The sequence below is a fragment of the Marinobacterium sp. xm-a-152 genome (genome assembly GCF_013282965.1).
GTDB lineage: Bacteria > Pseudomonadota > Gammaproteobacteria > Pseudomonadales > Balneatricaceae > Marinobacterium_E.
In genome coordinates, this window is the sequence record NZ_WBYI01000002.1 from 1 (window position 1) to 57,671 (window position 57,671).

Below are 57,671 nucleotides of genomic sequence, written 5' to 3' on the forward strand. Positions count from 1 at the left end.
AAAAACATTACGCTAAATGAATTCACATATAGGTTGCTTGTCTTGTTAAGCTTTTGTGCTCAACCTCAACAAGCGCCCACACGCATTACCTGATTAATTGTTAAAGAGCGTGCCACCGATCTCTTGGCGGCTGCTTGAGTACTCGTCTCAAGCGAGTGCGTATATTACCGACACCCGATTTTTATTCAACCCCTTTTTTGTAAAAAAACTAACTTTTTTACAAATAAAACAGGTGGTGTTTCTTTTTACCCAGTTTGACTAGGAAATATTTACCAAATAGGCCTGCTTCAGAGCTGAAAATTTCGTTGCCTGACATATTATCGGCCATACCACAGGCACGATCATTTACGATGACAGCGTCACGCTGCAGTGCATCTTTGATCTGCTTACCGGAATTCGCCATACCCGCATCAACCAACAGTGTCGTCAACGGTGTATCCGAAAGATCCGTTGGAACCTGTGTCGCCGGAAGACCATCTTGCTTAAGCTGCTCAAAGTCAGCTTCACTTAACTGACTAATATCACCTGAGAAGAGTGACTCTGTAATTCGCTTAGCCGCTTCTACTGCATCATTACCATGCACCAAGCGTGTCACCTCTTCCGCGAGAATCGCTTGCGCTTGAGGACGACCAGTCGCTGCTTTATCTTCCTCTTCAATGTCAGCAATTCTCTCAACATCTAAGAAAGTGAAGTAACGAAGGAACTTGTAAACATCTGCATCAGCCGTCGACATCCAGAATTGGTAGAAGGCGTAGGGCGATGTTTTAGTCGCATCTAACCAGATAGTACCTGACTCGGTTTTACCAAATTTTGTTCCATCTGACTTGGTTACCAGTGGCAGCGTAATACCGAACACCTGGTTGCCATTCATACGGCGTGATAGTTCGATACCACCAGTAATGTTGCCCCACTGATCAGAACCACCGATCTGTAAAGTACAACCGTGCGACTTATTAAGCTGCTGGAAGTCAAAAGACTGAAGAATCATGTAGGTAAACTCTGTAAAAGAGATACCAGATCCCTCACGATCAATACGCTGTTTTACAGACTCTTTTGCAATCATCGAGTTTACAGAGAAGTGCTTGCCCACATCGCGCAGGAAGGTCAGTACATCCATGCCTCGAGTCCAGTCGAGGTTATTTACAACCTCGGCACTGTTATCGCCGTTATCAAAGCTGATGAACTGACTCACTTGTGCTTTGAGTTTATCCACCCAACCAGCAACCGTTGAATCATCGTTTAACTTTCGCTCCTGTGCTTTAAAGCTCGGATCACCGATCAAACCGGTTGCTCCACCCACAAGAGCCAAAGGCTTATGGCCATACTCTTGAAAACGACGCAATGTTAACAGCGGCACTAGGCTACCAATGTGCAGACTATCTGCCGTCGGATCGAAACCACAATAGAGCGTTACAGAACCCTTCTCTAGGTGTTCCATTAACTCATCTTCACTACTCATTTGCGCGACAAGTCCACGCGACTGAAGTTCAGCGATTAAATTGATATTTGCCATGGTTTGTTTCAATCCGATGTTTGCGGTCTTAATTTGAGAGGCGAGATTCTACCGATTGATCATCTGTTAGACAAATTTGATAAGGGATCCATTTGATTAAAATCATCGCTAAATCGCTTTATCTATCGGAATCTAGATGGAACTTTTATACAATTAACTGTCTAAGGGACAAACACTCTGTTTCAACTAATATCTGGCTGTAGGTTTGGCTAAAAATATTTTCAGAAAAGCGAAGCGATTTCCTAAGATGCACCTTGCCGTTGTTGGGTCTCTGTCGTTTATCGCCTTGATGCTCTCGATACTTCCTTCATCGGAGGTAGAAGCCACTCGATCTCAGATCGAACTTATCTCACCCAAAGCCCTTCCAGAAGCACAACTACCGGTGGCTGAAACCACCTCTTCAACCCTTATAGAACACAATGAGCAAACCTCAGCCACCACTGAAGTGGCAGAACAGCCACCCGCTATTGAGTGGCAACGCTTTAAAGTCAAAAGCGGTGACAACCTAAGCAAAATCTTCAAGCGTGCCGGCCTAGGTGCTAAAGATGTTCATAAGATTGCCCAGGCTGATAAAAAAACCAAGCACTTCAATGCGCTCCGTCCTGGCCAGACGCTCAGTCTTCACATTGAAGATAACCAACTCATCACACTGCGCATTGAAAAGAGCCTGTTAGAGTCAGTTGAGTTTTCGCTGACGGATACGGGTTATCAGCAAGAGACCCTAGTACTTGAACCCGAGATGCGCCAGCGGTTCGTCACTGGAGAGATCTCCAGCTCGCTCTACCTTGCAGCCAAAAGCGCCGGTCTATCTGAGAACATCACCATGAAACTGGCCGAGGTATTTGGCTGGGACATCGATTTTGCTCTGGATATTCGCAAAGGCGACCAGTTTAGAGTGCTGTTTGAAGAGAAGTATTTAGATGGAAAAAGAATTGGCGATGGCGACATTCTTGCCGCGGAGTTCACCAATAACGGTGATACTTTCGCCGCCGTTCGCTATGAAGACTCCAACGGTGACGTAAACTACTTCACTCCGGAAGGCCGCAGTATGCGTAAAGCTTTCCTACGCTCCCCTGTCGACTTCCGCCGAATCAGCTCAGGCTTCACACGCGAGCGCTACCATCCAGTGCTTGGCGTAAAACGTCCTCACCGAGGAACTGATTACGCTGCTAAAACAGGCACACCCATCAAGGCAGCCGGGGATGGCAAAGTTATTTGGCGCGGTACAAAAGGCGGATACGGTCGTACGGTCATTATCCAACACGGTGGCAACATCACGACGCTCTATGGCCACATGAGCAAATACAACAGCAAGGTTAAAAAGGGTTCACGCGTTAAGCAAGGCCAGACCATTGGCTACGTAGGTATGAGCGGCACTGCAACCGGCCCCCACCTGCACTATGAGTTCCGAGTTGCGGGGGTCCATAAGAACCCACAGACGGTGAAACTTCCTGCCGCACAACCGATTGCTAAGAAAGAGCGTGCCAACTTCAATAAAGTGGCTAACGATATGATTGCTTCACTTCAGCAGAAGGCCATTGAGCAACTGATTGCCAGTGAGAGTCGTGCAGCAGAGTAAAATGTTTCTGGGCCTCATGTCCGGCACCAGCTTAGATGGGCTCGACATCGCTCTTTGCTACTTCGAACCTGAGTATCAACTACTGCACTCTCGCTGTTTCGAATTCTCTGACGAACTTAAGCAGCGCATTCTTCCCTTTATGACTGGCCAGCCCCAATCGATTGATCAGCTGATGATCCTAGATAGGGACCTGGCCACTTTTGCTGCGGAAGCCATTCTGATCTTCCTGCATGACCACCGCATTGATCCTAAAGAGGTCAACGCTATTGGCTACCACGGTCAAACCCTACGACATAGACCAGACGAAGGCTGCACTCTGCAGGCAGGTAACCCTCATATTCTGGCCGAGATGACCGGAATCGATGTCATTGCCGACTTCAGACGACGCGACCTTGCAGCAGGTGGTGAAGGAGCGCCTTTGGTACCTGCCTTCCATCATTTCCTAACCGAGAAGATGCGCCGACCCTTTGCCCTTTTGAACCTTGGCGGCATTGCAAACCTCTCTCTGTTTACATCAAACGGAGATATTCAAGGTTTTGATACCGGACCTGCTAACACACTGATCGATCAGTGGATCTACCAACATAAGGGGGTTCACTTTGATGCAGAGGGTGCATGGGCGGCGAGCGGTGATATAAACCAACCCTTGCTTGACGCTCTGTTAGACGAGCCCTATTTCCAAAGAGCCGCCCCAAAAAGCACCGGTCGGGAGACCTTCAATCTAGACTGGCTCAATCATAACCTTGCAGACTTTGATCAGCTACCGCCTGAAGATGTTCAAGCGACATTGACTGAATTAACCGCAGTGACCATTGCTGACGCTCTAAAACAGGCCAAGCTGACCCACTGTCAACTGATTCTATGTGGCGGAGGCGCGCGAAACGATCATTTGATTGAACGCCTAACAGCACACCTACCTGACTTCACCATTATATCCAGCGACCTATTAGGCTGGTCAGCCGATGCCATGGAAGCCGCTGCCTTTGCTTGGCTAGCTTGGGCTTTCAAAAACAAAAAAGCTGGGAATATCCCAGCTGTGACAGGCGCCTTCGGTGAGCGTCGCCTTGGCGCGCTCTTTCCCGCTTAAGGCTGAAGGACGTAGCGCAACGTCTCCACTACCTGCTCATTCGTCTTGGCCCAGGCTAGAGATTGAGCATCAACCTCTTTAAGTGGGTGAATCAAATCTTCTGCATGCAGAGTAATGTAAGGCTTACCCAAAGCAGCACAGTAGCCTGCATCGAATGCAGCATTCCACTGCTTATACTTGTCACCAAAACGAATCACAACCAGATCAGCTTGTTCGATCATCCCTTTGGTTCTAATTAGGTTCACTTTGGATGACTGGTGATCACGCCAGAAATTATCTGACTGCTCTCCCAAGTGGTCGCCGGCAGCATCACTGGCAGGGTGATCAGTGACCGGAGCCAAATAGGTAATATCCAGACCCAATGCTTCAGTACCTTGGCGAATCACATCACGCCAATCGGTATGAATTTCACCCGACATATACACTTTGTAACTCATGATAGCCCCCTAATAAAAAAGCCAGCAACTCTTGCTAGGAGCCGCTGGCCTATAGCATTCATTTAAATTGAGAAAGATGAACCACAACCACAAGTCGTTGTTGCATTAGGATTGTTGATCACGAACTGGGAACCCTGTAGACCCTCTTTGTAATCCACCTCTGCACCCACAAGATATTGAAAGCTCATCGGATCAACCACCATGGTCACTCCCGCATTCTCAACCACAGTATCATCTTCAGCCACAGACTCATCGAAAGTGAAGCCGTACGAAAAACCTGCACAGCCACCACCAGTAATGAAGACGCGCAACTTTAGGTTATCGTTCTGCTCCTCTTCAATCAGAGTACGTACCTTATTTGCAGCAGAGTCAGTAAAGATCATATCGGCATCAGCGGACATGAATACACACCTCAAAATTCATTGGAATGGGTGAATTCTCACAAAACCAAGTAAAACAGTCAAGAATTATGGCATCAACGCTACGTTAGTGAGGCCTGCATTCTCTTTTAGGCCAAACATAATGTTCATGATCTGAATTGCCTGACCAGAAGCACCTTTCACTAAGTTATCGATGACTGAGAGAACCACGACCGTATCATCATCTTGTGGACGGTGAACGCTGATACGACAGAAGTTAGACCCTTTTACACTGCGAGTCTCAGGGTGAGAACCTGCAGGCAACACATCGACAAAAGGCTCGTTGGCATAACGTGCTTCAAAGAGCTCTTGCAGACCCGAATCAACAGGGTCTTTCAACGTAGAGTAGAGCGTCGCGTGAATACCACGAATCATCGGCGTCAAATGAGGTACAAAGGTTAAACCGACCGGCTTACCCGCCGCCCAAGTGAGTCCTTGGCGAATTTCAGGGAGGTGGCGGTGGCCAGGCACACCATAGGCTTTAAAACTCTCGCTCGACTCACACAGCAATGTACCAACACTGGCGCCACGACCGGCACCGGATACACCCGACTTACAGTCGGCAATCAAACGGCGTGTATCAACCAAACCCGCTTCTAGCAGCGGCAAAAAGCCCAGCTGAGTCGCGGTGGGGTAACAGCCAGCACAAGCAATTAACTGCGCATCTTTAATCTGCTCCCGATTCAACTCAGGTAAACCGTAGACCGCTTTCTCAACCAGGTCTGGGCAGCTGTGGTCCAGCTTGTACCACTTCTCCCAAAGCGGTACATCCTTGATTCGGAAGTCAGCACCCAGATCGATCACGCGCACACCACGGTCAACTAACGCCGGCGCCATCGACATGGCAACACCGTGCGGCGTTGCAAAGAAGACAACATCACAGGCGGCCAAGCGGTCAACATCTGGCACGGTAAACTCTAGATCGTAATGACCACGAAGATTGGGGAACATATCAGCAACTGGCATACCCTCTTCAGAGCGGGAGGTAATCACCTCGACAGAGACTTCTGAATGGTTGGCCAACAGTCTAAGCAGTTCAACGCCGGTATAACCCGTGCCACCCACAATACCTACTTTAATCACGATAGTTCCACGCTCCATGTTAGCCATACTGACTGAGTCTTAAGAATTCAGGTGCTGTATAATACGCCACAGTGATTTCCAACTCCAGATTCACGATCCAAGGGATTTGTTCAGGCGTACTACTGACACTCCCTTGCTGGCTGTGGATAATGGTCAAAAATGTTTACCGAGGTTAAGTTGATGTCTAAGTCAGAACAGTTATTTGAAGCCGCCCAGAAACACATCCCAGGCGGTGTTAACTCGCCCGTTCGTGCGTTCAAAGGTGTCGGTGGCACACCGGTCTTTGTTAAACGTGCCGAAGGCGCTTACATCTTCGACGAAGATGACAAACAGTACATCGACTACATCGGCTCTTGGGGCCCTATGCTGTTTGGCCACAACTACCCTCCTGTGATCGATGCGGTGCGTGATGCCCTAAACCACGGCATCTCTTTCGGTGCACCAACAGCAATCGAAACAGAGATGGCAGACAAAATTTGTGAGCTTGTACCCTCAATGGAGATGGTTCGCATGACCAGCTCGGGTACTGAAGCGACCATGAGTGCCATCCGATTAGCGCGAGGTTACACCGGTCGCGATAAGATCGTTAAATTTGAAGGCTGCTACCACGGTCATTCCGATTCACTGCTGGTCAAAGCGGGCTCAGGAGCACTGACACTGGGCGAACCAAACTCACCTGGAGTGCCTGCTGCACTGGCGGAGCACACCATCACACTGCAGTTTAACAACCTAGAGAGTGTCAAACAGGCCTTCGCTGAAGTGGGTAAAGAGATTGCGTGCATCATCGTTGAGCCAGTCGCTGGCAACATGAACTGTATCCCTCCAGTAGAAGGATTCTTGGAAGGCTTGCGTGCCATCTGTGATGAATACGAAACCGTTTTGATCTTTGACGAGGTGATGAGTGGCTTCCGCGTAGCGCGCGGCGGTGCACAAGAGCTTTATGGTGTCACACCTGATCTTACCACTCTAGGCAAGATCATTGGCGGCGGCATGCCCGTTGGCGCCTTTGGTGGCAAACTGGAGATCATGCATCAGATCGCGCCACTGGGCCCTGTTTACCAAGCGGGCACCCTATCAGGCAACCCTCTAGCCATGCGTGCCGGCCTTGCTATGCTAACCGCGATGGAGCGTGAAGGCTTGTACGAAGAGTTAAGCGCGAAGACAGAATACCTCACCGAAGGGTTGAAGGCAGTAGCGGCTAAAAACGGCATCTCTGTGACCACGACCGCAGTAGGTGGTATGTTTGGTCTGTTCTTCACCGATCGTGAGAACATCACTGGGTTTAGTGATGCAACCGCCTGTGATGTTGAAGCGTTCGGAAAGTTCTTCCACCACATGCTCGACGAAGGAGTCTATCTGGCACCTTCAGCGTATGAAGCGGGCTTCCTTTCCGCCGCTCATACAGAGGCTGACCTAGACGCAACCATTGCAGCGGCTGACCGCGCCTTTGCGAAACTGGGGTAATCTACGATGACTCTGTTGGGGCAAATACTCCTGTTGCTAGCAGCCATCGCTAGCACGCTCTACCTCTTCAGAGGGACGCAAGATGACCTCGATAGCAGCAGTGAGATCAAAGTCACTCGACTCTCACTGCTGAGCATGATCATTGCACTCATTGGCAGCTTCACCCTGACCAGTGACTCCATGGACAGTTCGACACTGCTTCGGATACTGAACAATTTGGCCCTCTATGCAGGGGCCCCTATGATGGCTAGCGCACTGCTGGCACGTGCGGTGCAGCGCAGCTTCACCATGCAAACCTGGGGGCGTTACCTACTGGCACTGATTGCCCTGTTTGAGCTCTGCCGTAGAATGGATGCCGGAGCAGGTTACGCTATGGTGTTGGCTATTGTTCTAATAGGTGCATTAGGAGCAGCTGCCTTTCTTAGCAAAATCAGATCCCAACGAGCTTCGTTTTTGAGTGCTGCACTTCTACTGGCAATCGCTATTTTCAGCTGGAAAGCCAACACCTCTGATCTACTACTCTACTTAGCCCTTAGTTTGACGCTTCTGTTTGCCTCCAAAGGATTGAAGGCCAAAGCTTCACAGGCATAAAAAAGCAGAGGCGGTAAACCGGCTCTGCTTTTTAATCACTGATATCAATTAGTAGCGGTTCAACATGCCATCAAGGATGTTTTTCGGCGCTTCTGCGTAGTTTTCAAACTCCATTGAGTAGGTCGCACGACCCTGGGATGCTGAACGAAGATCGGTCGCATAACCGAACATCTCACCCAGTGGCACTGCAGCACGAATCACCTTGCCTGATGTCGTATCTTCCATACCCTGAACCAGACCACGACGGCGGTTAAGGTCACCCATCACGTCACCCATGTACTCTTCAGGTGTCACGACTTCCACTTTCATCATCGGCTCTAGAAGACAAGGATCAGCTTCCATAGCGTACTTTTTAAGTGCTTGTGATGCGGCGATCTTGAAGGCCATCTCATTAGAGTCGACATCGTGGAAAGAGCCGTCGTAAAGACGCGCTTTCAGACCGATCAATGGGTAGCCCGCAAGAACACCGTTCTTCATCTGCTCAGAGATACCTTTCTCGATCGCAGGAATGTACTCTTTTGGAATCGCACCACCGACGATCTCATTGATGAACTCCAACCCTTCGTCATCACTTGGCGAGAACTCAACGACAACGTGACCATACTGACCACGACCACCTGACTGGCGGGCAAACTTGTGGTTTGCAACAACACTGCTGCGGATCTTCTCACGGTAAGCCACCTGAGGCTTACCGATGTTCGCTTCAACCTTGAACTCACGTTTCATACGGTCAACGATGATGTCTAGGTGAAGCTCTCCCATACCCGAAATAATGGTCTGGCCTGTCTCTTGATCGGTCTCAACACGGAAGGATGGATCCTCCTGCGCCAATTTGCCCAGTGCCAAGCCCATCTTCTCTTGATCCGCTTGTGATTTAGGCTCAACCGCAACCGAGATCACTGGCTCAGGGAACTCCATACGCTCTAGAACGATCTTCTTGTCAGCATCACACAGCGTATCACCTGTGGTCACATCTTTAAGACCGATCATCGCAGCGATGTCGCCTGCACGAACCTCTTTAATCTCTTCACGGCTGTTAGCGTGCATCTGCACCATACGACCGATGCGCTCTTTCTTCTGCTTAACCGAGTTATAAACGCTGTCACCAGATACCAACACACCTGAGTAGACACGAACGAACGTCAAGGTTCCCACAAAGGGATCGGTAGCGATCTTGAATGCCAGTGATGCGAACGGCGCGTTGTCATCCGCTTCACGCGTTTCAACGGTCTCAGCAGCATCATCCAATGTACCTTCGATCGCTTTGACCTCAGTCGGCGATGGTAGGTACTCAATAACCGCATCGAGTACTGCTTGAACGCCTTTGTTCTTGAACGCAGAACCGGCTAGCATCAAAACAATCTCGTTATTCAGAGTACGCTGACGCAGACCCGCTTTAATCTCATCAATAGATAGCTCACCCTCTTCAAGGTACTTATCCATCAACTCTTCATTGGCTTCGGCCGCCGCTTCTAGCAGCTCTTCACGAAGCTCTTCGGCACGGTCCTGTAGATCAGCTGGAATCTCTTCCAGATCATAGGTCATACCTTGATCGGCTTCGTTCCACATGATCGCTTTCATGCTGATCAGGTCAACGACGCCTTTGAATTCATCTTCAGCACCAATCGGAATATTAATAGGTACTGGTACAGCACCCAGGCGCTGTTTAAGCTGATCAACCACCATGTAGAAATCTGCACCGGCACGGTCCATCTTGTTCACAAACACCATACGAGGTACTTCGTACTTGTTTGCTTGACGCCATACCGTTTCAGTCTGCGGCTGAACACCCGAAGAGGCACAGAGCACAACAACGGCACCATCCAGTACACGCAGTGAACGCTCTACCTCAATGGTAAAGTCAACGTGCCCAGGAGTATCAATGATGTTAACGCGGTGCTCATCGAACTGCTGATTCATCCCTTTCCAGAAACAGGTTGTCGCAGCCGAGGTAATGGTGATACCACGCTCCTGCTCTTGCTCCATCCAGTCCATGGTTGCAGCGCCATCGTGCACTTCACCGATCTTGTGTGACATGCCTGTGTAGAACAGAACGCGTTCGGTTGTTGTCGTTTTACCAGCATCTACGTGAGCACAGATACCAATGTTACGGTAACGATTAATTGGGGTAGTACGAGCCATTGATCAAACTCCTGAAACGTAAAAAGCCCTCGTCATAAACGAAGGCTTTAAAAAAGCGAATTTAAAGCTGGCGAAATGATAACACCATTTCGCCAGATAAAAACGCTTAGAAGCGGAAGTGTGCGAACGCTTTGTTAGCGTCAGCCATGCGGTGAACGTCTTCACGTTTCTTAACCGCAGCGCCACGGCCTTCAGCCGCGTCTAGTAGCTCGCCCGCTAGACGAAGAGACATGTCTTTTTCGCCACGCTTACGCGATGCGTCAACCAGCCAACGCATTGCAAGCGCCATACGACGTGATGGACGAACTTCAACAGGTACTTGGTAAGTTGCACCACCAACGCGGCGAGACTTAACTTCGACCATAGGCTGAACAGTTTCCAACGCTTTATCAAACAGTTCCAAAGGATCTGCTTTAGTACGCTCTTCAACTTTCGCTAGAGCGCCGTAAACGATGCTCTCTGCTACAGATTTTTTACCGCTAATCATCAAGTGGTTGATGAATTTAGCCAGTGTGATGTTTCCGAATTTAGGATCCGGTAGAATTTCGCGCTTTGCAGCGACGCGTCTTCTTGGCATGGATAAGCCCTCAATAAATCGTTTAAAAGGTCTTCAGGTTACTCAGGCAATTAAGCCTGCCCTTACTCTTATCGTCTCGGTCTAGCTACCAGCGCGGACTAGGTCCTGCTTAACAGCTTCGCCGACTCTCATAGAGAGTAGACGAACTTAAGACTTAGGACGCTTAGCACCGTACTTAGAGCGGCCCTGTTTACGGTCGTTAACGCCCGCACAGTCAAGCGCACCACGTACAGTGTGGTAACGTACACCAGGTAGGTCTTTAACACGGCCACCACGGATAAGAACAACACTGTGCTCCTGTAGGTTGTGACCTTCACCACCGATGTATGAAGAAACTTCGAAACCGTTAGTAAGACGAACACGACAAACTTTACGTAGTGCTGAGTTCGGTTTCTTAGGTGTAGTAGTGTAAACGCGGGTACATACGCCACGACGTTGAGGACAAGCTTCTAATGCACGAACATCAGACTTCTCTACAACGCGTTTACGTGGTTTGCGCACCAGCTGGTTGATAGTTGCCATTAAGCAAACTCCACGTTTAGTTAAACAACAAAAAGACTAGGACCGAAGCCCTAGTCATTCAGGGGGCGAAATTTTAATCAATTCCACCCCTTCTCGTCAACGTCTTCTGAAATTATTCAGAATCTTCCACTGAAGCGTTCAATGCTTCAGTCAAAGCTGCTTGTACTTCTTCAGCACTTACAGTGACGCTAGATTCTGTATCCTGCATACGTTTGCGTTTGCGTTCGCTGTGGTATGCAAGACCAGTACCGGCTGGGATCAGACGACCCACAACCACGTTCTCTTTCAGACCGCGCAAGTAATCTTTCTTGCCGGTTACTGCACCTTCCGTTAGGACACGAGTTGTCTCCTGGAACGACGCTGCAGAGATGAACGACTCTGTTGCCAGAGAGGCTTTAGTAATACCTAGAAGCACACGTTCAAACTTAGCTGGCTGCTTACCTTCAGCAACCAATTTTTCGTTTGCGATTGTCACATCTACGAATTCAGCCTGTTCACCCTGAATGAATTCAGAATCACCGCTATCTAGGATCTCTACCTTGCGAAGCATCTGACGCACAATCACTTCGATGTGCTTGTCGTTGATGCCTACACCCTGTAGACGGTAAACGTCTTGGATCTCAGAAACGATGTATTTAGCTAGCTCTTCTACGCCCAATACGTGCAGGATATCGTGTGCACTTGATGGACCATCTGAGATCACCTCACCCTTCTCAACTGTCTCACCTTCGAAGACGTTAAGCGAGCGCCACTTCTGAATCATCACTTCGATTGGATCCGCACCATCAGTTGGAGTGATCACAATACGACGCTTACCTTTGGTCTCTTTACCAAAGCTGACAGTACCTGAAATCTCAGCAAGCACAGCCGCTTCTTTTGGTTTACGCGCTTCGAATAGATCCGCTACGCGTGGAAGACCACCGGTGATATCTTTGTTGACAGTACCCTCTTGTGGTAGACGTGCTAGGACGTCACCAACACCCACATCTGCACCATCTTGAAGGTTCAAGATCGCATTAGGTGGCAGCATGTACTGTGCAGGCATTGCTGTACCAGCGTGAAGAACGTCTTCACCCTTGGCATCAACAAGCTTGATCATTGGACGGATATCTTTACCTGCCTGTGGGCGGTCTTTGATATCCAATACTTCGATCGTAGTTAGACCTGTTAGCTCATCCGCTTGGCGCTTAACAGTGATGCCGTCTTCAAGACCAGCGAACTGAATGCGACCCGCAACCTCGGTTACGATTGGGTGAGTGTGCGGATCCCAGTTAGCAATGATTGCGCCTGCTTCGACAGTGTCGCCATCTTTCGCTTTGATCACTGCACCGTAAGGTACTTTGTAACGCTCGCGCTCACGACCGTGCTCATCGGTTACACCGATCTCACCAGATCGTGAAGAAGCGACTAGGTTGCCATCTGCACGCTCAACGGTTTTAAGGTTGTGTAGACGAATTTCACCGCCGTTCTTAACCTGGATGTTATCGACAGCAGCTGCTCGTGATGCCGCACCACCGATGTGGAAGGTACGCATGGTAAGCTGTGTACCCGGCTCACCGATTGACTGTGCAGCGATAACGCCGACAGCTTCACCGATGTTAACCTTGTGACCGCGACCTAGGTCACGACCGTAACAGCTTGAACAGATACCGTGGTGTGATTCACAGGTAATAGCAGAACGAACGATCACTTCATCGATCGAGCTGTAAGTATCGTCATTATCTAGACGTGCTACCCAAGCTTCATCCATCAATGTACCCGCAGGGATCAATACATCTTTACCCTGTGGATCAAGAACGTCTTGTGCAATAACACGACCAAGAACACGCTCACCTAGACCAACAACTACGTCGCCGCCTTCGATTAGCGCCTGGATCACTAGACCCTCTTCAGTGCCACAATCTTGCTCTGTGATAACCACATCCTGAGCAACGTCTACTAGACGACGAGTTAGGTAACCCGAGTTCGCAGTCTTAAGTGCCGTATCGGCTAGACCCTTACGAGCACCGTGAGTCGAGATGAAGTACTGAAGTACGTTTAGTCCTTCACGGAAGTTAGCCGTGATCGGTGTCTCGATGATCGAGCCATCTGGCTTAGCCATCAGACCACGCATACCTGCTAGCTGACGAATCTGAGCCGCACTACCACGTGCGCCTGAGTCGGCCATCATGTAGACAGAGTTGAAAGACTCTTGCTCTTCCTGCTCGCCTTCAGCGTTGATCACTGTGTCAGACTTCAGGTTGTCCATCATCTTCTTAGCAAGCAATTCGTTTGCACGAGACCAGATATCGACAACCTTGTTGTATTTCTCACCCTGAGTAACAAGACCGTCTGCGAACTGACGCTCGATCTCTTTCACTTCAGTGTCGGCTTCAGCAACAATGTTCACTTTCTCATCTGGGATAACGAAATCGTTAACACCGATCGATGCACCTGAAAGCGCTGCTTGACGGAAGCCCATGTACATTAGCTGGTCAGCAAAGATAACCGTATCCTTCAGACCACAACGACGGTACGCCTCGTTAAGAAGACGCGAGATCGCTTTCTTCTTCATCGCCTGGTTGATCAGTTCGAACGGAAGACCCGTTGGAACGATATCAAACAGCATTGCACGACCCACTGTCGTATCAACGATTGCAGTGCGAGACTCTTCGTTACCTTCGATGTCGCGGATCGTTTCGTTGATACGAACCTTCACGCGAGCCTGTAGGTGAACCTGTTTAGCACCATACGCACGCTGAACCTCTTTGATATCAGAGAATGCCATGCCTTCGCCCTGCGCATTGATGCGCTCACGAGTCATGTAGTACAGACCCAATACCACGTCCTGTGAAGGAACGATGATCGGCTCACCATTTGATGGCGAAAGAATGTTGTTGGTAGACATCATCAAAGCACGAGCTTCAAGCTGCGCTTCGATCGTCAACGGTACGTGTACCGCCATCTGGTCACCGTCGAAGTCGGCGTTATACGCAGCACACACAAGTGGGTGTAGCTGGATCGCTTTACCTTCGATCAAAACAGGCTCAAATGCCTGGATACCAAGACGGTGAAGTGTCGGTGCACGGTTTAGAAGAACTGGATGCTCACGGATAACCTCATCAAGGATATCCCATACAAGCGGCTCTTCACGCTCAACCATCTTCTTAGCGGCTTTAATCGTAGTTGCGTAACCACGAAGCTCTAGCTTAGAGAAGATAAATGGCTTGAATAACTCAAGAGCCATCTTCTTAGGAAGACCACACTGGTGAAGACGCAGTGATGGGCCAACCACGATTACAGAACGACCAGAGTAGTCAACACGCTTACCTAGAAGGTTCTGACGGAAACGACCCTGCTTACCTTTGATCATGTCAGCAAGCGACTTCAGAGGACGCTTGTTAGAGCCAGTGATGGCACGACCACGACGACCGTTATCAAGCAACGCATCGACAGATTCCTGCAACATACGTTTTTCGTTACGTACGATGATATCTGGAGCGTTAAGGTCTAGAAGACGCTTCAAACGGTTGTTACGGTTGATCACACGACGGTATAGATCGTTAAGATCAGAGGTTGCGAAACGACCACCGTCCAGTGGTACTAGTGGACGTAGATCTGGTGGTAGAACTGGAAGAACTTTTAGGATCATCCACTCTGGGTTGTTACCAGACTTGTAGAACGCTTCAAGTAGCTTAAGACGCTTAGACATCTTCTTAAGCTTAGTTTCTGAGTTAGTCGCAGGAATCTCTTCACGAAGAACTGAGATCTCAGCTTCTAGATCGATCGACTTTAGAAGTTCGCCGATCGCTTCAGCACCCATACGAGCGTCAAAGTCATCACCGAACTCTTCCAGTGCTTCAAAGTACTGCTCGTCGTTCATTAGCTGACCGCGCTGAAGCGTAGTCATGCCTTCATCGATCACAACAAATGATTCGAAGTAGAGAACGCGCTCGATGTCACGAAGGGTCATATCTAGCATCAAGCCGATACGAGACGGTAGTGACTTAAGGAACCAGATGTGTGCAACTGGAGAGGCTAGCTCGATGTGACCCATGCGCTCACGACGCACTTTAGTCATTGTCACTTCAACGCCACACTTCTCACAGATAACACCACGGTGCTTCATGCGCTTGTACTTACCACATAGACATTCGTAATCCTTTACAGGACCGAAAATCTTGGCACAGAACAGACCGTCACGCTCTGGTTTGAATGTACGGTAGTTAATCGTCTCAGGTTTTTTAACCTCACCATAAGACCATGAACGAATCATGTCTGGTGAAGCCAGAGAGATACGGATCGAATCGAACTCGTCGCTCTGACTTTGAGTCTTCAACAGATTAAGTAAATCTTTCATTATCTATAGCTCCTCACGGGAGGGGGCTGCAGCACTTGGCATACAGCCCGATGTTCAATTAGGCCCTTACTCGTTCTCTAGCTCGATATCGATACCGAGAGAACGGATCTCTTTGATCAGCACGTTAAATGATTCAGGCATGCCTGGATCCATGCTGTGGTCGCCATCGACGATGTTCTTATACATCTTCGTACGACCATTCACGTCATCGGATTTGACTGTGAGCATCTCTTGAAGCGTGTAAGCTGCGCCGTACGCTTCCAGTGCCCAAACCTCCATCTCACCGAAGCGCTGACCACCGAACTGAGCTTTACCACCCAGCGGCTGCTGAGTAACAAGGCTGTAAGAGCCGGTTGAACGTGCGTGCATCTTGTCATCAACCAAGTGGTTAAGTTTCAGCATGTACATGTAGCCAACAGTCACTGGACGGTCGAACTTGTCGCCTGTGCGACCATCGAACAGATCCACCTGTCCACTATCATTCATGTCTGCAAGACGCAGCAGCGCTTTGATTTCAGATTCTTTAGCACCATCAAAGACTGGAGTCGCTAGTGGAACACCCGCTTTGAGGTTGTCAGCCAGAGCCAAGATCTCGTCATCGCTGAATGACTTAAGATCTTCTTTACGAGCACACTCTAGGCCGCTGTGCTGTGCGTTGTAGACGGCTTCAAGGAATTCACGAACTTCCTTAACTTTTTCAGCCTTCTTACGCTCAACTTCCAGCATGGTGTTGATCTTACGACCAAGACCTTTCGCTGCAGCACCCATGTGAGTCTCAAGGATCTGACCTACGTTCATACGAGACGGTACACCTAGCGGGTTTAGAACCACATCAACTGGCTCACCGTTCTCATCGTAAGGCATGTCTTCGACAGGCATGATAACTGAGATAACACCCTTGTTACCGTGACGACCTGCCATCTTGTCACCAGGCTGTACGCGACGCTTAGTTGCTACGTACACCTTAACAATCTTAAGTACGCCAGGCGCTAGATCATCACCCGTCTGAAGTTTGCTCTTCTTATCTTCGAAGCGCTTATCCAGCATTTCGCGACGCTCTTCAAGCTGCTTCTTAGCCGCTTCAAGCATCTCTGCTGCTGCACTGTCAGATACACGAATCTTGAACCACTCATCGTGTTTAAGTTCAGCAAGGAATTCAGACGTGATCTCTTGACCCTTCTTAAGACCAGCACCACCGTCAGCTTTAAGGCCAACTAGCGTACGCTCAAGACGTTCGAAGGTTGCCACTTCAACAATGCGGAACTCGTCATCAAGGTCTTTACGGATGCTTGCAAGTTCAGCTTGCTCGATAGCGATTGCACGCTCATCTTTTTCAACACCGTCACGAGTGAAGACCTGAACGTCGATAACCTTACCAACAGTACCTGTCTTAACACGTAGAGAGGTGTCTTTAACATCAGACGCTTTCTCACCGAAGATCGCACGCAGTAGCTTCTCTTCAGGAGTCAATTGAGTTTCGCCTTTAGGCGTTACTTTACCTACTAGAATGTCACCAGGACCTACTTCTGCACCAATGTGCACGATGCCTGATTCGTCTAGTTTAGCGAGTGCAGATTCACCAACATTCGGGATATCCGCAGTAATCTCTTCAGAGCCTAGCTTAGTGTCACGAGAGACACAGGTTAGCTCTTGAATGTGGATCGTAGTGAAACGATCTTCTTGAACAACACGCTCAGAGATTAGGATCGAGTCCTCGAAGTTGAAACCGTTCCAAGGCATGAACGCGATACGCATGTTCTGGCCAAGGGCTAGCTCACCAAGGTCAACCGATGGACCATCGGCTAGGATATCACCACGTGATACCTGCTCACCTAGGTTAACGATTGCGCGCTGGTTGATACATGTGTTCTGGTTCGAACGCACGTACTTAGTTAGGTTGTAGATATCTACACCTGCATCGCCAGCAGTAATTTCGTCATCGTTAACGCGAACAACCACACGGCTTGCGTCAACAGATTCAATAACACCGCCACGCTTAGCAACCACACAGACACCCGAGTCACGAGCAATGTTGCGCTCGATACCGGTACCAACAAGCGGCTTATCAGCCTTCAGTGTTGGAACAGCCTGACGTTGCATGTTCGATCCCATCAATGCACGGTTCGCATCATCGTGCTCAAGGAACGGGATAAGAGCTGCCGCAACCGACACAACCTGACGTGGTGAAACGTCCATGTATTGTACGCGCTCTTTAGGCATTACAGTTGTTTCGTTCAGGTGACGAACAGTGACCAGCTCATCAGTCAGTTTGTTCTTCGCATCCACCGTTGCCGAAGCCTGTGCGATAACGAAGTTAGACTCTTCAATAGCTGATAGGTAATCGATGTCGTCTGTTACCTGACCATCAACAACGCGACGGTAAGGAGTCTCTAGAAAGCCGTAGTTGTTTGTACGAGCAAACACAGCTAACGAGTTAATCAGACCGATGTTTGGACCTTCAGGAGTCTCGATAGGACATACACGACCGTAGTGAGTTGGGTGTACGTCACGAACCTCGAAGCCCGCGCGCTCACGCGTTAGACCACCTGGGCCTAGTGCAGAGACACGACGCTTGTGAGTTACTTCTGAAAGCGGGTTGTTCTGGTCCATGAACTGTGACAGCTGCGACGAGCCAAAGAACTCTTTAATGGCAGCAGCAACTGGCTTAGCGTTGATCAGATCCTGAGGCATCAGGTTGTCTGATTCAGCCATGCTTAGGCGCTCACGTACAGCACGTTCTACACGAACAAGACCGACACGGAATTGGTTCTCAGCCATCTCACCAACTGAACGGATACGACGGTTACCAAGGTGGTCGATATCGTCAACAACGCCTTTACCGTTACGGATCTCGATCAGTGTCTTCATAACATCTAGGATGTCATCTTTAGACAGAATGCCTGAACCTGTCTCCTCTTCACGACCAAGACGGCGGTTGAACTTCATGCGACCTACCGCAGAAAGATCGTAGCGCTCTTCAGAGAAGAATAGATTTTCAAATAGTGATTCTGCTGACTCTTTCGTTGGTGGCTCACCAGGACGCATCATGCGGTAGATCTCTACCAATGCTTCTAGCTGGTTACGAGTCGGGTCAATACGAAGAGTGTCAGAAACGAATGGACCACAATCCAATTCGTTAGTGTAAAGCGTTTCGAAACGTTCGATCTTAGCTTCTTGAAGCTTAGCTACCGCCTCTTCAGTCAGCTCGGTGTTACAAGGAAGCAGTACTTCACCTGTAGCAGGATCAACGATATCTTTAGCTAGAGCTTTGCCCACTAGGTACTCTGCAGGAGTCTCTAGTTGAGTCATACCCTCTTTCTGCATCTGACGGATGTGGCGCGGAGTGATACGGCGACCCGCTTCAACAATCACATCACCTTTAGGTGTAAGGATCTCGAAGCTCATTGTTTCACCACGTAGGCGCTCAGGAATAAGATCCATCTGAATCTTATCTTTCGATAGATTCCAGCCAGTCGTGTCAAAGAAGATATCTAGAATCTCTTCTGCTTGGAAACCAAGCGCGCGCATCAAGATAGTCGCAGGGAGTTTACGGCGACGGTCGATACGAACAAATAGAGAGTCTTTTGGATCAAACTCGAAGTCGAGCCAAGAACCACGGTAAGGAATGATTCGAGCAGAGTAAAGCAATTTGCCCGATGAGTGTGTTTTACCCTTGTCGTGATCGAAGAATACACCAGGTGAACGGTGGAGCTGCGATACGATTACGCGCTCAGTACCATTGACAACAAAGGTACCATTCTCAGTCATGAGCGGCATTTCGCCCATGTAAACTTCTTGCTCTTTAATGTCTTTAACCGCTTTCGTAGACGAATCGCGATCGTAGATCACCAGACGCACTTTAACGCGTAGTGGCGCTGCGTAGGTGATACCACGCTGCTGACACTCTTTTACGTCAAAGACAGGCTCACCTAGGCGATAACCAGCGTATTCCAAAGCAGCGTTTCCAGAGTAAGAAACGATTGGGAATACAGAATTGAATGCGGCATGAAGCCCCTCTTCGGTGCGACCTTCAGAAGTAGCGCCCGCCTCTAGAAACTTACGATATGAATCCAGCTGTGTCGCGAGCAGGTAAGGTAGTTCCATTACCTGACCGAGTTTACTGAAATCCTTTCGGATACGTTTCTTCTCAGTGTATGAATAAGCCATCAGTGTTCCCCAGCATGTGCATCTAGGTTGAGAAACCAAACTCGATAAATTATCGAGCAATTCGTTCCGTTAAAAAGTCTATCTACTAATAACGGAAAAAGGCCGGTGGCATTTTTGCCACCAGCCATACGCTTTTTAAGCAGCGTAAAGCTGCTTAATGCGCAGCAAGCTCAAGTTATTACTTAAGCTCGACAGAAGCGCCAGCTGCTTCAAGATCAGCTTTGATCTGCTCAGCTTCTTCTTTAGAAGCGCCTTCTTTAACAGTTGAAGGTGCACCGTCAACCATCTCTTTCGCTTCTTTAAGACCAAGGCCAGTTACTGCACGAACTACCTTGATTACGTTTACTTTCTTATCGCCAGCAGAAGCTAGAACAACGTCGAAGTCAGTCTTCTCTTCTGCAGCACCGCCAGCATCGCCAGCAGGACCAGCAACTACTGCAGCTGCAGCAGATACGCCGAATTTTTCTTCCATTGCAGAAACTAGTTCAACAACGTCCATTACTGACATTTCAGCAATTGCATTTAGGATATCGTCTTTAGACAGAGACATGATTAATTCCTTTATTAAATCGGTTACTTAGCAACCAGCCAATTAAGCTGCTTGCTCTTCTTTCTGAACGCGTACCGCATCGATAGCACGTACGAGCTTGCCAGCAGCTGCTTCTTTCATGCAGCTCATTAGCTTCGCTAGTGCTTCGTCGTATGTCGGTAGGCTTGCTAGCATTGCGATATCAACGATCTCGCCTTCGAAGGCAGCTGTTTTCAGCTCAAACTTGTCATTGCCTTTTGCAAAGTCTTTCAAGATACGGGCGCCAGCGCCTGGGTGCTCTTGAGAGAAAGCAATGATAGTTGGACCTACGAACGAGTCCGCTAGACATTCATAAGCTGTGCCCTCTACTGCACGACGTGCTAGCGTGTTACGTACGACTTTAAGCCATACACCCGCTTCACGTGCCTGCTTACGCAGTGCAGTCATATCGCCTACTTCAACGCCGCGGGAATCCGCAACGACAGCAGACAATGCAGAGCCAGCAGCTTCCTGAACCTCAGCGACGATCGCTTTTTTCTGTTCAAGTCCTATTGCCACAATTTACTCCTGGTTGTCTTTCGACATATTTACCAACCACCCCGCTTACGCGAGGCATGAGTACGGCTAAAATGATTCCGAGGAATCTCACCGTCTGCGCAGGCTGGTTGGCCCATTAAGATGCCACTGAAGAATCAATAGCATCACCTGCGGTCTTTGACGGTCTTCGTCTCTGTCAGACAGGTCTGAAGACCCTCAAATACCTTTGCTGGAGGATTAAGCGTCTAGTGACGCAACATCCACCTGTAGACCCGGTCCCATAGTGGTAGACAGGGTTACTTTCTTAACGTAAACGCCTTTAGCAGACGCTGGCTTAAGTTTCTTAAGCTCAGCAAGTAGAGCCGCTACGTTTTCAGCGATTTGGTTTGGCTCGAAGCCTACTTTACCAACTGACGCGTGAATGATGCCGTTCTTATCAGTACGGAAACGTACCTGACCAGATTTAGCATTCTTAACTGCACCAGCAACATCTGGAGTTACAGTACCAACCTTAGGGTTTGGCATTAGGCCACGTGGACCAAGCACTGTACCTAGCGCACCAACAACGCGCATAGCGTCTGGGCTTGCAATTACTACGTCGAAGTCTAGGTTGCCAGCTTTAACTGACTCAGCAAGATCTTCAAAACCAACAACGTCCGCGCCCGCTTCTTTTGCTTTCTCAGCGTTTTCGCCTTGAGCAAATACAGCAACACGAACTTCTTTACCTGTACCGTTTGGAAGAACACTTGAACCACGTACAACCTGGTCAGATTTCTTCGGATCAACACCTAGGTTGATCGCAACATCTACAGACTCAGCGAATTTAACAGCAGAAACTTCTGAAAGAATCTGAGCAGCATCAGCAGCAGCGTACAATTTACCCGCTTCTACTTTTTCAGCGATCGCCTTTTGACGTTTAGTCAACTTAGCCATTACTCATCACCCTCCACAACTAGACCCATGCGACGTGCAGAACCTGCAATCGTACGTACCGCTGCATCCATGTCCGCAGCAGTAAGGTCAGCCATTTTAATTGTTGCAATCTCTTCAAGCTGAGCGCGAGTAACAGTACCCACTTTCTCAGTGTTTGGACGAGATGAACCAGATTTAAGACCAACCGCTTTCTTCAATAGGATTGAAGCTGGTGGAGTCTTAGTGATGAACGTAAAGCTACGATCAGCGTATACAGTGATAACCACTGGAATTGGCATACCAGGTTCCATCGATTGAGTCTGTGCGTTGAACGCTTTACAGAACTCCATGATGTTCACACCGTGTTGACCTAGCGCAGGACCTACTGGCGGACTTGGGTTCGCCTGACCTGCTTTAACCTGCAACTTAATGTAGGCTTCTATCTTCTTAGCCATTGAGCTACTCCTTTGGGTACAAGCGCCTCTCGGCTCCCCTTTACACAACAAAAACCGAGCAGCCTTTCAGCCACTCAGTTCGTTAAAAACCTTCGTTAAACTTTTTCGACCTGACGGAACTCAAGTTCAACCGGTGTTGAGCGACCGAAGATCAATACAGCCACTTTCAGACGTGACTTCTCGTAATCAACCTCTTCAACAACACCATTGAAGTCAGCGAATGGGCCATCATTAACACGCACCATCTCACCCGCTTCAAACATCGTCTTAGGACGTGGCTTATCAACACCACTCTCTACACGACGTAGAATCTCATCAGCTTCACGCTGAGTAATTGGTGCAGGCTTATCTGCCGTACCACCTATGAAACCTAGAACACGTGGCGTACTCTTAACCATGTGCCAAGTTTCGTCGTTCATCACCATGTTAACGAGCACATAACCTGGGTAGAACTTGCGCTCAGACTTACGCTTCTTACCATCACGGATCTCTACAACCTCTTCTGTTGGCACAAGGATATCGCCAAACAGATCTTCCATACCGTGACGCTCGATCGCTTCTAGCAGACCAGCCTGAACACGCTTCTCATAACCAGAGTAAGCGTGAACAACGTACCAGCGCATCTTTTCTGAACTCATAGAAACCTCTTAACCAATAAAGCCAGACACTACCCAGCCGAGTAGCGAGTCCAGACCCCAAAGCAAAAGACCAACAATCAATACAGCCACAACAACGATCAAGGTCGTCTGCAACGTCTCTTGACGAGTTGGCCATACCACTTTGCGAATCTCATTCTTCGCCTCTTTGAATAGACGGAAGAACGCTTTACCTTTTGCCGTTTGAAGTGCAACAAAGCCAGCTACAATTGCGAGCGCAACTAACGCAAGCACACGATAGAGCAGTGACTCGTTAGCGTAGACGGAGTTACCGACCACACCAACAGCAACGATCGCAATAACAACAAGCCACTTCAGGCTGTCAAATTTAGACACGTCGTCAGAAACTTTTGAGTTCACCAGAACCTCTACTAATCAAACACTTAAGCTAGATTTGCTGCATATAAACCACCTGTAAAAGGTGGCAGGGTAGGAGGGACTCGAACCCCCAACCTGCGGTTTTGGAGACCGCTGCTCTGCCAATTGAGCCACTACCCTATACAACAAGGGACGCGCATTATACCCGCCTAAAATCTCAGTTTCAACTGATAAAACCAAGAAATTCAGCAGCCTATGCGGTATTGAAAACCCACTTCAAAACGCTCTGACACCTACTCCAAGACGTAAAAAAAGGCAGACAATTAATCTACCTTACATGTGTCATGGAGCTCATGGGCGGATTTGAACCGCCGACCTCACCCTTACCAAGGGTGTGCTCTACCCCTGAGCTACATGAGCGAATATCGTCGATTGGAGCGGGTAGCGGGAATCGAACCCGCCTCTTCAGCTTGGAAGGCTGAGGTAATAGCCACTATACCATACCCGCCGAAGGAGCTATCGAAATGGTGGTGGGAGATGGATTCGAACCATCGAAGCTTTCGCGTCGGATTTACAATCCGATCCCTTTGGCCACTCGGGAATCCCACCAGTACTTATTGCTGAAATGGTGCCGGCACCAAGAGTCGAACTCGGGACCTACTGATTACAAGTCAGTTGCTCTACCAACTGAGCTATACCGGCTCAGCAATGAAGTGGGGCGTATCTTACTGATCAGGTTTCAGCGTTGCAACCCCTTCGCAGGGTTTTTTTTCAAATTGAGCGCCAGGCCACTGTGTCGCGACCATTTCGATCAATTCTTGATCAAATTCAAACCCTTGTAGGTAGCTTACAGTCACACGAAAAGCATCACTTTGAATGGTGTTAACCTTTTTACGCAACTTGCTCTGCAAATCATCTGGGAACTGCTTTCGCAACTCATCGACGGCAGCATCATCAGGATAGACGCCCATCACTAGTGCACCATCGCGACTCTCGGGAACCCAACCCAGTGACGCCAGCTGATCGAGCAAGGCAACACGACGATCGGCATCTGCTGGCAGGGGCAATTCAACTTTCCAACCTTGCGCAACAGGAGGAATCTTTTCGTAAGCGAGATCTACTCCATAGCCTTCAAGCTGAATAAGCAACCTCTCTGCCTCATAGTCACTCTCTAAAGGCTGAAAATAACCACACTCCCTTGGACGCAATACTAACTGCTCGCTTGCATCAAGTTCATTGGGAAGTCGAAGCGCGGCAGGCCTGATGTCTGGCTGCCTGACGGTGTCTGCAAATCGGTACTCTTGCGCGTACCACAAAAACAGCAGCGCATTCCCTAAAAGCACTAACAACACCAACCAACGTAACATTAAAGTGTCACCCTCTCCGCCAAACTCAATCCATCTAACACCAGGTTTGGCAGACACTCAACCCTAGGTTCTGACTTAATATATTCAAAAAGCTTAAGAGCATCACCACCGGTTAACAGAACACTCGCCTGCTCATTGAAATCTGCTCTTAGAGCCATAATAGAGTGAGCCAGACCGGCAAATACTAACTCCGCACCTGATGAAACACAGCTAGCAGTATCGACTCCACCAAAGGGTTGAGCACTAGCCTCTTGCTCAAAACGGATGTTTGCCGTTTGCCCCAGCAGCGCACTCTGCAGCATTTGGTAACCTGGGGTGATAAATCCACCTGTATGCTGCCCATTTGCCGTCAATAGATCGATGGTCACCGCACTGCCGGCATCAACCAGTATCGCGGGCACTCCCTTCCCTCTCTGAAAAGCAGCCAACAAAACCAACCAACGGTCGACACCTAATCGAGAGACCTCCTCATATCCACAGCGCACACCCGCGCACTCTTTCGAAACACGAGCAAACTCTGGTGTACAGCCATAGCGCTGTTCCAGTTCCGAGGAGAGCCTTTCATTAACCTCTGACGCCGCAACTGAGCTAATCCAAAGAGCATCCACCGATGCATCAGGCCATTGAGGATCAACCAGTCTGGTCACACCCTCGCGTTCAACCCGATCTGATACCAGGCGCCACTTAACTCGACTGTTGCCTATATCCAGTTCAAGACGCACTGTTAACTCCTCGTAAACTAATCTCACCAGCAGAGTAACGGTTTAGCTTACCCTCAACCTCCACTAGCACCTCACCCTGCGCATCCACACCTCGGCAAATACCCTCCACTTCAGCGTGACCCATTAAGAGCCTAACAGGATAATCTTGGAATGCATGGACCGCCTGCCACTGCTGAGCGTATGCCGAGAAACCTTTTGTTTCAAACTCATTTAACAGTTGAGTTAATGATCGGACAATCTCAATCAAAAGCTGAGAACGAGTTAGCGTACCTGACATGTAGTTGCCCAAATCCGACCACTCTTGGTCAATGCTCGAATTGACACTGTCCGGCATCTTCACATTGATCCCAACACCAATCACAGCAGAACACTCACCCGTCAGATCGCCGGCCAGCTCGATCAATACCCCACCCAGCTTACGCTTCTCTAATAGGAGATCATTCGGCCACTTCAACTGCACCCCTGTCACAGCAAGCGAACTCAATGCCTGCTGAACAGCCAACCCAACCGCCAAACTTAGACCTTGGAGTGCTGCCGCGCCCCCTTTAAATTGGCAGCCCAGTGAAAGATACAAATTGGCCGCAAAAGGGCTCACCCACTGACGTCCGCGTCTACCTCGACCCTGCCCCTGATACTCAGCTGCCACTAACACTTTGCGACAGCCATCAGACATATGGGTTTGCGCAACACGATTGGTCGAGTCGACCGAATCTAAAACGTCGATGCGGTCATAGTTAAGAGAGGACAACTCATTTGCGATAAACTGTTCATCAAGCAGATCTAGACCGCCATTGATGCGATAACCCCGCCCTCTCGATGATTGAATAGCGATTCCCAGAGCACTGAGTTTATCTAACTCTTTTCGAAGTGCGGATGAGGATATGTCCAGAATCGCAGCCAGACTGTTACCACTGCGATACTGGCCATCTGCCAGCAGCGATAACAGTCGTTGCACGGTTACGCCTCGCTGCGGTCGTAGACGATGAATGCGTAGGGGTAGCGGTTCGGCTGATCGCCGGCAGGAAAAGATTGACGACCCAACTCTTGCCACTGGCCGTAGTCAATTTCAGGAAAATGAGCATCACCCTCGGGTTCAGCCTCTACCTGTGTCAGGTAGAGACGATCAACAAGAGGTAGCGATTGTGCATAGATCTGAGCACCACCAATAATGACAGCCTCCTCTACCCCATCGATCATAGCCTGTGCCTCACCGACCTCGATAGCCTCTTCTAGGCTTGCCACGATTTTGACACCTTCAGCACTCCAATTCGAATCTCGTGTAATGACGATATTCAAACGACCTGGCAGAGGCTTGCCAATCGACTCAAAGGTATTGCGACCCATGATAATGGGCTTACCCATGGTCACCTCTTTGAAATAACGCAGATCTTCAGGTAGGTACCAAGGCAGTTTATTGTCATTACCAATAACGCGATTTAAACCCTGAGCGACGATTAAAGCTAATCTCATAACCTCTCCTACTTATACAGAAAATGGGTATTGAATGGCGTCATGGTACTGATAGCCAACCACTTCAAAGTCATCCGTTGTCACCCAGGTTTCGATATCCTCAAGCGATTTAATATCGGGATTGATCTTTAACTGCGGGCTAGGGAAAGGTTCGCGCTTAAGCTGCACGTCACGCATCAACTCCAACTGATCTTCATAGATGTGCGCATTGACGATCTTATGATACGCCTTACCTGGTTTATGACCGGTTATCTGGGCCATCAACGCCAACAACACATAGACCTGAACCTGATTAAAATTGAGGCCCAGCGGCACATCACAACTGCGCTGATAGGATGTTAAAAAGAGCTGATCACCCAATAGCGAAAAGGTGTGGGTATGCATACAAGGACGCAGACAACCAAGATGAAACTCACCCGGGTTGTAGAAGGTCAGGATTTCGCCGCGATCATCGATCCCTTTAGAGAGGTTATCAACAATCTTCTTAAGCTGATCGGTGACGCTGCCATCGGACGCCATCCACTGACGACCCTGCACTCCGTAAACACGCCCCATGTCATCCTCACCTTTACGAGCAGGATTATTCAACCAAGCACCATTCTCGTTTGCGTTAGCATTCCACGTATTACAGCCAATATCACGAAACTGAGCCGCACTATCGTATCCACGTAGGTAACCCAATAGCTCAGCAATAGCCGCTTTGTAAAAACTCTTGCGCGTTGTGACGAGCGGGAACTGATTGCCCGCGACATCATATTCAAGATTGGCATCAATCACTGTTAAACAACGCTTACCGGTGCGCTCATTACCCACCCAGACGCCTTCATCAATGATGCGTTGGCACAACTCTAAATACTGTTTCATCCAATAACCTTAGATTAATTTTTCGACGCAACTGGGCGCATAAGCAGATAAAGCCCAATCAAAATCATGGGTAGAGAGAGTAACTGACCCATTGTTAAAACATCAAACCCAATAAAGCCAAGATGCGCATCCGGCTCCCTAAAGAACTCTACAGCGCTACGAGCAAGGCCGTAACCTAACAAAAAGAGCCCTGAAACCGACCCCAACTTGCGCGGTTTCATTGAGTAGATCCAGACAATTGAGAACAGAACAATACCTTCGAGCAGCGCCTCATAAAGCTGCGAAGGGTGTCTAGCTAACAGGTCGTTGGCACGTGGAAAGATCACACCCCAGGTCTGATCAGTGGCACGCCCCCACAACTCACCACCGATGAAGTTACCCATCCTGCCAGCAGCCAAACCTAAAGGCACGAGCGGGGCGACAAAATCACCGATCTCGAAAAGCGATTTACCCTGACTTTTAGAGAACCAGAGAATGACAGCAACCACCCCTAACAGACCACCATGGAAGGACATCCCCCCTTCCCAAACATGGAATAACCAGAGGGGATTTTCTAAGAAGTAGTCAAAGTGGTAGAAAAGGACATAACCGACTCGGCCACCAAGAATGACACCTAGAGCACCATAAAAAATCAGATCAGAAAGCTGCTTTTCGCTCCATAGACCGGTTCGCTTTGCTTGAACAGTACCCAACCAATAGGCCGAACCGAATGCGAGCAGGTACATAATGCCGTACCAATGAATTTGAAGCGCACCAAAGCCGACCGCAACTGGGTCAATATCATGAGTCCAGATCACGCCAACCCCATCAAGTTAATCAGCAAGAAACGAACACCAATGACCATTAAGAAGATGGCAAAGATCTTTTTCAGGTGTTTTTGTGGCAGAGAGTGCGCCAATTTCGCACCGACTCGAGCAAACTGTGAACTGGCAATCGCAATGCCCACAAAGGCTGGCAGATAGATGTAGCCAACACTATAGGCAGGCATACCCGCCGCATCTTGGCCGGCCCAGATATAAGCCAGAGCACTGAACAGCGCGATGGGCAAACCGACTGCGGCTGAAGTGCCGACTGCTTCACGCATCTCACTGCCTCGAGCGGTCAAGTAGGGCACCGTCAAGGTACCACCGCCAATACCAAAAATAGAGGAGGCTCCACCAATGACTGAACCCGCAACACCCAACTCTAAGTTTTCAGGCGTGCTTTTACCCTGACGCGGCTTCAAATCGAAAGCCATCTGCACTGCGACCATACAGGCAAAAACTCCAAAGATGATTTGAAGATTATCACCACTTAACTGATCAGCGATCCAAACACCGACCATAGCACCAACGGCAACACCGACAGCGAGCGGCTTAAACTGATCAAAGCGAACCGCACCGCGTTTATTATGCGCCAGTACCGAACTGATCGAGGTAACCACAATGGTTGCAAGTGAAGTCGCTACTGCAGCGTGGGTCACAACGACCTCTGGCATCGCCTGAGCCGTAAAGCTAAAGATAAGAACGGGGACGATCAAAAGACCGCCACCAATACCAAAGAGCCCAGCCACAACGCCAGCCACCGAACCTAGAACTAGGTAGGTAATTAATGTCTCTATCATCTAATCGTTTCCTGGAAGAACGGGACGCGTCAACTGTGTCAGACCCGCGTTTTGAAGCGTTTCACGAAGCAATAGGTGAATATCTGAAGACTCATCCATTTTCATCACCTGCCCTAAAAGCAACGCTGCATCTTTATATTCAACACTGCGAATCGCCAACTTAACTTTAGGTAAGTTGGTCGAGTTCATTGAAAGCACGTCATAACCCATCGCCATCAACAGCAACGCACCGCCGGGATCGGCCGCCATCTCACCACAGATAGAGACCTGTTTCTGGTATTTGTGCGCCTCATTAGCAATCAACTGCAGTGCCTGCAACACCGATGGGTGATAGGTGGTGTAGAGATCAGCAACACGCGGATTATTGCGATCAACTGCGAGCAGATACTGAGTCAAATCATTAGAACCGACTGAGACAAAATCGATCAAAGGCGCAAAACGGCCAATTTGATAGACCGCAGCGGGCACTTCAATCATGACGCCAATCTCAGGCTTCTGAAGATCCAACCCCTCCTCCAACAACTCGTTGAACGCCTGATTAATCTGCTCCAGCGCCGCTTCCACCTCTTGAACACTGCTGATCATTGGCAGCATGATCCTTAAGTTATTGAGCCCCTCAGATGCCCGCAACATAGCACGCACCTGAACAAGGAAGATCTCGGGATGATCTAAGGTGACACGAATGCCTCGCCAACCAAGGAATGGGTTCTCTTCCTCAATTGGGAAATAGGGCAACGCCTTATCACCACCAATATCTAGGGTGCGCATGGTTACAGGTTTGGGGGCAAAGGCTTCCAGTTGACGACGGTAACTGTCCGCTTGCTCTAGTTCAGAAGGAAAAGTATCCCTAATCATAAACGGAATTTCTGTACGATAGAGTCCGATACCTTCAGCACCGCGTTTAACCGCACGCTCCACATCTGCCGTCAGACCGGTATTAACCCATAACGTCTGATTGAAACCATCTTGTGTCTCAGCGGGAAGGTCGCGAAGTTGATCCAGGTTAGCCTCAATCGCTCGCTCCTCTTTGAGAATAGAGCTGTAGGCTTCTAACAGATCATCTGTCGGGTCAACGTAGATCCTGCCTGAGTAGCCATCGACAATAACCTGACGACCATCAAGCTTGGTATAGGGCAGCTCAACCACACCCATCAGCGTTGGAATACCCATTGAACGAGCCAATATGGCGGCATGTGAGGAGCCAGAGCCGGTCACAGACACCATACCGACCAACTTATCTTCAGGCACCAAACCGAGCATAGCCGGCGAAAGGTCATCGGCAATCAAAACCGTGTTATCTGGGAAATCAGGAACCCGTTCAGCCCCCTCTTGTTGCATTGCCGAGAGCAGACGACGACCTAAGTCACGAATGTCAGTTGCCCGCTCGCGCAAGTAGGGGTCCTCCATATCGGAGAACTGCCTAACATGAGCTTGAATAACTTCCCGAAGCGCACCCTGAGCCCAGTTTCCTGCCTCAATCTTAGCTCGCACTTCACTTGGAATGGCATTGTCATCCAACATGCGGAGGTAGACTTCGAAGAGCGCCTGCTCCTCTGTTCTCAGGCGCGTCGCTAGAGAGTCAGAGACCTTCTGAATATCTTCCCGCACTTGAACCAGGGCGTGTTCGAAATCTTGCAGTTCTGCCTGGATATCATTGGCCGGCTTGTCAGGCACACTGCGTAGATCTGCAGAGAGCGTTGCCACATAGACATTACCGATAGCGACACCGGGTGCGCCAGCGATACCGACAAAACGCTTCGCCGTGACAGGCTCATCATCCTGTTTAGCGGCAGCAAAAACATCAAGAATGGAGCCGGTGGCCTCGGCATGGGCAATCACGCCAGCGAGCTGAGCCGACAGAGTAACCATGAAAGCCTCTTCAGACTCATCAAAGCGTCGAACTTCCCGCTGCTGAACAACCAACACACCGTGCACTTTACGCTGATGGATAATCGGCACACCAAGGAAGGCGTGGAAGCGTTCCTCACCGGTCGATTGTAGATAGACAAACGAAGGGTGAGTGAAGGCATCTTCAAGGTTGATCGGTTCTGCACGAGAACCGACTAAACCCACGATACCCTCAGTCGACGATAGAGAGACTTTACCCACCGCGTCCTGATTCAAACCCTCGGTGGCACGAAGCACATAACGATTCGTTTGCGTATCGGTTAGGTAGATGGAGCACACTTCAGTCGACATTGTCTCACGAATGCGACGCACAGTAAGGGAGAGTACCGACTCAAGATCGGACTCACTGCCTACTTCCTGCACAATCTGACGCAATCGAGCGAGCATGCTCATGTGCGACTCCTTTTAGACATTGTGTGTCTAGCGTTTAACGATACGTGTCAAACGAGGAGATAACTCCCGCATCGCTTTACGATAAACCTCTTTTTTAAATGAGACGACTTGCCCTACTGGGTACCAATAACTCACCCATCGCCAACCATCAAATTCTGGGGTGTCCGAACAGTCGATTTTCACTGCCTCGTCACGACTCAACATGCGCAACATAAACCACTTCTGTTTTTGACCTATACAGAGTGGAAACTGATTACGACGAATCATGCGTTTTGGCAGACGATACCTTAACCAACCACGGGTAACGCCGAGGATCTCCACATCCTTTTTCGTTAGGCCGATCTCTTCATGGAGTTCACGATACATGGCTTGTTCAGCGGTCTCATCCGCATTGATTCCACCTTGTGGAAACTGCCACGCATCTTGACCACAACGACGCGCCCACAGAACTTGACCCAGCGAGTTAACCAAAATGATACCTACATTCGGTCTAAACCCATCTGAATCGATCACTTTGTTTTCCTTAAAAAACTTTAACTTATGGTCCTATTGTTCCACAGTACCAACTTTTAAGAAATAGACTATTCACAGTGTCTTGCCAGTCAGCTCAGACACCCGTATTCTCTGCAGCGAATCCTAAACACGAGAACCTTATGAAACCCTTGGCTATTTTTGATCTGGATAACACCCTACTCAACGGCGACAGTGATCACGCATGGGGGGAGTTTTTGTGTCAAAAAGGCATTGTTGATGAGACCGCCTACCGAGCCGCAAATGATCGCTTTTTTGAACAGTACAAAGCGGGTACGATGGATATCAACGAATTTCTCGAGTTTGCGTTAAAACCACTGACAGAGCACAGCAAAGCTCAACTAGATCAGTGGCACAACGAATTCATGTCCGAGGTTATTGAGCCGATCATCCTGCCTAAGGCTGAAGAGCTCTTAGCAACACACCGCGCCGCGGGAGATAGGCTGATGATCATCACCGCGACCAACAGCTTTGTCACAGGACCCATTGCTAAACGCTTAGAGGTAGATGAGTTTCTTGCCACTGAGCCAGAACAGCTCAATGGTGCATACACAGGAAAAATAGCGGGCACACCCTGCTTCCAATCTGGCAAAGTTACCCGACTCAACGAGTGGCTCAAAGAGCACAACGCCAACCTCTCTGGCAGCCACTTCTACAGCGATTCAATCAACGATCTACCTCTGCTTGAGCAGGTAGAACGCGCCGTAGCCGTTAACCCAGACGAACGACTAACAGCTGAAGCTCAGCAGCGCGGCTGGCCGATCCTTGATCTTCGCCGCTAATCCTACGCAACTGTTTTAAGCGGATTTTTTGGTATTCGCCAGCGTGTCATTAAGTGCACGCATCACATTTTTACGGGTTACTATTCCAAGCAACTTACCCTCTTCACAGACTGGGTAAACCTTAGGCTTACCACCTTCCATGCGCTCAGCCAGCTGCAACAGCGTCTCTTTAGGAGAGACCGTCAGTGGTTGGCGATACATGATATCGCTGACACAGGTGCGATCATCAAGATAGTAGCTACTTGAGATGAGGTAGCGCAGGCAGTCATGCTCTGACAAGAATCCTGAAATTTTGCCCTCAGTGTTAACAACGGGCAGACCCGGGTAGTTAGAATCAACAAGGTGGGCAACCGCCACCTCCAAAGAGGCAGACTCTTGCAGAGGCACGACCGAAGCATCCATTAGATCTGAAACCAGTTTCTGGGAAAACATTACTCTCTCCTATTGATTAGAGTCACACTTTCATTATGGTTCAAAATCCAATTTTTTCCACACTCAGACTTAAGAGATAATCAATCAAATGATCTGGCACAAAAAAACGGAGCTAGGGCTCCGTTTTTCTCTTCCATAAATTCTGATCACTCATTCGCCAATAAGCGCATGAAATAAGCTTTCAGATACTCAGTTTCAGGAATCGCTGGGTGAATAGGGTGATCCGCTCCCTGATAGCCCTGTGCGAAAATTTGCCCCTGACGATCCAGCTCACGACTGTTGGTCCGTAGCGTATCGACTAGACGGTCTGTCTGCAGGTGCATTGAGCATGATGCCGATACCAACACACCACCACGCTTCAGCAGACGCATCGCAAAGTTGTTGATACGTGCATAAGCACGCTCACCATTACGAATGTCTTTTTTGCGCATAATAAAGGCAGGTGGATCGACGATCACCACATCAAAGCGCTCTTTATCAGCTACCAGTGTTTTACAGATATCGAAGGCATCGCCTTGCAGAGCTCTAAATTTCGGCAGAGCATTTTGTAGACGCGCATTCTCTTCAGCCACTTCCAGTGCGCCTGCAGACGCATCAACACAGGCCACTTCAGACGCGCCGGCAGCCAGTGCTTGAGCACCCCAGCCACCCACATAACTGAACAGATCAAGGACCTTTTTACCCTTCACCATCGTCTGCATACGTGCTCGGTTTTCACGGTGATCGTAGAACCAACCTGTTTTTTGCCCCGTCAACAGGGGTGCAACTAGGTTAACGCCATTTTCAGACAGTGGTGACAGATCGCCGACTTCACCTTGAACCACCTCAACGTAGGCCTCAAGACCTTCGGTTTCACGGAACTTACCGTCATTACGCAACACAATGGCGGCCGGCATAAAGACCTTGTTCAAGGCATCAATCACATGATGCTGAACCTTCTCCATCCCTGCCGTCGAAATCTGTATCACAAAGATATCGTAGTATCGATCGATCACTAGGCCAGGTAGACCGTCCGAATCGCCATACACTAAGCGGTAGCAGGGCTGATCAAAACTCATCTCGCGCAAAGACAGTGCGATGTTGAGACGGTGCACAATCAGCGAGCGATCGAGCTCTTGCTCTGGATCACGACTAAACAGACGACCACAGATCAAGGTATTGGGGTTGATAATCGCACTGCCTCTTGGGCGACCTTGGGAATCTACAACCTGGACCTGCTCTCCCACCTCAAAATTTTTCAGGGGTGAGGCTTTATTGTCCACCTCATTGCTGTAGATCCAGACGTGTCCGCCACGAAGACGGCGATCTGCACCCTGCTGTAGAACTAAAGATTTTGCTTTCATCTAGCGATTACCAAAAATAAAAATACCCCGGTTGGCATTGAAACTTTCAAGCCAACCGGGGTTTTAGTCAGATCAGATTACTCTTCTTCGCAAGCAGCTGAGTATTCGTCAGCGCTTAGAAGGTCATCCAATTCACTCTCATCAGTCAGTTTAAGTTTGAAGAACCAGCCATCACCATAAGGGTCGCTGTTAACCATCTCTGGTGCATCTTCAAGATCATCGTTAACCGCAACGACAACACCGCTAACCGGTGCATAGATATCAGATGCTGCTTTTACAGACTCAACCACACCTGCGTCATCACCAGCAGACACCTCTGCATCGATGTCAGGCAACTCAACAAATACCACATCGCCCAGTGCTTCTTGCGCGTGGTCTGTAACACCAATCGTTACAGTGCCATCACCCTCAACACGGATCCACTCGTGGCTGCTTACATACTTCAATTCGCCAGGAACGTTACTCATCTTTTATCACCTGATCTGATTATTCAAAAACTTTTTTGCCGTTGCGGACGAAAGGCGGACGGACGACTCGAACGTCGATCTCTTTTCCACGCATTTCAACTTTCGCAGCAGCACCAGTACCGGCAGGCACTCGAGCCAGAGCGACCGAGAAGCCTAAGGTTGGGGAGAATGTACCACTGGTAATTTCACCCTCACCAACACCGTCAACAATAACACGCTGATGCCCTCTTAAGACACCTCTTGTTTCAAGCACCAAGCCCACTAACTTATCGTAGCCGCCATTCGCTTTTTGCTGATCAAGAACCTCACGACCGACAAACTGTCGATCAGATGGTTCAAACGCCACCGACCATGCAATGCCGGACTCTAACGGAGTCACAGAATCGGTCATATCGCTGCCGTATAGATTCATACCCGCCTCCAGGCGAAGCGTATCACGCGCACCTAAGCCACAAGGTGCGACACCCGCTTCAGCCAGTGCAGACCAAAACTGAGCAACTTCATCATCAGGCACCATGATCTCAAGGCCATCTTCGCCGGTATAACCGGTGCGGGCAATAAACCACCCTTCCGACTCAAACCCTTGGAAGACCGATAGTTCGTTAATGGCCTGCTCACGCGATCCACCAAGAAGCGCAGCGACTTTTGCACGCGCCTTAGGACCCTGCACAGCGACCATGGCCAACTCAGGTTGCTCATTTAACGTCACATCAAAACCGATCGCTCGATCCGCCATCCAGGCCAAATCTTTCTCACGCGTCGCACAGTTAACCACCAAGCGGTACCACTCGTTAGAAGAGCTCTTATCAGTCATCAAGTAGATAATAAGATCATCGATAATGCCGCCCTGCTCATTGAGCATGGCTGTATAGAGCGCCTTACCTTTAACTTCTAAACGCGCGACATCATTAGCCACAAGATATTGAAGATACTTACGTGATTCCTGACCTGATACGTCAACAATGGTCATGTGCGACACATCGAACATACCTGCATCTTGGCGCACGATATTGTGCTCTTCTAGCTGAGAACCATAGTGCAATGGCATATCCCAACCGCCGAAATCGACAAGCTTACCGCCCATTGATGCGTGCAACTCATAGAGTGGAGTTTTGTGTCCCATTTACAGTCCTGTTATTCAATCAATAAACTCCGCCTCTCTGCGGAGTTTCAAAAAGGGACAAGAAGTTTACCCTAAAATGGGTTTAGTTCAATCTTTGATCAACGCTTGCCGACGCTGCTCGTCGCATCCGAGTCGGTAGATCGCCGGAAAGGCCCATCGCTTCTGACATAATGTGCTGCTTAATTGGCTCAACGCGATTGAAAAGACGCATACCAACACTGCGCGCCCATTCGATCGGAGCTGGTTGTGGAGCAAATAGACGCCTAAACCCTTCCATCACCGCGCTCATGCGCAGGTTACTCATCTGCCTTGAACGCTCATAACGCTTTAACACCTTCGCATCACCGATCGGCTCACGACGCATCTGTGCCTGAGCAATCACGTCGTTGAGCGCAGCGCTGTCCAAAAAACCTAAATTGACACCCTGCCCTGCAAGCGGGTGGATCGTGTGTGCAGCATCGCCGATCAGTACTCCTCCCTCAACAGCATAGTGCTTGGCGTGACGCTGTCTTAACGGAACCTTTTGAATACCAGTTGCCGACGCCACTCGGCCCAACACATCACGCGAACCAAAGCTGACGGCTGCACAAAAGGCATCCTGATCCATCTCTAATAGTTCTGCTGCATGTTTAGGCGAGGTCGACCAGACCAACGAGACATGATGAGCGCTTGCGGTCTTAAGAGGGAGCAGTGCAAGAGGGCCATCCTCTGTAAACCGCTGCCAACAGGTGTGTTGATGAGGCCGAGTCATCTCAAGCGTTGCGACGACAGCGTGCTGACCATAGTCCCACTCATGAGTAGCCAGACCCAACTGCTTACGTGTATTTGAGTGGGCACCGTCAGCACCTACCACAAGCTGTGCAGATAAAAGATCACCATCTTCGAGCTCTATGAGTCGACTAGACTCTTGGAATCGCCCCAGTGTTTTAATACGTGAGGCGAAATTGAGCTTAAGATTTGCACGGTCAAGTGCCGCTTTTAATAGACCTAAAACAACCAGGCGATTCTCTACGATAAAGCCCAACTGCTTCTCGTGAATATCAAAACAGTCAAAATCGACCTCGCCACGCGTTTCACCGTCCCAGACATGCATTTTCTCATAGGGTTCTGCTCGCCAGCTAAGAATATGCGACCAAGCCCCCAAGGATTTCAGTAACTCGACAGAGGCCAGTGTGAGAGCACTCACACGAGAATCAAAAGCCCCCTGCATGAGTTGAGCAGCCTGATCATCAATGGTCGACAGATCCATACCAAACTGATCCAACACCTCAACCTTCAAACCAAGATCCGCCAGTTGAATCGCAGCAGCCAAGCCAGTCATACCTGCGCCAGCAATGGCAACGTCCACTGAGCGAATAGCATTTTTATCAGTCATTGGACTTTAACCTCGCTGCAGGAGTATCCAAACCCATCGCAGCCCTCGCCAATAGAGTGCGCGCCGATGGAATCAAGTCGAGGGTTTGCAATGCCAAGCTTCGACCCAAACGGAGGGCAGGATTAGTAGAGCTAAAGATTTTCAATGCAGAGTCGCCAAACCCGATCGTACGACTTTGATCTTTTCGGCGCCCGTCAATGAACTCCTCCAACATGGCTAATGCACCAATATCTTGGCCCGCTTGCTTGGCCAGAATAATCCGCTCCGCTAACTCACAAACACCGCGCAAGGCTAGGTTGAACCCCTGACCTGCAATGGGGTGCAGAGCATGAGCGGCATTACCAAGAACCACCAAACCACGGCGAACCTGCTCATCAGCCAAGGTTAAATGCAGTGGGTAGGAGAATCGCTCACCCACTCCAATCAAGCGACCGGCACGATATCCAAAGGCTTGTTGAAGATCGGCCAAAAATTGCTGATCGATCTGCCCCATGCGGGAATTGACCTGATCGTCAGACAGCGTCCACACCAACCCCATTCGATGGCGCCCTTCGTGATCCTCGATCGGAAGCAGTGCAATGGGGCCATTTTCGGTAAAACGTTCATAGGCGATGCCATCATGAGGGCGATCAATTTCGACGTTGGCAATCAATGCATGCTGATGATAGGGGGTCTGGCGATACTCAATACCCATACGTTGTCTCAGCTCAGAACGTCCACCATCCGCCATGACCACCAGTGGTGCTGTTAAGGTTATCGACTCACCATCTTGATCTATCACTACATGACGCTGACCCTCCACCCACTCAACCGATTCAACGGTTGCCGGCGAATAGAGTTCGACCTGATCGCGCGCGGCCAGTACCGAGCTCATTAACACCTGACCTAACCAGTGGTTCTCGACAACATAGCCCAGTGCGTCGACGCGCTCCTGCTCAGCACTCATGGTCGTTTGACCCCAGCGTCCTCGGTCAGAAACATGGATCCGATCGATGGGAGTCAGGTGTTCATAGAGAAGCTCCCACACACCCATAGACTCAAAGGCGGTTCGGGATCCATAAGCCAATGCGGTAGAGCGTGCATCAAAGCTGGGCTGAAACTGAGGATTGGGCTTAGCCTGCATAGGGCTCTGCTCAACAAGAGCGATCTTAAGACCTAAGGATTTGGCAGAAGGTGTTAACGCAGCGACTAAACTGGCGCCCACCATGCCACCACCACAAATGATTAGATCAAACTGCGATTCATGCACGGCGCATCAATGCCTCTATCTCATCAATCTCTTTGGGTACTGCAGAGGTTAAAACTCGCGCACCCTCTTCTGTTACCAAAACATCATCTTCGATGCGAACACCGATGCCGCGCCAGCGCTCTTCGACGGTGTGATCATCGGGGGCGATGTAGAGACCCGGCTCAATGGTCGTAACAATGCCAGGCGAAAGCTCTCGCCACTCACCCTCGACACGGTAGGAGCCAACATCATGAACATCCATACCTAACCAGTGCCCAATGCGGTGCATATAGAATCGACGATAAGCGCCCGATTCAATTAACTGATCCACCTCACCCGACAGCAAACCGAGCTCAACCAACCCTTTAGTCAATATTTCGACAGACAACTGATGCAGAGAGTCCCAATTACAACCCGGTTTGACCGCGTCAATGCAGGCTTTGTTGGCGTCTAAGACCAACTGATAGATGGCACGCTGCTCTTCGCTGAACTGGCCGTTAGCAGGGAAAGTCCGGGTAATGTCACTGGCATAGTTATCCAATTCACAACCTGCATCTATCAGAATGAGATCACCCTCATTAATGGGCTGATCGTTGTCGATATAGTGAAGAATACAGGCATTTTTCCCTGCCGCCACAATAGGCGTGTAAGCTTGAAAACGAGCACCCTCAGCCATGCAGTGTCTCTGAATAATCGCTTCCAGTTGGTACTCATTCATGCCAACCCGGCACTGCTGCATCGCTTTAACATGAGCCTCTGCAGAGATATCGGCCGCTCGCTGCATGATGGCGATCTCAGCATCGGATTTAAACAGACGCATCTCATGCAAAATAGGATCTGAATCACTCAAAGCCTTGGGAACTTCAGCGCCCGCTCGAACACGTTTAGCCAGATCCTGAATCCAACCTTTTACCCGGGAGTCCAATGCAGCATCGCGTGCTAACGGGTAGAACAGCTGATCAACGCCATCGATTAGGCTGGGAAGCTGTTGATCAATCTCTGAAAGATTGTATGCAGCATCCGCGCCAAAGGTCTCAATGCAACCCTCTGGACCTGCTCGGTAACCAGTCCAGATCTCCATTTCAGGATCACGTGGCTGACAGAAGAGTACCACCGGCTGATCTGAACTTGGCTTAAGCAGCAACAAACCATCCGGTTCATTAAATCCCGTAAGGTAGTAGAAATCACTCGACTGCCTAAACGGAAACTCAGCGTCGGCGTTGCGGCTGACCAAAGAGGCCGCAGCGATAATCATGACCGAATTGTCAGGTAACTCAGAGAGCAGTTTAGCTCGACGCTCTTTGTAGATTGAGAGATCAATTTTCATCAGTGCATTACCGGTTTATCAGACTCAGTAGACTCCGCTTTATTACATTCACTAAATAGCAGCATGGCAGCCATACGAACGTACTCTTCCACCTCCATCAGGAGATTCTCGTCCTCTTCGGCCTGGCCGTCCGCCTCAATTTGCGCAATTTGCACCAGATCTTTAAGACCATCTTGCGCATCATTAGAGAGATGTTGCCCTTGATCGCCAATCGCCATGCCAAAACCTGCTAGGAACCCAGTCACCCAAAGGCCTAACTGCTCTGCACGCTCAGCCAGAGGTTGCTCATCATCCGGTAGTAAAATGGCCAACTCAAAAGCGGATGATTCCAGCTGTTCTAAAATCTGGGTGTAGAGTGCCATCAACTTTTCGCTGCTGCTCTCAAGAGCGATACGAGTGATATCCATTTGAGTGACACAAAACGCCTCAAGACTCGCTTTATCAAAACGTTTAGCGGCGGTGAGCTGCCCAACGATCGCGCCATGTAACTCAGAGGGTGAAAAGGCGATAGCCCCCTCTTCAATCATTAAATTGGCTAGTTGATCAAAATCTGGCGCGCTCATCGACTCTCACTTATTACGGTAGAAATAAAGGTTCAGATGCTATTCAGAGGGCGTTTAAGACGACCGCTTTCAAGAGCATTTATTGGGGATGATCCTAGCACTTTGCGGCCTTTGGAGCTATGCAGAACATTGACCCAATGCAACTGCCTGCTAATATGGTCGGAATTCAAAACGTTCGAGGCAGTCAATGTCAGAAGTAAACCCATCAACGCTCGCCACCAAAGTGGATCAATTGATCGAGTTGGTACAAAAGTTGGATGAGCAGAATCGTCACTTACAGACACAGAACCTGAAGTTGAAAGAGGAGCGTGCTCAGCTACTCAAAATACATGAGGGCACCCGTAGTCGTGTTGAATCGATGCTAAATCGCCTTCGTGTTTTGGAGAAAAGCTCATGAGTAACACACTGACCGTTGCCCTTCTTGATAAAGAGTACACACTTAGCTGCCCAGCCGGTGCTGAGGCAGGCCTTATTGCTGCAGCAGAAAACTTGGACGAGAAAATGCGTGAGATCTCTAGCAGTGGCAAACTACTGGGCATGGAACGTATCGCAGTGATGGCGGCTCTCAACCTGAGTTATGACAATTTGAACTCATCAAAAGCCGAAGCGAGCTCAAACGATGAATCCAAGCAGTTGATCGATAAGATCGACGCGACGCTTGCAAAATTTTCATAGTTTTTCCGGTCTTAAACCCTTTAATAGCGGCTTCATAGGGTTATAATTAACTCAACCCTGGGATGTTCGACAGTTGTTCAAGTCCCTCGAGCCGATAATCATTTTCCCGGATGCGGGGAATAGGTATTGTGAGCATGTCCGCGTGCGGAAAGCCTAATATATCTATACTCGTATCCACTCTGAACCTTCGGGTTCAGGGCCAAGAACACCACCGGCATCCTGGGGTCTTTTCTCTATGCTCAGTATCGAAGATAGAAAAACCATTCGTCTTGAGAAACGTCGAGCACGTCGTGCGCTCTCCAGTAAACAGCAGAAGCGTGCTGCACTCTCATTAGTTCACCAACTAAGAAAAGCCCCCTACTTTCATCGCGCTAAACGCATTGCCGTTTACCTAGCTAACGATGGTGAAATCGATCTTCAACCGCTCATCAAGTTGTGTTGGAAACTTAAGAAATCGGTCTACCTGCCGGTACTGCATCCGGTTCGACACAATCGACTCTGGTTTACTCAATATCAACCCAACACCTCAATGAACCAAAATCGCTACAAGATTTGGGAGCCAAAATTAAAGCGCTCACACTCTCCTGCCTGGGCAGTGGATCTAGTACTGATGCCGCTGGTTGCATTTGATCAGCAAGGTGGACGCATGGGCATGGGGGGCGGTTACTACGATCGAACCTTCGAATTCACACAGAAAAAAGGGTTCATGCACGGCCCTAAACTCATTGGCGTGGCACACGACCTGCAAAAGGTTGAGAAGCTACCGATACAACCTTGGGACGTTCCAATGCACGGCATTGCGACTGACAAGGGACGCTATATTGCTTAAAGAGTGAGATTAGATCGATTGGATCAACCCGGTCACTGCAACTCCGGTTACTAAGGTAACCGTGAGTAGCAGTAATAGGTCTGGAGATTGTTTCATTTTCATATTTTGAACTGAAACTAGGAGGCTTATTAAGTAAGACCTCAGCATCAGAAAAAAGTTCAAAATAAGTTCAAAAAAATTTCAAAATTAATATCAATTCACAAAATCAGGCTCGGCAAGGATAGCGCCACCGGCAATGTCAGCATCGATAACAGAGTCTGTGCAGAGAGAATATTTGCAACTAAGGGTGCATCTCCATTCAGCTGTTTTGCAAGAATATAGGCCGCTGAAGCCGTTGGTACCGACGCAAACACCATAAAAATCAGCAGCGACTCTGATGAGAGTTGAAGCATCGCACCAACCGCCACTGCCAGTAGAGGCATAACGATTAATCGAGCAGCAACGCCCATCATCAGCGGTAACCCTGAAGATCGCATCGCCTTTAAATTGATCCCCGCACCCACCGCCAACAGACCTAGCGGTAAGGCAACCTGAGCCAACAGTTCCAACACCGGTGTAACAAGAGAAGGTATGCCCAACTTAGAGAGGTTCAGCGCCAAACCCAGCAGACAGGCAAGAATCAGGGGATTACTCAGTATCTGTTTCAACACAGTTAAAACAGAGGGGCGTTTATCGCTGTAGAGGGCAAACACCAACACACAGAGTAGATTGAGCAGAGGGATCATGACGGAGGCGATGATCGCCGCAATCACTAACCCCTTACCGGGAATCAGGCTCGCAGCAATAGCCAGTGTGATGTAGGTGTTAAAACGCAGTCCGCCTTGGTAAACCGAAGTAAACGAAGCCGCACTGAATCTGAAAAGCCTCTGCAATGCGAGTAAAAACAGCGAGCCTAGCGCTAAAAGTAGCAGCACCGCTTCAATCAACACCAGAGATTCACTGCCATTAAAGTCAGCCGCGGCCAGCCGTGTCACTAGCAGAGCCGGGAAGCAGAGATAGTAGATAATCTTCTCTGCGCCGTTCCAAAAGTTGTGATCAACGAACTGGATCCGATTGATCAACACACCTAACAACAGAAGTGCGAAGACAGGCCAGAGGGCCGCAAAAATATCCATCAGTTATGCACTCTTGCCAAACAAAGTGCTAGTCTTTGAGTCAAACCTAGTAACGATCATGCTTTAGAGCATCCTATCTGTGGAGCGACAACAATGAAATCTTTAGTGCTCAGCTTTATTGCTGATGATAAACCAGGATTGGTAAACCTTATCTCTGCAGCCATCTCAGAGCACCAAGGCAACTGGTCTGAATCCAGTCTATCGCAACTGGCGGGTAAATTCGCGGGCGTTGTAGTGGCTGATGTACCTGCCGCAAACTTGGACGGTTTAACTCGCGCATTAGATGACCTAAAAGAGCAAGGCATTCGCGTCTCTTGTGAAGTCAGCAACAGTCAAGAGAGTGCAACCGAGTATGAAACCGTGACGCTTGATCTGGTTGGACATGACAAACAGGGTATCGTTCGTGACATCTCTAATACCTTGTCGCTACTGGGCGTCAACGTCGCCAGTTTAGAAACCGAACTGACACCCGGCTCAATGTCATCTGAGCTGTTGTTTAAAGCCAAAGGTGAACTGCAAGTACCGAAAAGTGTTGATTTAGACAGCGTACAAGCAGCTCTTGAGGAGATCGCATCCGATCTGATGGTCGACATCACCTTTGCATAACGAGCCCCTAAAACCAAAAAACTGCCCGTTGGCAGTTTTTTTTGCTTAGGATAGCCGAATATTACTCAGCGCGTTGCGCCAACTCGTTTCGACCCGCCGCAACCGCCAATCGAACTTGGTTAGGTGCCGTACCGCCAATATGGTCACGAGCGGCCACCGAGCCCTCGAGGGTTAGCACTTCGAAGACATCTTCATGAATCTGATCTGAGAACTGACGTAGCTCTTCAAGAGTCATATCGGATAGATCTTTGCCTGTTTTAATACCATAAGCCACCGACAGCCCAACGATTTCATGGGCATCACGAAAGGCAACACCTGCACGCACTAGGTAGTCAGCCAAGTCCGTTGCGGTAGAGAAACCACGGCGAGCCGCTTCGCGCATCTCTTCAGGACGAGCCTCAATCGCAGGCACCATATCACCAAACGCGCGCAGACAGCCTTGAACCGTATCGACAGCATCAAACAAAGGCTCTTTATCCTCTTGGTTGTCTTTGTTGTACGCCAGCGGTTGTGACTTCATCAACGTCAGCAACGACATCAGATGTCCGTAAACACGGCCCGATTTACCACGTACCAGCTCAGGCACGTCTGGGTTCTTCTTCTGTGGCATGATTGAAGAGCCGGTGCAGAAGCGATCTGGAAGATTGATAAAGTTGAACTGTGCAGAGGTCCAAAGCACCAACTCTTCTGACATACGAGTCATGTGCATCAGCAACACGCTTGAAGCAGCACAGAATTCAATCGCGAAATCACGATCTGACACAGCATCTAATGAGTTGCGAGCTGGCATCGTAAAATCTAGAAGCTCTGCAGTGTAGTGACGATCGATTGGGTAGGTCGTACCGGCCAAAGCCGCGGCACCGAGTGGCATCACATTGACACGCTTACGACAATCCGCAAAACGCTCGTAATCACGACAAAGCATCTCGTACCAGGCCAACAGGTGGTGACCAAAGGTAACAGGTTGTGCCGTTTGCAGGTGAGTGAAGCCAGGCATGATTGTGTCAGCATTGCGCTCAGCCAGATCCAAAAGACCCGCTTGCAGACGCGTGATTTCAGACAGTATCTGGTCAATCTCATCACGCATGTAGAGGCGGATATCGGTCGCTACTTGGTCGTTACGCGAACGTCCGGTATGCAGCTTTTTACCGGTAATGCCAATCTTCTTAGTCAGTGCCGCTTCAATGTTCATGTGCACATCTTCCAGTGCAACAGACCATTCGAACTCACCACGTTCAATCTCAATGCGAATCTCACCCAGACCTTTAATGATTGCATCGCGCTCATCTTCAGTCAGAACACCCACTTTGGTCAGCATGCGTGCATGCGCAATAGAGCCCTGAATGTCTTGGCGATAGAGACGCTGATCAAAATCAACAGAGGCTGTGAATCGAGCCACAAACGCATCGGTTGCCTCACTAAAACGACCACCCCACTGCTGGTTCGTTTGATCACTCATCTCATTTACCTCTCTTGAAACTGTCTCGGTGGATGACACCGCATAAAATAGTGGCGCGATTATAGCACTCTCAGCCGATCTAATAACCCGTCCGGACGCTCAATTTAGTAGAGACATCTGATACACTTAGAAAATTCGAAAAAAAGATCTCTATTTGGAAGTTTCATGTCACGCACACTCCGCATTGCGACTCGCCAAAGCTTACTCGCTTTATGGCAAGCAGAATTCGTAAAAGCCCGTCTTGAAGAGCTACATTCCGATCTTAACGTTGAGCTAGTTACTATGGTGACCCGCGGCGATAAGATTTTGGATACCCCTCTCGCTAAAATCGGTGGTAAAGGCCTGTTTGTTAAAGAGTTAGAAGTCTCCATGCTGGAAGGGCGTGCCGATATCGCCGTGCATTCTATGAAAGATGTACCGATGGAGTTTCCAGAAGGTCTAGGATTGTCTGTCATCTGTGAGCGCGAAACACCCACCGATGCGTTTGTCAGCAACACTTACAACCATTTTGATGAACTGCCGCAGGGGGCTGTGGTGGGTACCTCATCGCTTCGTCGCGAGGTGCAACTGCGTGAACGCCGTCCTGATTTAGAGATCAAAACCTTGCGTGGCAATGTTCAAACCCGCCTTGGAAAACTCGATGCCGGTGAATATGACGCCATTATCCTAGCATCAGCCGGACTGATTCGCCTTGAGCTGAAAGATCGCATTAAACATCAAATCGACTCTACCGAGAGTCTTCCCGCCGGTGGCCAAGGCGCAGTCGGCATCGAGTGTCGAATGGATGATCTAGAGACTCAGGCTCTGTTAGCACCACTGAACCACGACGAAACGGCTGCTCGTGTTATTGCCGAACGCGCCATGAACAAACGCCTTGAGGGCGGCTGTCAGGTTCCAATCGGTTGCTATGCCGAACTGGAAGGCGATCAACTCTGGTTACGCGGCCTAGTCGGTCGCCCTGATGGCACACTGGTATTGCGCGATGAGATTCGCGGTCACAAAGAGAGTGCCGAAGCCTTGGGAATTGAGTTAGCTGAAAAGCTCCTTGCAGCAGGTGCCGGTGAGATTCTAGAGCAGGTGTATGCCGAGCGCGGCTAAACCCAGCGTACTAACCACGCGCCCGGCAGCCATGCAGGGCGCGCTAACGTCTGCCCTGAAAGAGAGAGGCTTTACGCCTATTCCACTGCCGCTTCTAGAGATCATTCCTGAAGATCTAGAGAACCCATCCACCCCTGGTCTGCAAAGCAAACTACTGGATCTCGACCTCTATCAACACGTCATCGTTGTCAGCCGAAATGCGGCCAGAATTGCCATTGACCTACTCGATCAACTCTGGCCTCAACTGCCTATTGGGGTGCAGTGGCACGCCATCGGCAAAGGGACGTCTGATGAACTGGCCAGTTATGAGATTCATGCCGCCACTAATGAAGGACTCGATTCAGAAGCCCTGTTAACACTGCCTGCATTTGCCCAACCTTTAGGAGAACGAATCCTAATATTCAAAGGCGTAGGCGGTAGAACACTCCTAGAAGAGACCTTAGCCGAGCGTGGTGCAAAGGTCGAAACGATCAGTCTCTATCAACGTCAAATGCCTGAATACAGTGACGCTGAACTTTCAGAATGTTTTAAACAGGCACCAGGCGCTATACTCATTAGTAGTGGCGAAGCGTTAGAGCATTTAGCGAAGCTTGCCGATGAGTGGGGCATGTTTGCCGATACACCCATTTTTGTTCCCAGTCAGCGTGTTGCCGATCTGGGAAATACCTTAGGTTTTACCGATATCACAGTCGCAGACGGTGCTGATGACAGTGCCATGATCGCGGCCTTAGAGCAGCGATTTCAATAAAGGAATAGAGCGATGAGTCACTCCGATAAAGAGAATCAAATCGATCAAGTAGAAGATGCCGAGATTCTCGAAGCTGAAGTTGTAGAGTCAAAGGTAGAAGAGACGGCCAGCGATCAGGCTGAAGATAGCTCCGAATTGAAAGAGACCTCAGATGTAAAAGAGACTGGCCCAGCCAAAAAAAGCGCGTCAGCAATCCTAGCTACGATCATCAGTCTGGTTGCTCTTGGGGCGGTGGGTGCTGGCGGTTACCTGGCCCAGCAAAAACTCACCCAACTCGAAGAGCGCTTTAATCAGCGCAGTGCCGCTCAACAGCTGGAAGCCACTGCAGCGGTCAATGATGCCAATGCAGCAGTTGCCGAGCTGACTGAGAGCTTCCAACAGATCCAAGCAGAAAAAGTGGCACAAACGGCCGAAATCGCCACTCTACAAGAACGCCTAAGTGATGCCATCAAACAGGTCGAAGCCGGTCGTGAACGATCAGAGAGTGACTGGCGCCTAGCTGAGGCTGAGTATCTATTACGCTTAGCGAACCAACGCATCTTGATGGAGAACCGCGCCGAAGGTGCACTGGCCCTCTTGCGCAGTACCGACACCATTCTTAAAGAGCTGGATGATGTCAGCCTATACCCACTGCGCCAAAGCCTTGCCAGTGATATCTCGAAACTCGAATCAGTACCCAATTTGGACATAGAAGGTACCTACCTTCGAGTTGCAGCACTGATTGAGCGTAGTAAAGACTTACCCACACTCACCTTAGAGCAACAACGCCAACTGCCTGAGCTGATCGACAATGTTATTACTGAACAGGTTGATGCCGAGACACAGCAGAACATCACCAGCGGTTTTGCCAAAGCGATCAGCAAACTTGAGTCACTGATCGTTATTCAACGACACGATCAACCAGTAGAGCCGATCCTATCACCGGATCAAGGTCACTACCTTCGCCAAAATATCCAGATGTTGTTAGAACAGGCGCAACTGGCGCTATTACGTCAACAGCAGTCTATATTCACAACCAGCTTGTCACGCGCGCAGTCTCTGTTGATGCAGTACTTTGATAAGGATAACTACACAACCAGTGTTCTAATCCAATCCCTAGCGGAACTGACAACCTTGAATGTGTCGCCAACGATTCCGGACATCTCGGGATCATTGAAGGCTCTGCAGCAGCATCAAAAAGAGATGGCTAACCTGCGCAGGGAGGCAGAGTAATGAGACGCTTTTTAATCCTACTCTCACTCCTGCTATTAGTAGGTGCTTGGGTCGGGCAGGCCATGATGAAAGACAGTGGATATGTCTTGATTGCCTACCAACAGGTCTCCATTGAGACCAGTCTGTGGGTGCTTCTGATCGCGGTGGTTCTGCTGTTCACATTGACCCACTGGCTATTCAATCTATTCTCGAATTGGCGCTCACCTGCCGAGAAGCTCCGCCGCTGGAGCGAAGCGCGCGGTGATAGAAAAGCCGGCACAAAATCCAATCAAGCGCTGGAAGCGGAACTGGATGGTGACCTATGGAAAGCTCGCCGCCTGTTTATCCAAGCTGCAGAACTCAGTCGAACTCCTGCCCTATTCTATTTAGAAGCGGCTCGATGCGCGGCAGAGCAAGGGGATGAAAAAGAGGCGCACCGCATTCTTATCAAAGCGGCTAAAGAGTCACCTGAGTCAGAGTTACGCCTTCAACTCGAGCAGGTACGTTTTGACGTTAAATCAGGTCACCATGAGAGGGCTGGCGAACTGCTCAGCAGACTTGCAAAAGAGCGCTCAAACTCAACCGCTGTAGATCGTGAAAAAGCGGCGTTGCTGAGTGCGAAACGCGATTGGAACGCGCTACTGCCAATGCTACCGAGCCTGCAAAAGCGCAAGGTTTTAAACAGCAGCGACATACAAACTTTAAGACGCACAGCCGCTCTCTCTAAATTGAACAATCTAGAAGAGACGTCTCGTACTGCGCTAGATCAGTGTTGGGAAGATCTGAGTTACGAAGCACAACAAGATCCAGAAGTTCGCCGCGCTTACATTGGCCAGCTAACCGCCCTAAACGAAACAGCAGATGCCTGCTCGCAGATCATTAAGTGGTTAGCTAAACACTGGGATAACGATCTAGCGGTTCGCTTCAGCGAACTGCCCTGTGATGATCCAGATTCCATGATCAAAACGGCTAAAGGCTGGTTAAAACAGCAGCCTGACAATGCGGCGGTAGAACTGGTTCTGGCACGTCTATCTCGTCGCGCTCAGTTATGGGGAGCCGCGTTAACGCACTACAGAAAATCACTCGAACTCAACCATCAGGCACAGACGTTGATCGAACTAACCGAGCTCTACCTACAGCTGGGTGAACAGCGCGAAGCGGCTCAACTGTTGAGTTCCAAGAACGCACCGCTTCAACTGCCAACTCCGTCGGAAGCGGATCGCACGACACGACACCATTTAACTCATTAAGGATTGCACCGTGGCTGAACGTTTTATTGAGCGCTTGATGTATTCAACTCGCTGGATTTTAGCGCCCATTTACTTAGGACTTAGCTTAGCCCTGGTCGCATTGGCCATTAAGTTTTTCCAAGAAGTGATACACGTCCTGACCGATGTGACGGTTCTACCAGAGGCTGATCTCATTTTGATCATTCTCTCTCTTATTGATATCGCGTTAGTCTCGGGATTGATCGTCATGGTCATGTTTACCAGCTATGAAAACTTTGTCTCGCGCCTCGATATTCGTGAATCGACAGAAAAGCTCGAATGGCTTGGCACACTCGATACCAACTCTCTGAAGAACAAAGTCGCCGCCTCCATTGTTGCCATCTCTTCAATCCACTTACTTAAGGTCTTTATGAATGCGAGCAACATCGATAACGATAAACTGCTCTGGTACGTTGTCATTCATCTAACCTTTGTTATCTCAGCAGTGGCAATGGGCATGCTTGATAAGATCACCCGCAAAAGCCCTAAATGAGAGAGCTGATCGAGCAAAATTCGATCAGTAGTGATAGAATCCGCACAATTCAATTAGCTAGACCCCAACCACAGGAAAACCATGACCACACTGATTCTTGATGGCAGCGCCGTTGCTAAAAAAACCGAAGCTGAACTCGCTACACGCGTTGAAAACCTTAAAGCGAAAAGCGGCGGTCAAACGCCTGCATTAGCCACTATTTTGGTAGGCGCTGACCCAGCGTCAGCAACCTACGTGCGCATGAAGCAGAATGCCTGCAAACGTATCGGCATGGAATCAATCACGGTTGAGATGGGTGCAGAGACCTCCACCGAAGAGCTGTTAGAGAAAATCCAAGAGCTGAACAGTAATCCAAACTGTCACGGCATCCTGCTGCAGCACCCAGTTCCAGAACAGATTGATGAGCGTGCCTGTTTCGATGCCATCGCGCTAGAGAAAGACGTAGACGGTGTCACCTGTCTTGGCTTTGGTCGCATGGCGATGCAAGAAGAGGCATACGGCTCCGCAACTCCACAAGGCATTATGCGTCTTCTAGACGCTTATGACATTCCGCTTTCAGGCAAGAACGCTGTCGTAGTTGGTCGCAGCCCTATTCTAGGCAAGCCGATGGGTATGATGCTGTTAAACGCAGATGCGACTGTGACCATCTGTCACTCACGCACCCAAGGACTAGCCGACATCATCAAACAGGCTGATATCGTTGTTGGTGCGGTTGGCCGCCCAGAATTCATTAAAGCAGAGTGGATCAAAGATGGTGCCATCGTTGTCGATGCTGGCTACCACCCAGGCGGTGTAGGTGATATCGAACTGGCACCACTAGAAGGTCGTGTTGCTGCTTTGACTCCAGTACCTGGTGGCGTTGGCCCTATGACCATCAACACACTGATCTTCCAGTGTGTCGCAGCAGGTGAGAAGAAGATCTCCAGCTAGAGCTTAACGCCAACTCATAGCATTTATTAACCAACGAAAACAAGGAGAGCAATAGCTCTCCTTTTTGTTACTTATCGGCACCACGCAGACGGCTGCTCACGACCCTTCTCTGCCATTTCCGGGATTACCATAAATGGCTAGTTTTGGCCCTTTCCGGACCTTCAATTTATTCAATCAAAGAGGCTTTGAATGACAAAATTTTGAGAAAGGTGGACTCCCACATTTTATGGCTGATACGTTATACATCTAGTTTGGTAAGTTACGAATTCCACTTTTGATTAGGCGATAGCTGTTCCTCATTTCTAATTCTTCATGAATCAACTAGGGGTAGTAGCCTGAAGTTCAATTCTGTTGACTCGTTGAATCTCTGTTTTAATCGCAGTTTAAAGCGCATCATCATATTTTGGTGCTTCAACTTTAAACCACAATGCATACATAGCTGGGACAAACAGCAGTGTTATAAATGTCCCCATCATAACCCCGCCAATTAATACATAGGCCAGAGGTCCCCAGAATAGGTCGAATGTAAGCGGGATAAAAGCGAAGATGGCCGCGAGTGCTGTCAGAATTAGGGGGCGAGCTCGTGAGACGGTTGCCTCGATGATCGCCTTGCCTGCTGCCAACCCTTCTTCTAAATTATCCTGTACCTGCTGAGTCAGGATCATGGTGTTACGCATCAAAATACCGCCTAGTCCGATCAAGCCTAACAGGGCGGTAAAGCCAAAGGGTTGGTCAAATATAAAGAGTGCAACAGCAGCACCAATTAACCCGAGCGGTGCAGTAAAAAACACCATGAAGGTTCCAGAGAACGATCGCATTTGTAGCATAATAAATATCAGCATTAATGCGAGCATCAGCGGTTGCAGCTTCTGGATAGACTGATCGGCTTTGCCGGATTGCTCTACTGATCCCCCAATATCAATTCGATAGCCGGCCGGCAAATCATCTCTAATCTGCTGCATCGTATCCCAAATTGCTTTAGTGACATCAGGCGGCTGCGCCCCCTCGACATCGGCATGCACGGCTAGAAAGGGTTCGCGATTGTAGCGTTTGATAACAGGTTCTTCGTATTGAATGGTGAGTTTGCCCAACTGCCTAACCGGAATTTTCTTTCCATCCTGAGTCTTGATTTCTAACTGTTCGGGTAAGAGTATAGTGTCGCGTGAACTACGCGCGACCACTTGAACACTTCTTATATCCTGTCGTACCTCGGCAACTTCGACTCCGTTTAGTTGAAACTGAAGTTGCTGTGACACGTCGTTAGGTGTGAGTCCCATTAATAGAAGTCGCTCTAGATCCATATCAAGATGGAAGCTTGGAGCACGCTCATCCCACTCTAGGTGCGGAATTACAGTGTGTGGGTTAGATGCGATTTTATCTCTGACTTTATAGGCAATATCGCGCAATATCTGTTGATCAGGACCTACGACACGGAAGCTGACAGGCCAGACAACCGGTGGCCCGAACAGCAGGCTTGTTACACGGATTCGAGCTTCTGGAAACTCGCCGTTGGCAATTCTCTGCTTAAGTGCGGCCATGATTCTATCTCGTCCTGCTGCATCATCACCTATTGCGATAATCTTAGCGAAGGATGGATCAGGTTGCTCAGGGTTTGCTGAAATGAAGAATCGTGGAGCTCCCGCCCCGATGTAAGAGGAGAGGCTCTTAACCTCCGGTAGCTCAGATAACGCACTCTCTAATTTTTGTACTGTAGCATCCGTTGTTTTAATTGAACTGCCTTGAGGTAGATAGACTGAAACCAATACCTCGGGTCGGTCAGAACTTGGGAAGAACTGTTTATCAACAAGTATCGCCATCACAGCTGCGCTCATAACAAGCGCTGCAACGGTAACTAGAATAACTGTCTTACGAAAGCGTACACAGTAAGTGATGATTGCCCGTAGTTTAGTGTAAATCGGGGTTTGATAGAGGCTCGCTGCATCGTGTTTCTGATAGTTAGGGAGTAACTTCACCCCGAGGTAGGGCATAAAGGTGACGGCGACGACCCAAGATATCAGCAGTGAAAATGCCAGTACCCAGAAAATGTTGCCGGCGTATTCTCCGACTCCCGATTGAGCAAAACCGATAGGGACAAAGCCAGCAGTCGTAACTAGGGTCCCAAAGAGCATAGGGGCTGCGGTAACATTCCATGCATGGCTTGCAGCACGAATTCGATCCCAGCCCTCTTCCATTTTTACGATCATCATCTCTATGGAGATAATTGCATCGTCGACTAGCAGTCCCAAGGCGATAATCAACGCACCAAGTGTGACCCTGTCGAGGTTGATATCAACCATTTTCATGATGAGGAACGTCAGACCGATAGTGATCGGTATTGCGATGCCGACAACAAGACCTGCTCGGAAGCCAATAGCGATGACAGTGACCGCCATCACCACAAGTACAGCCACTAGAAATTTTACCTGGAAAAGGTCAACAGCCTGGCTTATGGCATCCGTTTGGTTGGTGAGCACCTGTAGCGAAACACCTAAAGGAAGGTTGGAGCGCTCTTTATCGAGAAAGTTTGCGAGGCTTTCACCAAAGGCCAAGCCATTTTCACCTTTGTTCATGACCACGCCTAACAGAATCGCATCTTCGCTATTGGCCCGCACTAGATAGGTTGGCGGATCTTCATATCCACGACTCACCTCTGCGATGTCGGAGAGGCGTATCAATGCATTACCAACTCTGAGCGGTAGGTCTGCTAGCTTGTCTGGGTCGCTTAAATCAGAGTGTGTACGAAGATAGGCACGCGGCCCGTTTAGGTCCAAAGAACCCTCAGGAATGAGTGTGTTACTTGCATCGATCGCTGCAAAAATCTGTTCGGGCGTTACTCCTAGGTTATTTAAACGGTCCATATCGAAATCGATAAACACACGTTCAGGTCGATCACCAAGTATCATCGCCTTTTGAACGGCTGGGAGCTGTTGTAACCGATCCCTGATTGTCTCAGCTTCCCGACTAAGATCCCTCATAGGCATGCCGGGAGCTGTTAGAGCTATAAGGGAGAAGTACACATCGGAGAAATCATCGTTTACTATCGGCCCTATGACACCTGAGGGTAGGTTGTGCGCCTCATCCTGCATTCTTTTTCGTACTTGATAGAAAAGATCAGGCACAACTTCACTAGGTGAGAAATCCTCAAACTCTATCTGTAAGTCTGCTCGACCAGGTCTAACCGTGGTCTCGATCTTACTTAAGTATTCGACCTCTTGGATTCGCTTCTCCAAGCGGTCGACGACTTGATTTTGTAAAACCTCAGGTTCAGCTCCTGGCCATACAACGGAGACAACCATAACCCGCACTGTGAAAGCCGGATCTTCTGCGCGCCCCAAAGAGAAGAATGCAAAAACACCAGCCAGGACAGAAAGTATTATAAAAAACAGAGTAATTGAGCGTTCACGTACAGCAAGCGCTGAGAGGTTGGGGAAACTCATCGCGCCTGCTCCCTAACCGCCATTCCAGGTTCCAATAGATGGGTGCCAACGGCAATGACGCGACTTTCGCTGTTTAGTGGCGCGCGAATAGTCGCATACTCTAATTTCAATTCCAGTACTTCAACTGAGACTGGTTGAGCTGTATTGCCTACAACCTGCCAAATCTGAGGGCCCTGGTTGCGTTCATCAAGCGCGCCCAGGGGAACCTCGAAGGTGACATCTGATGTGTTACGGTTAAGCGCAACCTGCACAACAGTCCCTATGTTCAACGCCTCTGTCACGGCTTCTATTCTGTACCTAGCTTTCCAGCTTCTACTCTCTGGGTCTGCTGCACCAGCTACCTCACGTAGACGAAGCGGCAAATCTTGCTCTTGTAGCTTTAATACACCTGATTCTGGAGCTTGGTTGCCGTCGGATAGGAACACTTCGACCTCTAGATCACCATCTTCTACGAGGAGTGCCACAGGTTGCCCCACTCCAACAACCATTCCCGGTTCACCTGTAACCTCGGCTAATACACCGGATTTATCTGCACGTAGCTCAGCATAACTAAGCCCGTTTTGGGCTTGAGATAATACAGCTTTGGCGGAATCACGACGGCTTTCCGCGTTCTGTAGTGCGAGCTCAAATGCTTCTAGAGTTTGTCGGCTAACAAAGTTGCGTTCAATTAACTGGCGTTGACGGTCGAGCTCATTTTGAGCGATCGCGAGGGCGACCTGTGCAGTTTGAAGTTCCGCTTTGGCAACTTGCATAGTAGCCTCTAAGTCACGTTTATCGAGTTCAAAAAGCAGAGCGCCACTCGCTACCTTCTGACCAGCATCCACCTCTCGCTTGAGAATGCGCCCAGAAACCTGAAAAGAGACAGGAGTCTCATAATGCCCTCTAATGGTTCCCGATGCTCTGATTTCGTCGTGGTCGTCCGTCTTAACCGCCACCGTGCGTACCCAAGGTGCATCGGTCGTTGGCGTTTCAGTTGGAGTGGTGTCGCCACAGCCGACGAGAAGAAGGGCTAGTATAAGCGGCGGCAGAACCTTGCGCATATTTGCTATTCTCATTTGATTAGTATTTACTGTACGGTATCGTACATTAAGTTATTCGGAAAATAAATTGATTACCAATAGTCGAGTCGGCCGGCCTTTAGATCACTCCAAAGATACAGCGATTCTTGATGCAGCCTGCGCTCTTATGTTCGCTAAGGGGCCAGCTAAGATGTCAATGGAAGCGATAGCTCGGCAAGCAGGTGTGTCGAAAGTAACGCTTTATAAGCGCTTCGCGGACATAGAAACATTAATTGATGCCGTGATACAACAGCTGTCGCAAAGGATAAACGGCACGTTGACAGTGTCACCGAATGACTATAAAGATTGTCACCATGCTTTATCAGAGTTTGGATTATTGCTCCTTAATTTTATCGTCAGTCATGAGCACATGAATCTGATGAGAATGATGGCATCTATCTCCGAGGAGCATACGCAGATACTCCATAATATCTACAGTGGCGGAGTGATGGCCGCGCACCAAGCGTTAAGCGAATGGTTGACGCTGAAACACAAGGAAGGTTTGATCAACTGCGCGGATCCCGACTTCGGAGCAGAGATGTTTCTCAGTATGATTACTGGATTAGATATCGTGCGGGCGTTTCATCGTATACCTCCGCGTAGCGTCGAAGGGGAAACCAGATTACATGTAGAGAAGGTAGTGAGCTCTTTTTTGAAGCTCTGGCAATTGGAATAGATTCTTTGGAAGTAGCGGTATATCACAGCGATATACTATCACTGTCCAGCAGATCAGAAGACCAAGCTCAGAATTGAAAATAGCCCAATTTTGGGTATACGGATTTAATGGTTGATGGGGCACCTTCACCCCATCAATCTGATACCACCCTCAGATGGTTGATAGATCGACTCCGTAGTTGAGTTCCTCTGCGAAGTCCGGCAGTCCGTAACCGATGGTTTTCTTGTAGAAAGGAGAGACCTTCGCAGTCGGTGCCTTCTTCTTGTGCTTCGTGGTGTAGAGCATTCGTGCCCGCATCACCTCGAAGGAGTAACCGCGCCCTTCACGGTTCTTGTCCTTGGCCAGTCGGTTGATGGACTCCGTGTAAGCGTTGGTGACGGGCATGTCCGTCTCGAAGTAGGTCATGGTCTCTTCGCGCCAGTTTCCCACTGCCCTGACCAGATCGCTCCAGACTTCCTTTTGGCCCTTCGGGATGGTGGCTATCCACTCGTCCAGGGCGGCTTCTGCCTGGAGCCGTGTGGTGGCGTCCCAGATGCCGTAGAAGCGCTCCTTGTGCTCGTAGGCGGCCAGCAGTTGCGGGAACGCGCCTGTCCAGGTCTCCATGATGAGGCGCTCCCGGTCTGAGACTTCGTGAGCGCGTTTCAGCAGGATTTTCCGGTCTCCCTTGAGAGTCCGGCTCTGGGACGGTTTCAGCTCCTTTCTGAGGCCCTTGCGCACTCTCTCTAGGGCATCGTTGGCCATGCGCACCACATGGAACTTATCGACCACGATACGGGCCTGGGGCAGCACAGCCTTGACCGCTGCCCGGTAGGGGTTCCACATGTCCATGCTGACGATCTCGACCTTCTGCCGGTCTTTCAGCTTCATCAGGTAGTTGGTCACCACGTCCTGGCGGCGGGTGGCCAGCAGGTCGAGCAGGGTTCGCTCCTCAATGTTGGTCAGAATGCAGCGGTAGCGCTTGTTCAGGTATAGCTCGTCAATGCCCAGGATGCGGGGCGTCTCGAAGCGGTGCCAGCGCCCCAGGAACTCGGCGCGGGCGTTGAAGATGTCGCGCACCGTCTTCTCGTCCAGGCCGGTCTGTGCCGCCACAAAGGTGTAGGGGTGGTTGAAGGATTCCTTCTCCACGTACTCATGCAGCCGCAGTGTCATACGGAATCCGTCCACCATCTCCGGTAGCTGGGGCCTGAATGTTGTCTTGCAGGCCCGGCAGGTGTATCGGCGGCGGACCACCCAGAGAGTGACCCGCTTGCCGTGGATGGGCAG

Annotated in this window: 53 protein-coding genes, 5 tRNA genes and 1 other RNA gene (1 of these 59 running past the window's edge); 17 read left to right on the plus strand and 42 right to left on the minus strand. The window is 49.5% G+C overall.

The genetic code is table 11. The features are described from left to right. Positions 1-217: 217 nt before the first annotated feature. On the minus strand, positions 218-1,513 hold the full coding sequence (gene tyrS / locus XMA152_RS01560) for a tyrosine--tRNA ligase (protein WP_173481805.1): 1,296 nt from the start codon (positions 1,511-1,513) through the stop codon (positions 218-220). Between the two features lie 205 nt (positions 1,514-1,718). Between tyrS and XMA152_RS01565 the strand changes: the two genes are divergently transcribed. Further along, positions 1,719-3,092, plus strand: a complete 1,374-nt coding sequence (locus XMA152_RS01565) for an OapA family protein (RefSeq protein WP_254442858.1) — start codon at positions 1,719-1,721, stop codon at positions 3,090-3,092. A gap of 1 nt (position 3,093) precedes the next feature. Further along, positions 3,094-4,179 (plus strand): anhydro-N-acetylmuramic acid kinase, encoded by a 1,086-nt coding sequence (locus XMA152_RS01570; protein WP_173481804.1) that lies wholly within the window; start codon positions 3,094-3,096, stop codon positions 4,177-4,179. On the opposite strand, the gene XMA152_RS01575 is transcribed toward XMA152_RS01570, so the two are convergent. The 3 genes from XMA152_RS01575 to argC all read right to left on the minus strand — a co-directional run bounded on the left by XMA152_RS01575 (position 4,176) and on the right by argC (position 6,118). Continuing rightward, positions 4,176-4,616, minus strand: coding sequence for a YtoQ family protein (locus tag XMA152_RS01575; RefSeq protein WP_173481803.1), 441 nt, complete (start codon positions 4,614-4,616; stop codon positions 4,176-4,178). The genes XMA152_RS01570 and XMA152_RS01575 overlap by 4 nt on opposite strands. 62 nt (positions 4,617-4,678) lie before the next feature. Next, positions 4,679-5,017 carry an iron-sulfur cluster insertion protein ErpA gene (gene erpA / locus XMA152_RS01580; protein WP_173481802.1) on the minus strand — a complete coding sequence of 113 codons (339 nt, stop codon included), beginning with the start codon at positions 5,015-5,017 and terminating at the stop codon, positions 4,679-4,681. 66 nt (positions 5,018-5,083) lie between these two features. Next, complete coding sequence (gene argC / locus XMA152_RS01585; RefSeq protein ID WP_173481818.1) at positions 5,084-6,118, minus strand: N-acetyl-gamma-glutamyl-phosphate reductase; 1,035 nt, start codon at positions 6,116-6,118, stop codon at positions 5,084-5,086. A gap of 180 nt (positions 6,119-6,298) precedes the next feature. On the opposite strand from argC, the gene hemL reads away from it, so the two are divergent. Together hemL and XMA152_RS01595 are read left to right on the plus strand one after the other, a co-directional pair. Then, entirely contained in the window at positions 6,299-7,582 is a 1,284-nt protein-coding gene (gene hemL, locus XMA152_RS01590) for a glutamate-1-semialdehyde 2,1-aminomutase (RefSeq protein WP_173481801.1), read from the plus strand. A 6-nt stretch (positions 7,583-7,588) separates the two neighbouring features. Next, on the plus strand, positions 7,589-8,173 hold the full coding sequence (locus tag XMA152_RS01595; RefSeq protein ID WP_173481800.1) for a hypothetical protein: 585 nt from the start codon (positions 7,589-7,591) through the stop codon (positions 8,171-8,173). Between the two features lie 48 nt (positions 8,174-8,221). Here the strand turns inward: XMA152_RS01595 and fusA are convergent, their stop codons facing one another. The 25 genes from fusA to rppH form a co-directional block, all read right to left on the minus strand. After that, entirely contained in the window at positions 8,222-10,315 is a 2,094-nt protein-coding gene (gene fusA / locus XMA152_RS01600; RefSeq protein ID WP_173481799.1) for an elongation factor G, read from the minus strand. A 106-nt stretch (positions 10,316-10,421) separates the two neighbouring features. Beyond that, positions 10,422-10,892 (minus strand): 30S ribosomal protein S7, encoded by a 471-nt coding sequence (gene rpsG / locus XMA152_RS01605; protein ID WP_173481798.1) that lies wholly within the window; start codon positions 10,890-10,892, stop codon positions 10,422-10,424. Positions 10,893-11,039: 147 nt separating this feature from the next. Further along, positions 11,040-11,414: a 30S ribosomal protein S12 gene (rpsL, locus tag XMA152_RS01610; RefSeq protein ID WP_173481797.1), complete on the minus strand. Its 375-nt coding sequence runs from the start codon at positions 11,412-11,414 to the stop codon at positions 11,040-11,042. Positions 11,415-11,526: 112 nt separating this feature from the next. Continuing rightward, positions 11,527-15,753, minus strand: a complete 4,227-nt coding sequence (gene rpoC / locus XMA152_RS01615) for a DNA-directed RNA polymerase subunit beta' (RefSeq protein WP_173481796.1) — start codon at positions 15,751-15,753, stop codon at positions 11,527-11,529. Positions 15,754-15,819: 66 nt separating this feature from the next. Then, entirely contained in the window at positions 15,820-19,920 is a 4,101-nt protein-coding gene (gene rpoB / locus XMA152_RS01620; protein WP_173481795.1) for a DNA-directed RNA polymerase subunit beta, read from the minus strand. 178 nt (positions 19,921-20,098) lie between these two features. Then, complete coding sequence (rplL, locus tag XMA152_RS01625; protein WP_173481794.1) at positions 20,099-20,470, minus strand: 50S ribosomal protein L7/L12; 372 nt, start codon at positions 20,468-20,470, stop codon at positions 20,099-20,101. 42 nt (positions 20,471-20,512) lie between these two features. After that, positions 20,513-21,007, minus strand: coding sequence for a 50S ribosomal protein L10 (gene rplJ, locus XMA152_RS01630; RefSeq protein ID WP_173481793.1), 495 nt, complete (start codon positions 21,005-21,007; stop codon positions 20,513-20,515). Between the two features lie 216 nt (positions 21,008-21,223). Then, positions 21,224-21,919: a 50S ribosomal protein L1 gene (gene rplA, locus XMA152_RS01635; protein WP_173481792.1), complete on the minus strand. Its 696-nt coding sequence runs from the start codon at positions 21,917-21,919 to the stop codon at positions 21,224-21,226. Beyond that, a complete protein-coding gene (gene rplK, locus XMA152_RS01640) occupies positions 21,919-22,353 on the minus strand; it encodes a 50S ribosomal protein L11 (RefSeq protein ID WP_173481791.1) in 435 nt (144 codons plus the stop codon). Before rplK ends, rplA begins: the two co-directional genes overlap by 1 nt. A 95-nt stretch (positions 22,354-22,448) precedes the next feature. Next, entirely contained in the window at positions 22,449-22,991 is a 543-nt protein-coding gene (nusG, locus tag XMA152_RS01645) for a transcription termination/antitermination protein NusG (RefSeq protein WP_173481790.1), read from the minus strand. 9 nt (positions 22,992-23,000) lie between these two features. After that, the gene (gene secE / locus XMA152_RS01650) at positions 23,001-23,369 is read right to left on the minus strand and encodes a preprotein translocase subunit SecE (RefSeq protein ID WP_173481789.1); all 369 of its coding nucleotides are present in this window, start codon (positions 23,367-23,369) and stop codon (positions 23,001-23,003) included. Between the two features lie 62 nt (positions 23,370-23,431). Beyond that, positions 23,432-23,507, minus strand: a tRNA-Trp gene (locus XMA152_RS01655). A 165-nt stretch (positions 23,508-23,672) separates the two neighbouring features. Next, positions 23,673-23,747: transfer RNA gene (locus XMA152_RS01660), tRNA-Thr, on the minus strand. Positions 23,748-23,760: 13 nt separating this feature from the next. Beyond that, positions 23,761-23,835: transfer RNA gene (locus tag XMA152_RS01665), tRNA-Gly, on the minus strand. Positions 23,836-23,852: 17 nt separating this feature from the next. Further along, positions 23,853-23,936: transfer RNA gene (locus tag XMA152_RS01670), tRNA-Tyr, on the minus strand. A gap of 17 nt (positions 23,937-23,953) precedes the next feature. Then, positions 23,954-24,029: transfer RNA gene (locus XMA152_RS01675), tRNA-Thr, on the minus strand. Positions 24,030-24,052: 23 nt separating this feature from the next. Continuing rightward, positions 24,053-24,694: a hypothetical protein gene (locus tag XMA152_RS01680; protein WP_173481788.1), complete on the minus strand. Its 642-nt coding sequence runs from the start codon at positions 24,692-24,694 to the stop codon at positions 24,053-24,055. Next, positions 24,694-25,416, minus strand: a complete 723-nt coding sequence (locus XMA152_RS01685) for a type III pantothenate kinase (protein WP_173482537.1) — start codon at positions 25,414-25,416, stop codon at positions 24,694-24,696. The genes XMA152_RS01680 and XMA152_RS01685 overlap by 1 nt, the downstream gene beginning before the upstream one ends. After that, positions 25,406-26,371: a bifunctional biotin--[acetyl-CoA-carboxylase] ligase/biotin operon repressor BirA gene (gene birA / locus XMA152_RS01690; RefSeq protein ID WP_173481786.1), complete on the minus strand. Its 966-nt coding sequence runs from the start codon at positions 26,369-26,371 to the stop codon at positions 25,406-25,408. Before birA ends, XMA152_RS01685 begins: the two co-directional genes overlap by 11 nt. Before the next feature lie 2 nt (positions 26,372-26,373). Beyond that, positions 26,374-26,886, minus strand: a complete 513-nt coding sequence (locus XMA152_RS01695) for a dihydrofolate reductase (RefSeq protein ID WP_173482538.1) — start codon at positions 26,884-26,886, stop codon at positions 26,374-26,376. Between the two features lie 12 nt (positions 26,887-26,898). Further along, positions 26,899-27,750 (minus strand): thymidylate synthase, encoded by an 852-nt coding sequence (locus XMA152_RS01700; RefSeq protein ID WP_173481784.1) that lies wholly within the window; start codon positions 27,748-27,750, stop codon positions 26,899-26,901. Between the two features lie 14 nt (positions 27,751-27,764). Further along, positions 27,765-28,544: a prolipoprotein diacylglyceryl transferase gene (lgt, locus tag XMA152_RS01705; RefSeq protein ID WP_173481817.1), complete on the minus strand. Its 780-nt coding sequence runs from the start codon at positions 28,542-28,544 to the stop codon at positions 27,765-27,767. Then, complete coding sequence (locus tag XMA152_RS01710) at positions 28,544-29,353, minus strand: sulfite exporter TauE/SafE family protein (RefSeq protein ID WP_173481783.1); 810 nt, start codon at positions 29,351-29,353, stop codon at positions 28,544-28,546. The genes lgt and XMA152_RS01710 overlap by 1 nt, the downstream gene beginning before the upstream one ends. Further along, positions 29,354-31,648 (minus strand): phosphoenolpyruvate--protein phosphotransferase, encoded by a 2,295-nt coding sequence (gene ptsP / locus XMA152_RS01715; protein ID WP_173482654.1) that lies wholly within the window; start codon positions 31,646-31,648, stop codon positions 29,354-29,356. Positions 31,649-31,681: 33 nt separating this feature from the next. After that, entirely contained in the window at positions 31,682-32,167 is a 486-nt protein-coding gene (gene rppH / locus XMA152_RS01720) for an RNA pyrophosphohydrolase (protein ID WP_173481782.1), read from the minus strand. 140 nt (positions 32,168-32,307) lie between these two features. Between rppH and XMA152_RS01725 the strand changes: the two genes are divergently transcribed. Further along, positions 32,308-32,967, plus strand: a complete 660-nt coding sequence (locus XMA152_RS01725; RefSeq protein WP_173481815.1) for an HAD family phosphatase — start codon at positions 32,308-32,310, stop codon at positions 32,965-32,967. Positions 32,968-32,982: 15 nt separating this feature from the next. On the opposite strand, the gene XMA152_RS01730 is transcribed toward XMA152_RS01725, so the two are convergent. The 8 genes from XMA152_RS01730 to XMA152_RS01765 form a co-directional block, all read right to left on the minus strand. Next, entirely contained in the window at positions 32,983-33,399 is a 417-nt protein-coding gene (locus XMA152_RS01730; protein ID WP_173481781.1) for a CBS domain-containing protein, read from the minus strand. Between the two features lie 146 nt (positions 33,400-33,545). Continuing rightward, the gene (locus XMA152_RS01735) at positions 33,546-34,742 is read right to left on the minus strand and encodes a class I SAM-dependent rRNA methyltransferase (RefSeq protein ID WP_173482539.1); all 1,197 of its coding nucleotides are present in this window, start codon (positions 34,740-34,742) and stop codon (positions 33,546-33,548) included. 77 nt (positions 34,743-34,819) lie between these two features. Beyond that, positions 34,820-35,209: a glycine cleavage system protein GcvH gene (gcvH, locus tag XMA152_RS01740; RefSeq protein ID WP_173481779.1), complete on the minus strand. Its 390-nt coding sequence runs from the start codon at positions 35,207-35,209 to the stop codon at positions 34,820-34,822. A gap of 19 nt (positions 35,210-35,228) precedes the next feature. After that, complete coding sequence (gcvT, locus tag XMA152_RS01745; RefSeq protein ID WP_173482540.1) at positions 35,229-36,332, minus strand: glycine cleavage system aminomethyltransferase GcvT; 1,104 nt, start codon at positions 36,330-36,332, stop codon at positions 35,229-35,231. Positions 36,333-36,414: 82 nt separating this feature from the next. Next, positions 36,415-37,707, minus strand: a complete 1,293-nt coding sequence (locus XMA152_RS01750) for a UbiH/UbiF/VisC/COQ6 family ubiquinone biosynthesis hydroxylase (RefSeq protein WP_173482541.1) — start codon at positions 37,705-37,707, stop codon at positions 36,415-36,417. After that, complete coding sequence (ubiH, locus tag XMA152_RS01755; protein ID WP_371731530.1) at positions 37,700-38,956, minus strand: 2-octaprenyl-6-methoxyphenyl hydroxylase; 1,257 nt, start codon at positions 38,954-38,956, stop codon at positions 37,700-37,702. The genes XMA152_RS01750 and ubiH overlap by 8 nt, the downstream gene beginning before the upstream one ends. Further along, positions 38,949-40,262 (minus strand): Xaa-Pro aminopeptidase, encoded by a 1,314-nt coding sequence (gene pepP / locus XMA152_RS01760; protein ID WP_173482542.1) that lies wholly within the window; start codon positions 40,260-40,262, stop codon positions 38,949-38,951. Before pepP ends, ubiH begins: the two co-directional genes overlap by 8 nt. Then, positions 40,262-40,825 carry a UPF0149 family protein gene (locus XMA152_RS01765; RefSeq protein WP_173481775.1) on the minus strand — a complete coding sequence of 188 codons (564 nt, stop codon included), beginning with the start codon at positions 40,823-40,825 and terminating at the stop codon, positions 40,262-40,264. The genes pepP and XMA152_RS01765 overlap by 1 nt, the downstream gene beginning before the upstream one ends. Positions 40,826-41,012: 187 nt before the next feature. Between XMA152_RS01765 and XMA152_RS01770 the strand changes: the two genes are divergently transcribed. The 4 genes from XMA152_RS01770 (at position 41,013) to XMA152_RS01785 (ending at position 42,329) form a co-directional block, all read left to right on the plus strand. Then, on the plus strand, positions 41,013-41,222 hold the full coding sequence (locus tag XMA152_RS01770; RefSeq protein ID WP_173482543.1) for a TIGR02449 family protein: 210 nt from the start codon (positions 41,013-41,015) through the stop codon (positions 41,220-41,222). Next, positions 41,219-41,500: a cell division protein ZapA gene (locus XMA152_RS01775; RefSeq protein WP_173482544.1), complete on the plus strand. Its 282-nt coding sequence runs from the start codon at positions 41,219-41,221 to the stop codon at positions 41,498-41,500. The genes XMA152_RS01770 and XMA152_RS01775 overlap by 4 nt, the downstream gene beginning before the upstream one ends. 51 nt (positions 41,501-41,551) lie before the next feature. Then, positions 41,552-41,730, plus strand: a non-coding RNA gene (ssrS, locus tag XMA152_RS01780) — 6S RNA. Between the two features lie 5 nt (positions 41,731-41,735). Then, the gene (locus XMA152_RS01785) at positions 41,736-42,329 is read left to right on the plus strand and encodes a 5-formyltetrahydrofolate cyclo-ligase (RefSeq protein WP_173482545.1); all 594 of its coding nucleotides are present in this window, start codon (positions 41,736-41,738) and stop codon (positions 42,327-42,329) included. Between the two features lie 197 nt (positions 42,330-42,526). Here XMA152_RS01785 and XMA152_RS01790 read toward each other — a convergent pair whose 3' ends face one another. Continuing rightward, the gene (locus XMA152_RS01790; protein ID WP_173482546.1) at positions 42,527-43,444 is read right to left on the minus strand and encodes an AEC family transporter; all 918 of its coding nucleotides are present in this window, start codon (positions 43,442-43,444) and stop codon (positions 42,527-42,529) included. Between the two features lie 93 nt (positions 43,445-43,537). Between XMA152_RS01790 and XMA152_RS01795 the strand changes: the two genes are divergently transcribed. Further along, entirely contained in the window at positions 43,538-44,050 is a 513-nt protein-coding gene (locus XMA152_RS01795) for a glycine cleavage system protein R (protein WP_173482547.1), read from the plus strand. Between the two features lie 61 nt (positions 44,051-44,111). Here XMA152_RS01795 and argH read toward each other — a convergent pair whose 3' ends face one another. Next, on the minus strand, positions 44,112-45,509 hold the full coding sequence (gene argH, locus XMA152_RS01800; protein WP_173481769.1) for an argininosuccinate lyase: 1,398 nt from the start codon (positions 45,507-45,509) through the stop codon (positions 44,112-44,114). 165 nt (positions 45,510-45,674) lie between these two features. Here argH and hemC point away from each other — a divergent pair, with 165 nt between their 5' ends. The 6 genes from hemC (at position 45,675) to folD (ending at position 51,237) form a co-directional block, all read left to right on the plus strand. Beyond that, entirely contained in the window at positions 45,675-46,607 is a 933-nt protein-coding gene (gene hemC, locus XMA152_RS01805) for a hydroxymethylbilane synthase (RefSeq protein ID WP_173481768.1), read from the plus strand. After that, complete coding sequence (locus XMA152_RS01810) at positions 46,591-47,355, plus strand: uroporphyrinogen-III synthase (protein ID WP_173481767.1); 765 nt, start codon at positions 46,591-46,593, stop codon at positions 47,353-47,355. Before hemC ends, XMA152_RS01810 begins: the two co-directional genes overlap by 17 nt. A gap of 12 nt (positions 47,356-47,367) precedes the next feature. Continuing rightward, entirely contained in the window at positions 47,368-48,567 is a 1,200-nt protein-coding gene (locus tag XMA152_RS01815) for a uroporphyrinogen-III C-methyltransferase (RefSeq protein ID WP_173482548.1), read from the plus strand. Beyond that, positions 48,567-49,796, plus strand: a complete 1,230-nt coding sequence (locus XMA152_RS01820; RefSeq protein ID WP_173481765.1) for a heme biosynthesis HemY N-terminal domain-containing protein — start codon at positions 48,567-48,569, stop codon at positions 49,794-49,796. The genes XMA152_RS01815 and XMA152_RS01820 overlap by 1 nt, the downstream gene beginning before the upstream one ends. Positions 49,797-49,806: 10 nt before the next feature. Further along, positions 49,807-50,307: a TIGR00645 family protein gene (locus XMA152_RS01825; protein WP_173481764.1), complete on the plus strand. Its 501-nt coding sequence runs from the start codon at positions 49,807-49,809 to the stop codon at positions 50,305-50,307. Between the two features lie 81 nt (positions 50,308-50,388). Next, entirely contained in the window at positions 50,389-51,237 is an 849-nt protein-coding gene (gene folD / locus XMA152_RS01830) for a bifunctional methylenetetrahydrofolate dehydrogenase/methenyltetrahydrofolate cyclohydrolase FolD (protein ID WP_173482549.1), read from the plus strand. A 383-nt stretch (positions 51,238-51,620) separates the two neighbouring features. Here folD and XMA152_RS01835 read toward each other — a convergent pair whose 3' ends face one another. After that, complete coding sequence (locus XMA152_RS01835) at positions 51,621-54,674, minus strand: efflux RND transporter permease subunit (protein WP_173480189.1); 3,054 nt, start codon at positions 54,672-54,674, stop codon at positions 51,621-51,623. Continuing rightward, entirely contained in the window at positions 54,671-55,714 is a 1,044-nt protein-coding gene (locus XMA152_RS01840; protein ID WP_173480188.1) for an efflux RND transporter periplasmic adaptor subunit, read from the minus strand. Before XMA152_RS01840 ends, XMA152_RS01835 begins: the two co-directional genes overlap by 4 nt. Positions 55,715-55,781: 67 nt before the next feature. Between XMA152_RS01840 and XMA152_RS01845 the strand changes: the two genes are divergently transcribed. After that, positions 55,782-56,408 (plus strand): TetR/AcrR family transcriptional regulator, encoded by a 627-nt coding sequence (locus tag XMA152_RS01845; protein WP_173482550.1) that lies wholly within the window; start codon positions 55,782-55,784, stop codon positions 56,406-56,408. A gap of 150 nt (positions 56,409-56,558) precedes the next feature. On the opposite strand, the gene XMA152_RS01850 is transcribed toward XMA152_RS01845, so the two are convergent. Then, positions 56,559-57,671: the 3' portion of an ISL3-like element ISPpu12 family transposase gene (locus tag XMA152_RS01850; RefSeq protein WP_173482551.1), read on the minus strand. The gene runs 177 nt beyond the window's last position; 1,113 of the gene's 1,290 nt are visible here — the last part of the coding sequence; its start codon lies beyond the right edge, outside the window; the stop codon is at positions 56,559-56,561.

Coding starts and splice junctions, on each gene's coding strand:
- tyrS (WP_173481805.1), bottom strand. CDS start 1,513: ATGGCAAATATCAATTTAATCGCTGAACTTCAGTCGCGTGGACTTGTC.
- XMA152_RS01570 (WP_173481804.1), top strand. CDS start 3,094: ATGTTTCTGGGCCTCATGTCCGGCACCAGCTTAGATGGGCTCGACATC.
- XMA152_RS01575 (WP_173481803.1), bottom strand. CDS start 4,616: ATGAGTTACAAAGTGTATATGTCGGGTGAAATTCATACCGATTGGCGT.
- erpA (WP_173481802.1), bottom strand. CDS start 5,017: ATGTCCGCTGATGCCGATATGATCTTTACTGACTCTGCTGCAAATAAG.
- hemL (WP_173481801.1), top strand. CDS start 6,299: ATGTCTAAGTCAGAACAGTTATTTGAAGCCGCCCAGAAACACATCCCA.
- XMA152_RS01595 (WP_173481800.1), top strand. CDS start 7,589: ATGACTCTGTTGGGGCAAATACTCCTGTTGCTAGCAGCCATCGCTAGC.
- fusA (WP_173481799.1), bottom strand. CDS start 10,315: ATGGCTCGTACTACCCCAATTAATCGTTACCGTAACATTGGTATCTGT.
- rpsG (WP_173481798.1), bottom strand. CDS start 10,892: ATGCCAAGAAGACGCGTCGCTGCAAAGCGCGAAATTCTACCGGATCCT.
- rpsL (WP_173481797.1), bottom strand. CDS start 11,414: ATGGCAACTATCAACCAGCTGGTGCGCAAACCACGTAAACGCGTTGTA.
- rpoC (WP_173481796.1), bottom strand. CDS start 15,753: ATGAAAGATTTACTTAATCTGTTGAAGACTCAAAGTCAGAGCGACGAG.
- rpoB (WP_173481795.1), bottom strand. CDS start 19,920: ATGGCTTATTCATACACTGAGAAGAAACGTATCCGAAAGGATTTCAGT.
- rplL (WP_173481794.1), bottom strand. CDS start 20,470: ATGTCTCTGTCTAAAGACGATATCCTAAATGCAATTGCTGAAATGTCA.
- rplA (WP_173481792.1), bottom strand. CDS start 21,919: ATGGCTAAGTTGACTAAACGTCAAAAGGCGATCGCTGAAAAAGTAGAA.
- rplK (WP_173481791.1), bottom strand. CDS start 22,353: ATGGCTAAGAAGATAGAAGCCTACATTAAGTTGCAGGTTAAAGCAGGT.
- nusG (WP_173481790.1), bottom strand. CDS start 22,991: ATGAGTTCAGAAAAGATGCGCTGGTACGTTGTTCACGCTTACTCTGGT.
- XMA152_RS01680 (WP_173481788.1), bottom strand. CDS start 24,694: ATGTTACGTTGGTTGGTGTTGTTAGTGCTTTTAGGGAATGCGCTGCTG.
- XMA152_RS01695 (WP_173482538.1), bottom strand. CDS start 26,886: ATGAGATTAGCTTTAATCGTCGCTCAGGGTTTAAATCGCGTTATTGGT.
- XMA152_RS01700 (WP_173481784.1), bottom strand. CDS start 27,750: ATGAAACAGTATTTAGAGTTGTGCCAACGCATCATTGATGAAGGCGTC.
- XMA152_RS01710 (WP_173481783.1), bottom strand. CDS start 29,353: ATGATAGAGACATTAATTACCTACCTAGTTCTAGGTTCGGTGGCTGGC.
- ptsP (WP_173482654.1), bottom strand. CDS start 31,648: ATGCTCGCTCGATTGCGTCAGATTGTGCAGGAAGTAGGCAGTGAGTCC.
- XMA152_RS01725 (WP_173481815.1), top strand. CDS start 32,308: ATGAAACCCTTGGCTATTTTTGATCTGGATAACACCCTACTCAACGGC.
- XMA152_RS01730 (WP_173481781.1), bottom strand. CDS start 33,399: ATGTTTTCCCAGAAACTGGTTTCAGATCTAATGGATGCTTCGGTCGTG.
- XMA152_RS01735 (WP_173482539.1), bottom strand. CDS start 34,742: ATGAAAGCAAAATCTTTAGTTCTACAGCAGGGTGCAGATCGCCGTCTT.
- gcvH (WP_173481779.1), bottom strand. CDS start 35,209: ATGAGTAACGTTCCTGGCGAATTGAAGTATGTAAGCAGCCACGAGTGG.
- gcvT (WP_173482540.1), bottom strand. CDS start 36,332: ATGGGACACAAAACTCCACTCTATGAGTTGCACGCATCAATGGGCGGT.
- XMA152_RS01750 (WP_173482541.1), bottom strand. CDS start 37,707: ATGACTGATAAAAATGCTATTCGCTCAGTGGACGTTGCCATTGCTGGC.
- pepP (WP_173482542.1), bottom strand. CDS start 40,262: ATGAAAATTGATCTCTCAATCTACAAAGAGCGTCGAGCTAAACTGCTC.
- XMA152_RS01765 (WP_173481775.1), bottom strand. CDS start 40,825: ATGAGCGCGCCAGATTTTGATCAACTAGCCAATTTAATGATTGAAGAG.
- XMA152_RS01770 (WP_173482543.1), top strand. CDS start 41,013: ATGTCAGAAGTAAACCCATCAACGCTCGCCACCAAAGTGGATCAATTG.
- XMA152_RS01775 (WP_173482544.1), top strand. CDS start 41,219: ATGAGTAACACACTGACCGTTGCCCTTCTTGATAAAGAGTACACACTT.
- XMA152_RS01785 (WP_173482545.1), top strand. CDS start 41,736: ATGCTCAGTATCGAAGATAGAAAAACCATTCGTCTTGAGAAACGTCGA.
- XMA152_RS01790 (WP_173482546.1), bottom strand. CDS start 43,444: ATGGATATTTTTGCGGCCCTCTGGCCTGTCTTCGCACTTCTGTTGTTA.
- XMA152_RS01795 (WP_173482547.1), top strand. CDS start 43,538: ATGAAATCTTTAGTGCTCAGCTTTATTGCTGATGATAAACCAGGATTG.
- argH (WP_173481769.1), bottom strand. CDS start 45,509: ATGAGTGATCAAACGAACCAGCAGTGGGGTGGTCGTTTTAGTGAGGCA.
- hemC (WP_173481768.1), top strand. CDS start 45,675: ATGTCACGCACACTCCGCATTGCGACTCGCCAAAGCTTACTCGCTTTA.
- XMA152_RS01810 (WP_173481767.1), top strand. CDS start 46,591: ATGCCGAGCGCGGCTAAACCCAGCGTACTAACCACGCGCCCGGCAGCC.
- XMA152_RS01815 (WP_173482548.1), top strand. CDS start 47,368: ATGAGTCACTCCGATAAAGAGAATCAAATCGATCAAGTAGAAGATGCC.
- XMA152_RS01820 (WP_173481765.1), top strand. CDS start 48,567: ATGAGACGCTTTTTAATCCTACTCTCACTCCTGCTATTAGTAGGTGCT.
- folD (WP_173482549.1), top strand. CDS start 50,389: ATGACCACACTGATTCTTGATGGCAGCGCCGTTGCTAAAAAAACCGAA.
- XMA152_RS01835 (WP_173480189.1), bottom strand. CDS start 54,674: ATGAGTTTCCCCAACCTCTCAGCGCTTGCTGTACGTGAACGCTCAATT.
- XMA152_RS01840 (WP_173480188.1), bottom strand. CDS start 55,714: ATGCGCAAGGTTCTGCCGCCGCTTATACTAGCCCTTCTTCTCGTCGGC.